Origin of the sequence: uncultured Psychromonas sp. (assembly GCF_947489755.1) — a bacterium.
In the GTDB taxonomy this organism is placed as follows: domain Bacteria; phylum Pseudomonadota; class Gammaproteobacteria; order Enterobacterales; family Psychromonadaceae; genus Psychromonas.
The window spans coordinates 1-41,242 of the sequence record NZ_CANLFB010000035.1 but is presented as its reverse complement, the minus strand read 5'-3'; the positions used below and the strand labels follow the sequence as shown (position 1 = coordinate 41,242).

The following is a 41,242-nucleotide window of genomic DNA, read 5'->3' as shown; positions in this document are numbered from 1 at the left end:
ACAAAATAATTCTACTAAGTTATTCATCTGCCCACCTTATGTTGCTTTCAAATCGTTCTTGGTCGAAAGATCTGATCACTAGGTGGGCATTTAGTTCAATTCCTTAAGCAGAATTGAGGTTAAGTAATGATTTAAAAGGGATTAAAAGTAATCCCTTTTAAATTTCCTAGCTATCTTGGTTTAGCGAATACTTGAGTCCAATAACGCTGATAGTCAGAGTCACTATTTACTTGACAAGCTAACCCCATTTCAGTCACATCTGCATTCATGATATTAGCGCAATGGCCTTCACTAGACATCCATCCATCAACAACTTCTTGTGCTGAGGTTTGACCCGCAGCAATGTTTTCAGAAACACGACTCCAAGTATAACCTTGCGCAGTAACGCGAGTGCCCACAGTACTTCCATCTAAACCGGTATGATCGAAAAAGTTATAATTGGCCATATTGTTTGAATGCTCCGTAGCAGCTAATGTTAATGTGCTACTCCACGTTACTTCTGCAACCGCAGGATAACTAGTCTCACCACAGGTTTGGCTTTCAATACGAAGTTGATTAATGAGTGCTAATACATCGGATAAATCATCTTCACATGTCATTAGGCTGTAATCGACACTGGTTGTAGTGGTATCAGTTGTCGTCGTAGAATCATTAACTGAAGTTTCATCTGAAGTGCTTTCATTGCTTGATTGATCAACCTCAGCAGAGACTTCCTCGGATGAACTTGTGGTGGTGTTTTCTATATCGTCACTCGTCGATTCTGTTGTACTACTTGATGAACTGCCACCACATCCAGTGATCATAAACATACAAAGTAAAGAGGCTAACCAATATTTCATTTTATTATTTCCTATAGGGTCGTTGATTATCTAAATGTTCTCAGTTAGAAATAAGCAATTATATTTAAATCCTTTTTCTGAAAAAAATAGACAAATCTTATTAACCTAAGTTCAAACTCTCCTGAATAGCTATATAGACCCGTTACCATTTAAGGTGATTTGTTCAGTGGTTAGCTTTGACTCCAAGGCAAGGTGCAACATGATGACAATGGCCTGCCCTTCGTGCAGAGTTGGTTTTTAAGCTAACTACCCTGAGGTCAAACTGTGAAGCTAACTCATTGTTAGAAAACGTCGATTTAACCCGTTAGATCTGCCGTTTTCTGCTTAGAATCTGTTCACTTCACTACTTGCTGAGTTTTGTACCTTGAATGGGAATAGTGGGTTATTTGATGGTGAAAAATAAAATACTGAAATAAAAAAGCCCATCTTCACGGATTTAACATTACATTAAATAGTGAATATGGGCGTGTTGCTTTGTTAATAATGAAGTATTTATTAACTTGTAAATATTGGTCCTGCAGAAATTAATACTTTACCTTCTTCTTTGTCAGTATAACGAGCAAAGTTTTCAATGAACAAATGTCCTAGCTTTTCTGCTTTAACATTCCATTTTTCAGCATCTGCATAAGTATCGCGTGGATCTAAAATTGCACTGTTTACATTAGGTAATGCCGTAGGTACTTCCAAGTTAAATAATGGAATGGTTTTGGTTTCTGCTTTTTCAATAGAACCATCTAAAATAGCATCAATAATACCGCGAGTATCTTTAATGGAAATACGCTTGCCAGAACCATTCCAGCCTGTGTTGACGAGATAAGCTTCTGCACCACAAGCTTCCATACGCTTAACTAATTGTTCTGCATATTGTGTTGGATGCAGGCTTAAAAAAGCAGCACCAAAACACGCTGAGAAAGTAGGGGTTGGTTCTGTTATACCTCGCTCTGTACCCGCTAACTTAGCAGTGAAACCTGATAGGAAGTGGTACTGTGTTTGTGCTTTAGTGAGTTTAGATACAGGCGGTAAAACGCCAAAGGCATCAGCCGTTAAGAAGATGACCTTTTGAGCATGACCGCCTTTTGAAATAGGTTTTACGATATTTTCAATATGCTCAATCGGGTATGAAACTCGCCCATTTTCAGTTTTACTAGCATCATCGTAATCTACTGTACCTTGCTCATTCACCATTACATTTTCTAACAATGCATTACGTCTAATTGCGCCAAAAATATCGGGTTCAGCTTCAGCACTTAAACGTACTGTTTTAGCATAACATCCACCTTCAAAGTTAAATACACCATCATCATCCCAACCATGCTCATCATCACCGATTAATTGACGTTTTGGATCTGTTGAAAGTGTTGTTTTGCCCGTGCCAGATAAACCAAAGAAAATAGCGGTATCACCCGCTTTTCCGACATTCGCTGAACAATGCATTGAAGCCATACCATTGAGAGGTAATAAGTAATTCATGACGGAGAATAAGCCTTTTTTCATTTCTCCACCGTACCAAGTACCACCAATAACTTGTATTTTTTCAGTTAAGTTGAAGGCTACAAAGTTCTCTGAGTTAAGTTTTTGTTGCTGCCAATTAGGATTATTTGTTTTAGAGCCATTCATCACAACAAAGTCTGGTTCAAAATCGACTAGCTCTTCCGCGGTTGGGCGAATAAACATATTCGTTACAAAGTGTGCTTGCCAAGCAACTTCCATAATAAAACGCACTTTTAAACGTGAGTTAGCATTAGCACCACAATAAGCGTCAACAACAAAGAGTCTTTTATTAGAAAGTTGATCAGTTACTACCGTTTTTAGCGCTGTCCATGTTGATTGATCAATCGCTTTATTATCATTCTTACCTTGATCGCTCCACCAAACAGTATCGCGAGTCGTATCATCTCTTAATATGTATTTATCTTTTGGCGAGCGACCAGTGAAAATACCTGTATCAACGGCAACAGTTCCATTGTCAGTGATAATGCCTTTTTCATAACCACTTAAAGAGGGATCTGTTTCTTCGGTAAATAAGGTTTCATAACTAGGGTTGTAAATAATCTCAGAGATATCCGTAATGCCGTACTTTTCCAGTTGTGTTGTTGATAATACTGTCTGAGCCATGTTATTTTTCCCCTTATAACTTGTGATATTTCTATTAAAAAAAAGTGAAGTAAGAATTTGGAGAGTAAGGGAAATGTAGGAAAAGAAGTGGGATCTGGGTCTAATTCTTGCTCAAATAGATGCCACAGAAAGATATCTATGGCAACTTTGTGAGGTCACACTTTTGTATGATAATTAGTGTTTTAGGTCTGTAGAAGTAAATAAAATTTTAAGATCTTGCTCTTTGAATGAATAAGTCGTTGCACAGTACTCACAACGCATATCAATACTCTCTTGTTCTTCTAAAATTTCTTTAATTTCAGTTTCATCAAGTGATGCTAATGACGATAAACAACGTTCTTCTGAACAACCACATTTGAAGCTAATCGGTTGCATTTCAAATAGACGAACTTGCTCTTGATGGTATAAGCGGAATAATAATTCATCATTCTTTAATGTATAGATTTCTTCAGCTTTAATTGTCCCCGCTAGTGCACATACATGAGCGAAGTCTTCTTCATGCGTATCGCTGTGAGCAGGTAATGTTTGAATTAATAGGCCAGCTGCCTGCACAGGTGTTGCTTGGCTGTCTGCAAATAGGCTAATTTTAGTCGCGAGCTGTTCTGATTGAACAAAGTAATCTTCTAAACATGCTGCTAGCGTATCTTTTTCTAATGCGACTATTCCTTGGTAGCGTTCGCCATCCTCTGGCGTGATAGTAATCATAAGATTACCTTTACCAATTAATTGTGAAAACGATAACCCCGTCGTATCGCCTTCGTAGCGAGCTGTACCACGCACTTCTAAATCTTGATTTGCATTAATGACTGCCATGCTGAGTGGTCCATCACCTTGAATTTGTACAGTGATTTTACCTTCAAATTTTAACGTTGCAGTTAGTAAACTGGTGGCTATTAATAGCTCTCCAATAGTATTGGCAATCTCTTTAGGATAATTATGGTTATCGATACATTGCTCAAATGCACTATGTGCTTGTGCAATTTCACCGCGAATTTCAAAGTCATCAAATAGGAAACGTTGTAGTTGGTCTGTCATAATTTCTCTCAATATATATTCTGCAGCTGTTAATCAAAATTCGCTGTGTTACGTTGTGTTTTTGCGTGTATTAACTCACGGCGTTCTTTTTTGTTTGGCTTGCGGTCAGGATGTGGTGCATTTTGTAAACTTAGTTTACGAAGCAATTGGTGTTGTTCTCGTTTAACGACACTTTTTTCTGTTTCCTGATATAACGTTTGTGCAATTGGAGCCCCTCTACGTTGCTCAGAAATTGCTTCTACAGTTACTTCAAATAAAAGTTCTCCTTGGCGTATTGATAATACAGCACCAAGTTCTACGGTTTTACTCGCTTTACAACGTTGACCGTTATAATGGACTTTACCGCCTTGCACCATATCTCGTGCTAAGCCTCGTGTTTTATAGAATCGAGCAGCCCATAACCATTTGTCTAACCTGACTGTTGATGTTGTCATAATTTTTTAACTCGAAAAGTATATTTTAGTATAGCAACAAGCACTTATTTACTAAACTAAAACAAAATAATGAACCGATTATGTATAGTTGGGGTCGAAAGGCGATAAATCAAGGTATACATGTGCCATAATATTGATTATAAAGTTGTTATTTTATCGACAACTGCCCCTTAAACTTATAGCCTAAGTCCCATAACTGAAATTGTCTTATGATATCTTTTTATAAACAGCTTCGTTAGCATTAGTATGGCAGCAATAAGAATTGATATTTAATGATTTAGTTACAGGATGAGAATAGAGGTTATGATTTCCCTACTACCGAAAATAATACTCGCAGTGATATGTGCGTTAATCGCTTATCAATCAGGAGTATTAACTTGGTCCTTATATCCAGTTAAAGAAACACCTTATCATTGGACTCCTACGGCTCAAAAAACAGAAAATAAAACCGTTGCGTTAAATACTAAAAAATTACAAGAACAAGCATTATTTGGACAATATAAAGGTGAAGGTAATAAAGTTATTAATAAAGAAAGTCTAACTGAAGCCCCTAAAACACGTCTGAAGCTTACTTTAGTGGGTATTGTCGCATCATCTGAACCACAATTTTCAAGTGTTATTATTGAGTATAAAAGAGTACAAGATAGTTATTTTATTGATTCTGAAATTTCAGGTACTGATGCCATTGTTACTGAAATTTACAGTGATCGAATCATCATTAGTGTTAATGGTGAAAAGCAAACCTTAATATTGGACGGGTTAGAGCAAGCTAATAAAAGAATGGATACCATCGAAAAAGGGCAAGAAGTTAATGCTGCGCCTAAAAAGCGTAGAGGTCGAACAAAAAAGACAAAAGAAATAGATCTTGATAGAGACTCATTAGTAGAAAACCCAGACAAATTACTCGATTATATAAGTATCTCCCCAGTGCGAGATGGTAATCAAATTAAAGGTTATAGAGTGAACCCAGGGAAAAAACCTGAATTATTTGAAGACGCTGGACTGCAGCCTGATGATTTAGTTGTTGAATTAAATGGTGTTGATTTAACTGATATAAGTGAAGCATTGGGATTAATGAAGGAGTTCCCTACTATGACTGAAATGAGCTTAACAGTTGATCGTGATGGTGAGTTGAATGAGTTATTTATTAGTATTCCATAGTAATAAAAGCCATTGTAAAAATAAGTTTAGACAATAATAAAAATAAAAATAAGTTTAGACAACTAAGCTACTAATAACAGTCGTGTATTAACTAATGACTATAGACAGAAACATGTAAAAATGAGGTTGGTGTAATGATTTTAGGGATTAAGAAAAAACTGGTCAGACTAATAGGGGCCAGTGTTTTTATTTTGTTTGCACAGTCCACTCTAGTGCAAGCTGCTGAATTCTCAGCGAGCTTTAAAAATGCCGACCTTAACGAATTTATTAATATTGTAGGCAAAAATCTACAAAAAACGATTGTATTAGATCCTGCGGTACGAGGAAAAATTAATGTACGTAGTTATGATCTCCTCAATGAAAAGCAATATTACCAGTTCTTTTTAAATGTATTAGAAGTCTATGGGTTTGCTGTTGTTGAAATGGAGAGTGGCATACTCAAAGTCATCAAATCGAAAGATGCAAAGGTAGCAGCGATACCTGTTATTGATGATGGAAACCAATACAAAGGTGATGAAATGGTCACCCGTGTTGTACCCGTTATCAATGTATCAGTAAGAGAATTAGCGCCTTTATTACGCCAACTTAACGATAGTGCTGGTGGTGGTAATGTTGTGCATTACGATCCCTCAAATGTCATTATGATTACTGGGCGTGCTGCCGTGGTTAATCGATTAGTAAAAATTATTCAACGAGTGGATAGAGCTGGTGACCAAGAAGTTGATATTGTTAAATTAAAATTTGCTAGTGCGTTAGATATGGTAAATATGATCAACTCTATCCAACAAACCTCTACCAGTTCAAAAAACAGTTCTACTAGTGTCCTTAAGCCTCGTTTAGTGGCGGATGAAAGAACCAATTCAGTCATTATCAGTGGTGAGCCTAACACTCGAGCACGTGTGATTAAGTTGGTTAAATCGTTAGATAATGAATTAAAAAATAATGGTAATACACGCGTTTTTTACCTTAAATATGCTAATGCTAAAGAAGTTGTTCAAGTGTTAAGTGGTGTTAGCCAAGGTCTTGAAGAAGCTTCTGGTAAGTCATCTGGTTCTGCAAATAAGGACGCGAATGTAAATATTCAAGCTCATGAGGCCACTAATTCAATTATTATCTCTGCACAACCTGCATTGATGTCTTCATTGAGTAGCATTATTCATCAGCTTGATATTCGTCGAGCACAGGTATTAGTTGAAGCTATTATCGTTGAAGTGTCTGAAGGTGATGGTGTTAATTTAAGTGTGCAATGGGCTTCTACATCGGGTCTTGGAACTCAGTTTAACGATAATGGTGCTTCTATTGGCGACTTAGCGGCTGGTGTTTATGCCATCGATAATGACTCCGATGACTATGAAGACTTAGCATCAACTATTTCCTCAATTTCAGGTGGTATTGCTGGATATGTTGGTAGCGATTGGGCAATGATCTTACAAGCCTTAAGCAGTACCAGTACATCAAATATTCTTGCAACGCCAAGTTTAACAACCCTTGATAACCAAGAGGCTAGTTTTATTGTTGGTGATGAAGTGCCTGTATTAACCGGCTCAACATCTAGCTCAACGAATGACAATCCATTCCAAACGATTGAACGTAAAGAAGTAGGTATTAAGTTAAAAGTTACGCCGCAGATCAACGAAGGTGACTCAGTGCAGATGGTCATTGAGCAGGAAGTATCGAGCATACAAGGGCAAACTTCTGTGGATGTCGTTTTTGCGACGCGTTCAGTTAAAACAACAGTATTAGCGAAATCGGGTGAAACCATTGTTATTGGTGGATTAATCGATGAAGAAGTTAATGAGTCCGTTGATAAAGTACCTATCTTAGGCGATATTCCTTATATTGGTTGGTTATTCCGTTCAACTAAAAGTAGTACTGAAAAACGTAACTTAATGATCTTCTTACGTGCAACGATTATTCGTGATGACCAAACAATGAGAGAGTTAAGTAAACGTAAATATAGCTTAATGCGTGACGTTCAACTTGGTGAAGATGAAAAAGGTCTTGCGTTAATGCCTGACAGTAATATGCCTCTTTTACCAGAGTGGGGACAATCAGTTGAAATAGATCCAGATACTTTTATGAGTCACCCTGAGGTCTTTTCTGATGAAGAAGTAAATCGTTTAAATAAACAGAAGGTCACGACTAAAGAAGCGGATCTAGCTATATGAGCGATTTAAATGAGGTTGAAGCAATTGTTGATCCGGAGGTGGTTGAATTTACGCCTTCGGGGCAACTGCCTTTTGCTTTTTCTAAAAAACATGAACTCGTTATGTCGCATGATGGAAAAAGTAGTGCACTATGTTTTAAGCAAGTGCCTACTGTTGATTTATTAGTAGAGACTCGACGTGTTATTGGACACTCTTTTTCTACTCAACAAGTTGATGATGAAACCTTCGACCGACTCGTTGCTCGTGCTTATCAATCATCATCATTAGAAGCACAACAATTAATGCAAGATTTGGGTGCTGATGACTTTTTTACTTTAGCGGAAGAGTTACCAAGTGATGATGACTTATTAGAGGCTGAAGATGACGCGCCGATCATTAAGTTGATCAACGCGATGTTAGGCGAAGCCATTAAAGAAGAAGCATCAGATATCCATATTGAAACTTTTGAACAAACATTAATTATTCGCTTTCGTATCGATGGTGTATTACGTGAAATATTAAAACCACAACGTAAATTAGCCTCATTATTAGTCTCACGTATAAAAGTAATGGCGAAGTTAGATATTGCTGAAAAACGCATTCCACAAGATGGACGTATTTCATTAAGGATTGGTGGCCGTGCGGTGGATGTGCGTGTATCGACTATGCCTGCCAGCCATGGTGAACGTGTTGTATTACGTTTATTAGATAAAAACGCTGTTAAATTAGATTTATCAACGCTTGGCATGACTAAGCAAAATCATGTTTTATTACAAAACTTAATACATAAGCCACACGGTATTATTTTAGTAACTGGCCCTACTGGTTCAGGTAAAAGTACCACCCTCTATGCGGGATTATTAGAAATTAATTCTAGAGACAGAAATATTTTAACTGTTGAAGATCCTATTGAGTATTCGATTGATGGTATTGGTCAAACACAAGTTAATACTAAAGTAGATATGACTTTTGCGCGTGGCTTACGTGCTATTTTACGTCAAGATCCTGATGTAGTTATGATTGGTGAAATTCGAGACCTTGAAACGGCAGAAATATCAGTACAAGCCAGTTTAACAGGGCATTTAGTATTATCTACATTACATACCAATTCTGCTGTCGGTGCTGTCACACGTTTACGTGATATGGGCGTTGAACCTTTTCTTTTATCTTCTAGTATTCTTGGTGTATTGGCACAACGTTTAGTACGACGTTTGTGTCCTAAATGTAAAGCTCCTCATCCTGCAAGCGTTTCTGAAAAAGTCATTTTAGGCAAAGCAGATAATGAAGAAGCGATTATTTATCGTCCAACAGGTTGTAATAATTGTAATCATACAGGATACAGAGGGCGTACAGGTATTCATGAGCTATTAGTTGTCAACGAAGTCGTACGTGAATTAATTCATACCGGTGCTGGTGAACAAGCCATTGAACGCGAAATACGTAAAACTTCTCAGAGTATCCGTGATGATGGATTACAGAAAGTATTATCTGGTTTGACTACGTTAGAAGAAATTTTACGTGTAACTAGAGAGGATTAGTGTGGCTACTTTTTCTTATAAAGCGCTAGACGCAAAAGGTAAACAAAAAAAAGGGACTCAAGAGGCTGACTCTGCCCGTATGTTACGTCAACAATTACGTAACGCAGGAATGACGCCGTTAGAAGTAGAAGCTATTTCCGTTAAGCGTAAAAAAGCAGGTAATGGTCTCCTTCAAAGTAAAATAAAAACGGCCGATCTTGCTTTAATTACTCGTCAACTATCTACGTTAGTTGCTTCGTCTATTCCCATTGAAGAATCGTTACAAGCCGTTGCAGATCAATGCGATAAGCCAAAGATAAAAGATATGATCTCATCCGTTCGTGGTGGTGTGATTGAAGGGCATAGCCTCGCAGATAGTATGCGTAGTTATCCAATGATTTTTGATAACCTATTTTGTGCGATGGTGGCTGCTGGTGAAAAATCAGGACACTTAGAAAAAGTATTGGATCGCCTCGCTGATTACGCAGAGCAACGCCAAGAAATGAAAAGTAAAATGATGCAGGCCTTAATTTATCCGATCGTTTTAACGCTTGTTGCTATTTCAGTTGTTGCGATCTTATTAACTTCTGTTGTACCGCAAGTCGTCGGACAGTTTCAACATATGGGTGCTGACCTACCAGGCTCTACGACTTTTTTAATTGCGGCGAGTGATGCGGTAAGTGCTTACGGCTTATATTTTGTTGGATTATGTATTATTGCTTTTTTTCTGTTTAAACAGCACCTTAAAAAAGCAAAAAATCAATTACGTTTTGATCGCTATTTATTAACTGTACCTATCGTAGGTAAAGTTGCTAATGAGCTAAATACAGCGCGTTTTGCAAGAACATTGAGTATTTTAAACAGTAGTGCTGTCCCATTATTGGACGCCATGAGTATTGCAGGTGATGTGTTAAGTAATCAATACATCCGTTTAAAAGTAGGTGAGGCCGCTGAACGTGTTCGTGAAGGGACAAGTTTAGGCCGAGCATTAGAAAGTACTAAACTATTTCCACCTATGATGTTACATATGATCATGAGTGGTGAGCGTAGTGGTGAATTAGGTAATATGTTGGAACGATCTGCGGATAATCAAGACAAACAGTTTTCAGCACAAGTAACATTAGCCTTGGGCTTATTTGAACCTGCACTGGTTATTTCGATGGCCTGTGTTGTTTTGTTTATTGTCGCTGCTATTTTACAGCCAATTTTGGCGCTTAATAATATGGTATCAGGTTAGCTGAACCATTCGTTTTCATATAATAAAAAAGGATTAAAGAGTGATCAATTCAAAATCAACGACTCAGCAGAAAGGTTTTACCTTATTAGAAATCATGGTTGTTATCGTAATCTTAGGTGTATTAGCGGCAATGGTTGTACCTAACTTAATAGGCAATAAAGACAAAGCTGATATCCAAAAGGTAAAATCAGATGTCGTGGCACTAGAAAATGCATTAGATATGTATAGATTAGATAACAGTGTTTATCCAACCACTGACCAAGGTTTAGAAGCACTAGTCGAAGAACCAAGTTCTACTCCATCACCGCGTAACTACCGTGAAGATGGTTACATTAAGCGTCTTCCACAAGACCCTTGGGGAAATGATTACGTGTTAAATAGCCCGGGTGAAAAAGGCAAAATTGATATTCTTTCTGTTGGTCTAGATGGTGAAGAAGGGACTGATGATGATATTGGTAACTGGAACTTAAATGACAAATAGTTATTTATACTATTAATGTTGATAACGAATTAATGTTAATTACGATGCGTAAAGCCCGAGGGTTTACTCTATTAGAAATCATGCTGGTTATGCTTTTAATGGGGATGATTTCTGTTGGCGTTGTCATGACGTTACCAAGCTCTGGTAGTACTACTGAAGGTAGTCAATGGCATGCGCAACGTTTTAGTACTTTATTGCAACTTGCTCAAGATCAAGCGCTAATATTAAATACCGAATTCGGTATACAGTTTAATGAGCAAGGTTATACATTTGCCTCGTATGACGTTAATAAAAAACAATGGCTGCCTCTGGTTAATTCACGCATAGAAGCCGATGTAATACTCCCTGATACTGTGATTGCTGAATATAACTTAGCGGGCAGTGTTTGGGGTGAACTTGAAGCAGCGCAAAATGCAGTTAACGATGACTCCTTTATTGATGAATCCTATACAGTGAATATTGGAGAAGAGCAGGAGAGTAGTATTCAGCCTAGCGTTTATGTTATGTCTAGTGGTGAAGTAACCCCATTCAGTTATCAATTTTCAAATGTTGGTGATGCAGAACATTCAGTAACCGTTAAAGTCGCTATGACCGGCTTAATCGAAATATTAAGTGAGTAGTGTTAATGACAAAACGACTTAATAATAATTCCCTCAAACATAAAAGCGGTATGACGTTATTAGAAGTCATGTTGGCATTAGTGATTCTAGCAACTGCTGGATTAGCAGTTATGCAAGCGGCATCGCAATCTTTAAATAATCAAAACTACTTACAGCAAAAAACCTTCGCAACATGGATTGCAGGCAATAAATTGGCAGAATTGAAGTTAGAAGAGAAATGGCCTGGTTTAGCATGGGTTAGAGAAGAAGTAGAATTTGCTGGTGTTAAGTGGTACTTACGTTACGAAGGTGTAGAAACTGGGAATTCAAGTTTTAGAGCATTAGATGTTGAAGTGAGTGATAGTAAAGATGGCCAAGCACTGGGTTACATAAGGACTTATGTTGCTAAACAATAAAAGCTATCAGCATAAAAAAAATAGTGGTTTTACTTTAATTGAACTATTAATCGCTATCGCTATTTTTGCGGTATTAAGTTTTTCAGCTTATCAAATTTTACAAGGTGTCTTACGTAGCGGTCAAATTAGTAAAGAGCATGATCAGAACTTAGTTGAAATTCAACGAGGCATGTTATTAATTGAACGAGATTTTGTGCAAATGGTTGCAAGGAATTCACGTACTGGTAATACTGATGATGCAGATTTACAAGTGTTATATACAGGTCAAAACACCTTAGATTCAGACTATCAAGGTATCGAGTTTAATCGTGTCGGCTGGGCTAACCCACTTAACCTTTTACCTCGATCTAACATCTTACGTGTTGGTTACCGTGTTCAAGAAGGACAATTACAACGTTTATATTACTTGCATCCGGATACTGTTTCTGGCGAAGAGCCTGAGCAGCAAGTCATTCTTCATGACATTGAAAACTTAACATTTCGCTTTTGGGATGACGATTGGGTGAGTTCATGGAATTCATCATCAGAAATTCCAACGGGTATTGAAATGACGATTACCAGCAAACATTACGGCGAACTAAAACGTGTATTTATATTACCTAATAGTGTGGTTGGAGATTAATGGCTAGCCCTAAAAAACAAGCCGGTATTGCATTAATTACGGTATTAATGATTCTCGCTATTATGGTGACTATTGCATCGACAATGACCGGTAGAATGACATCCAGTTTATTAAGAACTGAAGGGATAAACTACTCTGAAAAAATTTACTGGTATGGTCAAGCAACTATAGAACTTAGCCGTATGATTTTAGAGAGCGATTTTGAAGATAGTGAAGTGATCAGTTTAGATCAAACTTGGGCAACACCTGATCTGGTGTTTCCTGTCGATGAAGGTACGATCACAGGTAATATTGTTGATTATCGTAGCTGTTTTAATATTAATGCGCTTTCTGTAGAAGAGGAAGATGATTCCGAACCATTAGCATTAACTCAATTTAAGCTGCTGTTAGATGGGTTAGAAGTTGAAGATTTTAGTATCGATGTTATTGCCGAATCAACTCGAGATTGGTTAGATAATAACGATACGGTAGATGAGTCAGAGGGTGCAGAAGATAGGTATTATGAAGCTCAAAATGTTCCACATTTAGCGGCTAATAATTTAATGGTTGATATCTCTGAATTAAGATCTGTACAAGGAGTGACAGGTGATATTTATGCACATATAAAGAAACATTTATGTGCTTTACCAACGTCAGAACAGCTTATTAATGTGAATACAGTCAAACAAGATAAAGCCGAAGTTTTATATGCTTTATTTCCAGAAGAGTTGGGCTTATCAATAGAAGACTTTCAAGATTTACTCGATGATAGACCAGCCAGTGGTTGGAGTTCAGTTGAAGAGTTTTTAGAAAATGATTTATTAACAGATAAAATAATACCGGAAGACGTACAATCACAATTAAGTGTAACCAGTGATTATTTCGAATTATATGGTTCAGCAGAGTTCGATGACCGAACAATTGTATTAAAATCATTATTTAAAGTAGAAGACGAAGAAGCAACGACGGTTCGTTTCCAATTTGCAGGAATAGAAGACATGATAGGAAGTGGAGATGCTCAGTGAGTGAACAATTAATTATTCGCCTAGCTAGTGAAGCAGATCAAGTTATTCATTGGTTAATTTGGTCTACTAGTGAAAAAGAGATCATTGCTTCTGGTGATTTAGAGAATGCGCAAGCCCTACAATTGTTAACTGAAAAAGCACTGTCACGTAAGGTGATTTGTTTAGTGCCTAGTGTAGATGTAACCCTAAAATCAGTCGTGATAAAAGGTAATTTTACGCGTCAAATGCAACAAGCGTTGCCTTATATGCTAGAAGATGATTTAGCCAGTGATGTAGATAAACTACACTTTTCAGTGTTGGCTAAAAAAACTGATTTAGTGGACATTGCTATTTGCTTTAAAAGTAAGTTACAAATGTGGTTAGATTGGTTAGTAGATGCAGATATTTTTTGCCAACGCTTGCTACCTGAAGCTTTAGCATTACCACAGCCTGAAGATAATGAATGGCAGGCGTTACAACTCGAGAAACAATGGTTGATACGTGAGAGTCTATATCAAGGGTGGAGTTGTGATAGTGAAATGCTTAATGATATTTTACAGTTACGTTTATCGGATAACCCACAACAAATCATTAAGAGTCATAGCCCTTTACCTACAAACACATTCGGCCAATGGCAAGCTGAACAAGTCATGTTGCCGATGCAATTATTAACTGAAGGTTGTGCTCAACATTCTTTTAATCTATTAACCGGTGAGTTTGCTGTTAAGAGAGAAGGGCATTTACAGTTACATAAATGGAAAGCGCCTGCGATAGCTGCTGTTATATTATTTGTGGTGTTGTTAGTTAATTTATTTGTACAAAAAAAGCAGGTAGATCAACAAACTTTACAAGTTAAAGGGCAAGTTGAAGCTGTTTACCAGCAAGCTTTTCCTGAGCAAAGCCCTTTGAGGTATAGCCGTATTAAGAAAAAGTTAAAAGGGTTATTAGCTAATGCCTCGATTACAGAGCAGGATTCAGGTTTGTTGATTATTTTAAATGATTTGCTGCCAAGCTTAAAAGCAGTTCCTAGTTTACAAATATCAACATTGAAGTTTAATAGCAAAAATCAAGAAATCAGTTTAGCAATCAGTGCTGATAGCTTCCAAGATTTTGAGCAGTTTTCATCAAAAGTACCAACACAATATAGTTTTAAGCAAGGTGCGTTAAGTAATAATAAAAATCGTATCAGTGGTGTCGTGACTGTGGGGATCAAATAATGTTTGAAGAAATTAAAGAGTGGTGGGAAAACACCACTGAAAGAGAGCAAAGACTGACACTTATTTCTGCCGTCATCGTTTTTATTGCTATCGTTTATTTTCTTTTATGGCAGCCATTAGCTAATAACTTATCAGTTAGTCAACAAAAGCTAAATAGTGCCCAACAAACCCTGCAATGGGTTGAAGTAAATGCTAATAAAGTTATTGCAGCTGGACTGATTGATAGTCAAGGAGAAACACAGCAAAACTTATCTCAGTTGATTAATAGCACCGCTAGACGCAATAAAATTAATATTTCTCGTATTCAAAATCGTAATGGAACCGTTGATCTTTCTATTAACCAAATTGAATTTAATCAATTTATAGAATGGATCACGACATTGCAAAATCAGCATAATGTGCAAACCGTTAGTGTTGATATAAGCCAGGATAAAGAACAAGGCATGATTAAAGTTAGCCGTTTATCGTTAAGTTATTAGATTTAAATTCAAGCATAATACAAAAGGTTTCAAATGAAATTTAAAATCACGATATTAATCGTGCTCGTTTACCTAATTACCTTAATGGTTAATTTACCGATGGCGGTGGTTGTTAATTGGCTTCCCAATAATTCTATTAAAATTAATCATGCTACTGGTTCGCTCTGGGAAGGGCAGGCAAAACAGATTGTAGTTAACCGTAAGTTGAGTTTTGATAATGTAAAATGGGATGTGCAGTTAATGGCATTGTTTACATTAAACCTAGAAGCTGATGTTTCCTTCAATAATGGTGCTCAAGCGATGTCTGGAAAAGGTGTCGTTGGTTATGGTTTTTCAGGGATAAGTGCATCAAATGTTATTTTAGATTTAAGCTCAAAAGAGCTCTTAACATTATTGCCAAAACGTTTACCGGTTAAAATTTCAGGAGACTTTTCCGCTGTTATTAAAGAGTTTACACAAGGCAAACCTTATTGTGAGCAGTTGCAAGGTAATGTACTTTGGCAAAATGCTGTTGTGACTAGCCAACTAGGCGTCGTAAATCTAGCATCTCCTACTGTTGATTTAGGGTGTGATAACGGTGATGTGACTGCCTTTGTGACTCAAGAGTCAGATGAACTTGCAACAACCTTAGATATTAGCTTGGGTGAAGGTGGTATATATAAACTCAATGGAGAAATTCAAGGAACTGATAAATTGGCTCCTTCAGTTGCTAAATCACTAACATGGATTGGTCCAAAAAATGATAATGGTGCGACAACGCTTAGCTTTAGCGGTAAATTATAAAGCATAATTTACTGAGGTCTCGTTAAGTGATTGTTTGGCTCAATACTTTATTATCATTTAGTTAATGCTCTTTTATTACTTCTCTAACCATAAAAAAGAAAAGTCTTAACTGGTATTTAACCATGTATGAATATACACTGTGTTTGTTTACAGTTTATTATCGCGTGGAGATCCTAATGAAAGAACTTACTAAACGCCAAGGCGAAGTCCTAGACGTAATTAAAGATCAAATTACAAAAACAGGTATGCCACCAACACGCGTGGAATTGGCAAGAATTCTAGGCTTTAAAAGTGCGAATGCTGCAGAAGAGCATTTAAAAGCATTAGCGCGTAAAGGGGCTATTGAAATACTATCTGGCACATCTCGCGGTATTCGTGTTATTAGTGACCATAAAGATAATGAAGCTGCCAATGAAGGTTTGCCTTTAATCGGTAAAGTTGCTGCAGGAGAGCCGATTCTAGCTCAAGAGCACGTTGAAACACATTACAATGTTGATCCTACATTATTTCATCCTGCCGCAGATTTCTTATTGCGTGTTCAGGGAGAAAGTATGAAAGATATCGGTATTATGGATGGCGACTTATTAGCGGTGCATAAAACCCAAAATATCAATAATGGCCAAGTGGTTATTGCAAGAGTTGAAGATGATGTAACCGTTAAGCGTTTTTATCGTGACGGTAAAAAAATAACATTAAAAGCTGAAAATGCTTTATTCGAACCAATTAAAGTTGATTTGGAATATCAATCATTTGATATCGAAGGTATTGCCGTTGGTGTTATTCGTACTGCTGATTGGATGTAGATACTCTTCTATCTGTTTTGAAACTTAATCGCTTAAGTAAATACAGTAAATAAATTAATAAAGCGAAGAGAATGCCAATACATAGTTATGCTATTTATTGGCATTTTCATAACTTGCTTTTAGCAAATAGAGTAAATAAATGAAACGTATACTACTGATATGCAGTCTTGTTGTTGTGGGCTTATTTTTCGCGTTAGGTGGATTGGAAGCCATTAATCCTAATACTCAAAGTAATAAAATATTTGCAACAGATAATAATGCATTAGTATTAGCAGAACCGCGTATTACGTTAAACGAATTTGCTTTTGAGAAAGCTGGTAAAGTTGCTTTTACTAACGAGTCATTAAAGGGAAAATGGACCCTTATTTTTGCAGGCTATACTTTTTGTCCTGATGTTTGTCCGACTACACTGGCTGATTTAGATCGAGTTTATCCTAGTCTAAAAAATGATAATGATACAACAACTCAGGTTGTGTTTGTTTCTGTTGACCCTAACAGAGATAAAGCAGAACAACTGGCTGATTATGTTCATTATTTTAATAAAAACTTTATTGGTGTCACCAGCACACATCAACAGTTATGGCCTTTTGTAACACAACTAGGTTTGATTTATGGCATTGTCGAAGCGGGGGATACAGAAGATTTTTATCTTGTTGATCACAGTGCATCTATTGTGTTGATTGATCCCGAAGGAAAGTTACACGCAACCTTTAAATCAGTACCTAATCAACAGGGTATTAATAGTGTTGATATGGATTTAATGGTTTCAGATATCAAGACGTTACAACAGCAATATATTCTTGAAATGGGTGAGCAGAGACATTAATACTTTCTAGTATTTATTACGAGCACGCTTTATTTAGCTTAATTGTTCGCTTCATCACATCCGCTTAGTAGAGTCAGACTAAGCGGTTAATCTAGTTAGAAGATTTAGCGAAGCTATTTATTAATCGTTATTAAATCTTTTTTGTCCAAAATAAAGCACTGCCAAATTCTGGATCAAGTTGGTAATCAGAAAAGCCTAAACGTTGGTAAGCTTTGCAAGCGACTTTATTACCACTTAAAACTTCTAATGTGATTTTACAACAATCACGAGCTTTGGCAATCTCTTCAATTTTTTTAAATAAATGTTTGGTTAAACCTTTTCCTCTAAAGTCGTTATGTACAACTACATCGTGAATATTAAATAATGGTTTACAAGCAAAAGTAGAGAAACCTTCAATCGCTGTTAATAAAGCTGCAGGTCTACCCTCATTAAATATTAAAACAATAAAAACATCTGAGCGTTTTAGTAGTGTTGATATTAAGTTTTGTTTAGCAAAGTCACTGATATCTTCACCACCACCCATTGGATCACAAGCATAGTGGGACATTAAACTGAGGTAAGCATCTGCATGTTGTTTATTATGTAAATCAGCCGTAACGATTTGAACTTTTAACATTTTAATTCCTTTTTTTGTCTTAATGATTAGTGCTTTTTCAGTTTAACTAATGGGTGAGATCGCGACTAGTATAAGTCTTATTTAAATTTTATGTTTTCAAATTTAATTTTAGTGTTAGACTTCTAGATGTCCAAATGAAAACTTGTAAAGGGAACAACTATGCCAATTCGTATTCCAGATGACTTACCTGCATCAAATATTTTAAAGTCTGAAAATATCTTCACTATGTCAGAATCACGAGCGAGTCATCAGAACATTCGTCCATTACGAGTCTTAATTTTAAATTTAATGCCTAAAAAAATTGAAACTGAAACGCAAATAATGCGTTTGTTGTCTAATACACCACTACAGGTTGATATTGAGCTATTGCGTGTTGATGCTCGGGCAAGCCGAAATACGCCACAAAAACATCTTGATAAATTTTATGGGGACTTTGAGCGTATAAAAAGCCAAAAATGGGATGGATTTATTATAACGGGTGCACCATTAGGCACGATTCCATTTGAAAATGTTTATTACTGGGATAAGTTTACTGAAATCGTCAATTGGTCTCGCCATAACGTGACGTCAACTTTGTTCCTTTGTTGGGCTGCACAGGCTGCGTTAAAAATTCTTTATGATCTAGAAAAAGTAACAAGAGATGATAAATTATCAGGGATTTATTCTCATAATACTCATCATCACCAACATCCGCTTGTTAGAGGGTTTGATGATCAATTTTGGGCTCCTTTATCGCGTTATGCAGAATTTAATAGTAATGAAATCCAGAGTAAAACGGACTTGACGGTTTTTGCTGATGCGCCAGATGCTGGTGTTTATTTAGCTGCAAGCCCTGACTGTCGCCAAGTATTTATTACTGGACACCCAGAATACGATGCGAATACCTTAAACAATGAATACTTAAGAGATATAGAAGAAGATTTAGAGCCAGTATTACCGGTTAATTATTTTCCTGGTGATGATATTGACCAAACTCCTCGTGCAATTTGGCGTAGTCATGGAAATCTTTTATACAATAACTGGTTAAATTATTGTGTTTATCAAGTTACGCCGTACGACTTAACCGATTTGAAATAACAAATAGGTGTTATTTTAGTTTTTAAGAATAAAGGTAACAATAAACTGGTAAAGGCTAAAACCTCTCCTATACTTATTTAGTAATAGGAATACGACAAGGAGCTTAACGAAGAAATTGTTAGATAAAAATATATATTATTTCGAAAAGGTTCTGTGAAGTTCACAGATTGGTTCTTAACATAGCGTTACTATGGCGTGGAATACAGTTGTTTAGTTTTCACATTTTTCATAAATATAAGACGGAGGTATAAAGTTATTTTAAATTTTACTCGTACCAGTGTTCTAAAATTATCAATTATTGAGTTGGTTTACTAAACACTCATTTCCCTCGATAGGGAGCTATTTTGGTTTTAGAAGTTAATGCTGGTTGTATTCATATATACAGGAGCTTAATTATTATTACGTTTTATCATTTTATTAAAAGTGAATGTCAGAGTGAGGAGTTTTTTATTTTAAAACTCATTGCCAGCGGGCGTTTCTAGCATTTACTTTTATCAAATTAGATAGTGGATTATTGGTAAAGTTTTGTTAATAGATAGCTAATTTATTATTTCTGTTAGTCGTTTATATTGATAATGCTTTTGATAATCACAATTAAATTGTTCTTTTATTTTAAAGCGAGCTACTAGGCTCGCTTTTTTATGCCTTTAAATTATCTTCTTCACTTTTTGCTCTCATTTTTAGTTACACAACTATCAAAAAATTCATAATTTATAACAGAATATTTCAAGACGTTATCCCCTTTGAAAAGGTTTGCTGATGACTTTTATGTTATTATGATGATTGGTTTTTATCTTAGAATAAGTAGCAGGGAACTCTATGTCAGTAAGTGATCGTAGTGCATTAATTAAAGCACAGCTTAAAAAACACATTCTTCTTATTGATGGCGCAATGGGCACCATGATCCAGGATCGCAAACTAGAAGAAGTCGATTACAGAGGCGAACGCTTTAAAGACTGGAACTGTGATGTTAAAGGTAATAACGATTTATTGGTGTTGTCACAACCGGAATTAATCGCAGATATTCATCGCCAGTTTTTAGATGCGGGTGCGGATATTCTTGAAACCAATACCTTTAATGCTACTACGATTGCCATGGCCGATTATGAAATGGAATCGTTATCTGCTGAAATCAACTTAGCCGCTGCTCGATTAGCGCGCAGAATGGCGGATGAAAAAACCGATGAAACACCTGAACGTCCTCGCTTTGTTGCTGGTGTGTTAGGTCCAACAAATCGTACTTGTTCTATTTCTCCTGATGTTAATGATCCTGCTTATCGTAACGTTACTTTTGATGAGTTAGTTGAAGCTTATATTGAATCAACTAAAGCCCTGATCCAAGGTGGTAGTGATTTAATTCTTATCGAAACAATCTTTGATACGTTAAATGCAAAAGCCGCAGTATTTGCAGTAGAAACAGTATTTGAAGAACTTGGTTATAAACTACCAGTGATGATCTCAGGCACTATTACCGATGCCTCTGGACGTACACTATCAGGCCAAACGACAGAAGCGTTTTATAATTCTCTGCGTCACGCGGAACCACTTTCTTTTGGTTTGAACTGTGCCCTTGGGCCTAATGAACTACGTCAATACGTACAAGAAATGTCTCGTATATCTGAAACCTACGTATCAGCACATCCTAATGCTGGTTTACCTAATGCTTTCGGTGAATATGATTTAGAAGCCGATGAAATGGTGACACATATTAAAGAATGGGCTGAAAGCGGGTTCTTAAATTTAGTCGGTGGTTGTTGTGGTACCACACCTGCGCATATTAAAGCGATGGCGGATGCAGTTGCAGGTATTAAACCTCGTGAACTACCTGAGATTGAAGTTGCTTGTCGTCTAAGTGGTTTAGAAGCGCTTACTATTCGTTCAAATTCATTATTCCAAAATGTAGGTGAACGTACCAACGTAACAGGTTCTGCACGTTTTAAGCGCCTGATCAAAGATGAATTATATGATGAAGCATTAGAGGTTGCATTACATCAAGTAGAAGCGGGCGCTGATATCATCGATATCAATATGGATGAAGCGATGCTTGATTCATTATTTGCCATGAAACGTTTCTTGAACCTATGTGCTTCTGAGCCTGATATTTCACGTGTGCCAATCATGGTCGATTCTTCTAAATGGGAAATTTTAGAAGAGGGACTTAAATGTGTGCAAGGTAAAGGGATTGTTAACTCTATCAGCATGAAAGAAGGTGTTGATAATTTTATCCATCAAGCAAAATTGATTCGTCGTTATGGCTTTGCTGTGATTGTGATGGCTTTTGATGAAGATGGTCAGGCTGATACACGGGCACGTAAGTTTGAAATTTGTAAACGTTCATATGACATATTAGTAAATCAAGTTGGCTTTCCGCCTGAAGATATTATTTTTGATCCCAATATCTTTGCTATCGCAACGGGCATTGAAGAGCATAATAATTATGCGGTTGATTTCATTGAAGCGGTTAAAGATATTAAAGAGAACCTGCCACATGCGATGATTTCAGGCGGAGTTTCAAACGTATCATTCTCATTCCGTGGTAACAATCCAGTACGTGAAGCGATACATGCTGTATTCCTTTATTACTGTATTAAAAACGGTATGGATATGGGGATTGTAAATGCGGCGCAATTGGCAATTTATGATGATATCCCAAAAGAATTAAAAGACGCAGTAGAAGATGTTGTTCTAAATAAACATGCCAACGGAACCGATGCTTTATTAGAAATAGCTGAAAAGTATCGCGGAGATGGCGGTGAAAAAGTCGATGAAACTAAAGTTTTAGAATGGCGTGGTTTACCCGTTAACGAACGTATTGCTCACGCCTTAGTTAAAGGTATTACTGAGTTTATTGAAGAAGATACTGAGCTTGCTCGCCAAGATGCGAATATGCCGATAGAAGTGATTGAAGGGCCGTTAATGGATGGCATGAATATCGTAGGTGATTTGTTCGGTGAAGGTAAAATGTTTTTACCACAGGTAGTTAAATCTGCACGTGTAATGAAGCAAGCCGTTGCTTATTTAAACCCGTATATTGAAGCCACTAAAGCGGTAGGCGCAACCAACGGTAAAGTGGTAATGGCAACCGTTAAAGGTGATGTACACGATATTGGTAAAAACATTGTTGGCGTTATTTTACAATGTAACAACTATGAAATTATCGATCTTGGTGTAATGGTACCAACCGAAAAAATTATTAAAACAGCACTAGAACATAATGCTGATTTAATCGGTTTATCGGGTTTAATCACGCCTTCTCTTGATGAGATGGTTTATGTCGCGAAAGAGATGCAACGCCAAGGTTTGACCATCCCATTATTAATCGGTGGTGCAACAACGTCTAAAGCGCATACAGCAGTAAAAATAGAGCAAAATTACGATCAGCCTGTCGTGTATGTTTCTAATGCTTCGCGTGCTGTTGGCGTTTGTCAGAAATTATTAAACCCTAAGCATAAACCAGAATTTGTTGAAAAACTGAATCTAGATTACGAACGTGTACGCGAACAACATGCAAATAAGCGTCCTCGAAGTGCACCAATTGGCTTACCTCAAGCACGTGCTAATGCCGCTAAATTAGATTGGGCGAATTACCAACCTAAAGTGCCTAACAAGCTTGGTGTGCAAGTGTTTAAAACAATGCCAATTAGCGTGCTAAAGGAATATATCGATTGGACGCCATTTTTCATGACGTGGGGATTAGCGGGTAAATATCCACGTATTCTTAAAGATGAAGTAGTAGGTGAAGAAGCAACACGTTTATTCGCTGATGCATTAGCGATGCTCGATACAGTCGAAGCGGAAGGTGAAATTAGTGCGGCTGGTATTGTTGGTTTATTTCCTGCAAACAGTGTGGGTGATGACATTGAAATCTATACTGATGAAACACGCACCGAAATATTACAAATAAGTAACCAGTTACGCCAACAAACAGAGAAAAAAGCACCTTTTGTTAATCATTGTTTAGCGGATTATATTGCGCCTAAATCATCTGGCGTTGCTGATTATATTGGTGCTTTTGCGGTTACTGGTGGTATTGGTGAGCGTGAAGTAGCTGACCGTTATAAAGCAAATAATGATGATTATAATGCAATTTTAGTACAAGCTGTTTGTGACCGTTTAGCGGAAGCCTTTGCTGAATATTTACACCAACAAACACGTAAAGACTATTGGGGCTTTGCTGCCGATGAAACGTTAGGAAGCGATGACTTAATTCGTGAAAAATACCAAGGTATTCGTCCTGCTCCTGGTTATCCTGCTTGTCCAGAACATACTGAAAAAGCCGCTATTTGGGCGCTAATGAATGTTGAGCAAGAGATTGGTATGGAATTAACATCAAGTTATGCAATGTATCCTGGCGCCGCTGTATCAGGTTGGATTTTCTCTCATCCTGACAGTCGTTATTTTGCAGTTGCAACAATTCAGCAGGATCAAGTTGAAGATTACGCAAAACGTAAAGGTTGGGATATGCAGACTGCTGAACGTTGGTTAGGTCCTAATATCAGTTAATAAGTACTTCTCTTAAAAGACAAAAAGGTATCGTTAGATAGCCTTTAATTCATTTTACAGAGTAATTACTTACTCGTACAGTTGCGTAAGTTTCTTCATAACTGTGCGAGTAAAACTCAAAAAAGTTACCAAATGGGTCTTCTAAATATACCATTTTTGCTTGTTTGCTATCGTCTTCTGGGTGGTAATGCATAATATCCATACGTACTTTACCGCCATACTGCTTAGTACGTGCAATAGCACCTTCGAAATCATCTGTTTGTAGACAAAAAGAGGAAGATCCCCAAGCGTAGAAAAATCTACTTGGTGGCGTTGTTGGCGCTCTTTTATTTCAAATAATTCAATCCGATACCATCGTTTGTTACTAAGTGCGCAATGTTAAAACCTTTAAAACCTTTAAAACCTTTAAAACCTTTAAAGCCTTCACCAAATACCGCTACACAAATTCTGCCAATCGCAGTCTCCCGCTCTTCTTGTACTTTAGTGTTACTCATTACTACTCTAAGACCTAGTGCTTTAGTGTAAAACTCAACCGCTTTATCCATATCGCCGACCATAAGTTCTGCTAATTCTACGTGATTTATTTTCATAACTGACTCCAAAATGTTTTATTGACTATTTTTTACTCTATTTCGATATGGAGATAATATTCTGGAGTTATTTATAATTTTAAATTATTAATTAAGATTTATTGCAAGGAATTAGTGAAATTATCGAAGATCATGATCAATCAGTTTTACCTACACTGATCATCAGTACAAATTTATTATTGAGCTAGTTTATTGCCTAAAGACGAAGTAACATTCCAATTAATATAAATACACCAATTGCCCAAACAAAATATTCAATAATAAGAAAACATTTAGTCAGTGCAATCCAAAGGTGTGAGCCATCATATTTTTCGGCTGCTTGCCATGCCCCTGACATTTGAATTAAGTTATATGCTAACGCTAATAATGTGAAAATTAATAACTCTGCAGGTGATTGATGAGTATTAAATACATTAAATAAATTGATCGTTACTAGATAAATGAGATTAGTTAGAATTCCGTATAACCAGACTGTTTTAGCTAACCCAAAATCGCCATAATATAACTTCCCAAAAAAGTTTTTTTGTAAAATGTTATTCATTGGCTTTCCTTATTGTCAGATTATAGATTTGTTTTTAGATCATTGATATTTATCGGAATATTTAATATCCATTACATTTTTATACTATTGAATGAACTGATTGGATATCAAAAACAAGCTATAAAAATCGGGGAGGAATAAGAGGGTGTTTTTTATTCTATTATTTTAAACCTTTTTTGATCAAATAACGGTAAGGAGTAGTCTCAATTTGTGCTTCTATTAATTGATGCTCCATAAAACGGCAGAAACTTGGGATATCACGTGTTGTTGCTGGGTCGTCTGCAATAATTTCTAATAAATCACCCGTTTCTAATTTACGGACTGTTTTCCTGATCACCATCACTGGTTCAGGGCAACGTAAACCCAATGCATCTAGTTGTTGTATCGCTGTGTTATCTGTCATCTTATTACCGAATACTAATCAAAATACGATATTAACATACCCACTATTGTCTAAACCACTATAAAAATCGATGTCATGGGACAATATTGTTGTGGTGGCATAGAAGTACCGATTTAATGCTGCGTAAGATATAAGAAAAGAAATTATTAAGGATTATTAGCTATTAAGACTGAAGCTTTAATTGATATGTGACATAAATAAAAACGGAGAGCATTAAGGTTATTGTTAACCGTTACACTCTCCGTTGTAGTTAGTCTATAAATGAGCTAGCTAAGGTGTCGCTTGCCCATTTTTTATTAAGGTTGGCTTAATAAAGTAAACTATTGACTAACAGTTGTTCTTAATAATATTTTATTATCTAAGCTTAAGTTTGGAGACCAAATAAATTGAGCATCATTAGCACTGTCATCAAAGACTTCAGTGAAATTTGTATATGATTTTTTATTGTCTACGCCGACAGTATCATTGCTAAATATAGTCGCTGATGGCCATTGGCTGTCGTCATACCCTTTTTTTTCCCAACCTGTTGGCATAGTCCAATGTACTCCATAAAGTATAGATGCATCATCAGTACCTTTTATAGTACAGTTAGTCGATAAACGAGATGTGCCAGATTCTGATAAGCAACTTAGATCTGAAACGGGTGCAGTATAATAATTTTGTGCTTTCCAGTTATCATCAGTAATCGCGACAACTTTATTGTTATTATCTTTAAATACTGCAACAAAACCACCATCACCTGGATGCGCTTTAGAACCTTGGTTATCTTCAGTACCTGTTCCTAAGTTTTCTTCCCAATCGACTGCTAACACTGCAATATCAAAAGGTTTATTTACTCTAAATTGAACAATGTTTGAGTTAAATTGAGTAAATGGTACAGGGTCTTTACCAACTGCAACGCCATTTATGTACATTTCAAAGTAGTTGTCTGCAAAAATGTAAGCTGTGATCACTTCTCCATCTGCATCAACTTCTATAATATCTTTGCTGTCTAACGCTGCGACAGCTGCTTTTGCACTACTGTATTGATTACCATAATCATTAAATAAATCTGGTGCGAATGGTATTGCATCATTTGTGTAGTTTACAACGGCTGGTACTGTCCATGTTGTTGCACCGTCAATGCTCTTAATTGAGCCGATTGCCGCTACTCGTCCACCTTTTGAAAATAAATTAGTGACTGTAGTTTGTGCAATACCATAGGTAAGCGAGCCAGAACCTTTATAATCACTTGGTTTTGTTGTTGCTGCGTTACTTTCATCGCTGCTATTACAGCCTTGTAAAAATAAAGTTAAGCATATTAATGTTGGTGCTACATAATATTTCATAATTTAAGTCTTCCTAATGTGGATGAATAAAATAAATTTATTGTTTATATTTAAGAGCTTACCTTACAAAAAAGCAAACACATATCGTAACGGTAATGATTCTTATTGATAACAATATTAACATATAAATATACAAAAAAATGTGTGATAAATAAGGAGTTTTAAACTCTTATCTCTTATAGAGATAATGCAATTTATTTAGTGATGTTAGCATCGTAATTAAAGAGTATAGCGATTATTGATAGATGTTAACTGTGTTGTAATTAAAGAGAGACTGTCATTATTGGTAAGCGTTAACTCTATATATTATGCCTGAAGCTAGTATTGGGTGATTTAAGTTGATGTGATAACAAAATTTGTAATCTAGGAAGTGATCAACTCCCCCTTTAATCATGACATAAGTACAATGATAAAAGGGGAGTAGGTATTACTTGTAATTAATTAAAAGTCATCATTAACCTGTATTGCGTAAACCTGCTGCAATACCAGCAATCGTAACCATTAATGCTTGGTCAATATCTGGGTTGATTGTTTCATTCTGTTCGCATGAACGTGAACGAGATAATAACTCAGCTTGTAGCATGTTTAATGGATCAACATATGGATTACGTAGCTTGATTGACTCTTTTATCCAAGGTTGCTCTTGCATCAATTGATGATCCGGAATCGTTTCTAATACCGTTTCACGTGTTAATTTAAGGTTGGCACGTAGACGTTCACCTAATGGCCATAGCTCTTTTGGTACTAAACGCTCTTCATAAAACTTGGTCAACTCTTCATCTGCTTTCATGAAGACCATTTCAAACATTTCTAAACGAGTGTGGAAGAAAGGCCAGTTAACATACATTTCTTGTAATAGGTCTTTTTTACCTTCATCGAGTAATGTTTTAAGTGATGTTCCTGCGCCTAACCATGCTGGTAACATGAGACGGTTTTGGCTCCATGCAAAAATCCATGGGATAGCACGCAAACTTTCTACGCCGCCATTTGGTTTACGTTTTGCAGGGCGACTACCTAATGCTAATTTACCTAACTCTAACTCTGGTGTAACACTGCGGAAGTAAGGTACAAAATCAGGTTCATCTCGAACAAAGAAGCGGTATTCTTCACAAGATTGCTCTGCAAATTGTTGCATTACATCGCGCCATTCTTGTTTTGGTGCTGGTGGCGGCAGTAAGTTTGCTTCCAATATTGCAGCGGTATAGATATTTAAACTATTTATCGCTACTTTTGGTAAACCGAATTTAAAGCGGATCATTTCGCCTTGCTCTGTTACACGTAAACCGCCTTTTAATGAACCTGGAGGTTGTGATAATAATGCTTGTTGTGCTGGTGCGCCGCCACGACCGATTGTGCCGCCACGTCCGTGGAACAAGACTAACTGAATATCATTTTGTTCACTGATTTTGATGAGTGCTTCTTGTGAGGTGTATTGTGCCCAGTTAGCTGCCATTACTCCGGCATCTTTAGCTGAGTCAGAATAACCAATCATGACATGCTGTTCACCGTTAATATAACCACGGTACCAATCAACAGCATATAAACGCTGCATAACATCTGCTGCATTATTTAAATCATCTAATGTCTCAAATAATGGTGCAACAGGAATTCGGAACGGACAACCAACTTCTTTTAATAACAGTTGAACGGCTAATACATCAGATGCTTGACGTGCCATTGAAATAATATAGATCCCTAATGCTTCAGGGTCTGTTGCTGCAACCACTCGACAAGTATCTAGTACTTCTTGCACATCAGCTGAGGGTTTCCAAGCTGCCGGAATAAGTGGACGTTTGCTGTTTAATTCTTGTAATAAGAAAGCTTGTTTGTCTTCTTCATTCCAAGCGTTGTAATCGCCAATGCCTAAATAACGTGTTAACTCAGATAACGTATCACCATGACGCTCGCCATCTTGACGAATATCCAGTTTAACTAGGTTTACACCGAAACAGTTTACACGGCGAATAATATCTAATAGCAGACCATTTGCGATCGACTTCATACCCATGTTGATCAGTGATTTATAACATAACTCTAATGGTTCTTGAAGCTGTTTAGTCGATATAATGATATCTTTAGCTGTACTGTTATGGCCTTGTAAAGTGGCACTTAGTGCAGTTAATGTTTCTTTTAATTCTGTACGTAGTTTGCGTAAAATAACACGGTAAGGTTCATCTGCTTCTTCACCGACAATGGCGCGTAGAACAGGATCACAATTATCCATCGATAGTTCTTTAGTTAGTTCTTTAATATCCTCAAGATATAAACTAACAGCAACCCAACGACTTGTAATAAGCACTTCTTTAGTTACTTTAGCGGTTACGAATGGATTACCGTCACGGTCTCCACCCATCCATGATGTGAATTTGATTGGCGAAGCATCAAGTGGTAATGAAATACCTAAACCGTCTTCTAATGTTTTATCAAGCTCGCGCACATATTGTGGTACTGCTTCCCACAAGCTGTTTTCAATAACGGCGAAACCCCATTTAGCTTCATCAACGGGTGTTGGTCGATTTTTACGAATATCATTTGTGTGCCAAGCTTGTGTAATTAATTGCTCAAGACGAACTAAAAGCAGATCACGTTCTTTATCTGAAATATCAGTTAATTCTAAAAAGCTTAGGCATTCGTTGATAGCGCTGTGCTTATGGATTAACGTTCGACGTGTTATTTCAGTTGGATGTGCTGTTAATACCATATCCATTTTTAATCCAGCAACTGCTTTTTGCATCTCTTCTTCTGAGATTTCACTATTTTTTAATTTAGTGATTAATTGCTGAAGTGGTTCTGGTGTGCAAACACCACTATCGCAATGACGAGAAATGCCATGAAATTGTTCTGCGATGTTAGCGAGATTTAAAAAGTGTGTAAATGCACGTGCCACTGGTAATAATTCGTGATCACTTAAATTAGCTAATACTTCAATTAAGCTTTCACCGTCTTTAGTGTTACCCGAGCGGGATGATTTAGAAAGTTGACGAATGGTTTCTATTTTTTCAAGGAAGGATTCACCAAGGTGGTCACTGATACTCTTACCAAGTAGTTGTCCTAATAAACCAACATTACCGCGTAAGTTTGCATATTTTTCTGTCATCGTACTTCCTCATTCTTGTAATAAAATTACATTTTTGTCGTAGAACTAAATAAAATACCATATCGAAGAGGCTAGTCAATCTAGGCGCTCTTGCCTTTAGTCTTTTATTTACAGGGGTTGATGCGTTATGTTATTAAACAACATAATGCATCAATTTTAATACTTTTATACACAATAGTGTTGAATCAGCTTTGTGATCACTTCTTGTGTTGGTTTCACAAATGAAAGGTCTAAATATTCATTTGGTTGGTGTGCTTGCGCTATGTGGCCAGGGCCTAGCACAATAGTGTCGCAACCTAGTGCTTGAATGAATGGCGCTTCTGTACAGTAGTTTGCGCTGGTTGCTTTGTTACCCGTGTAAATTTCAGCATTGTTTATTAGATCTGAGTGCAACGGGCATTCATAAGAAGGAATAGGCTCATGCAAATGGAAGATCTCTAAGCTGTCTGGGTAACGTTTTTCTATTTCTGATAATGCTTGTTTAACAGTAATGAATAACTCGTTCGTTGTAACGCCTGGAATAGGGCGCATATCAATGTGTAATTCACAACAGCCACAAATACGGTTTGGACTATCGCCACCCGTGATTGCACCAAAATTAAGTGTTGGATACGGCACTTCAAAATGTGGGTTATGGTATTTGTCTTTAAACGTTTGTTGTACTTGTTTTAATTCACTTAACACAAGGTGCATAACGTCAATGGCATTTAATCCTTTGTCAGGATCTGAGCTGTGCCCACTTCTACCTGTGATACGAATGCCTTCAGACATGTGGCCTTTATGCATGGTAACAGGGACCATACCCGTTGGTTCGCCAATCACCGCATAATCAGGACGAAAATGTTTTTGCTCTGATATTTGCTGTGCACCTGACATGGTTGTTTCTTCATCTGCAGTCGCAAGGATACGTAAAGGCTTAGTGAATTTTTCACGATCCATTGTTTTCAGTACTTCAATAACAAAAGCAAAAAAGCCTTTCATATCAATGGTACCTAAGCCGTATAAACGATTATCTTTTTCTACGACTGTGAAAGGATCCGTTTGCCATTTCCCTTCATCGTAAGGAACGGTATCAGTATGACCTGCTAACAGTAAACCTCCATTACCTTCGCCTAATGTTGCTACTAAGTTAAATTTACCTGGTGCAGCGGCTACTTCTGTAATGTCTGTCGTAAACCCTAGGTCCGAAAGCCATTCCGCTAATTGATTGATAACGGCTACGTTACTTTGATCCCATGCGCTATCACTTGAGCTGATAGAGGGTAATTTAATGAGGTCTTTGTACAGGTCGATGAATGCAGGCAATGACATACTATTCCTTAAAATTAAACTGTTACCTTGTATTAATTGAACAACAAAAGGGTTAATAGATCCGTAGGTGAAATGGTATGACCATTTCTATCTATTTTTAAATCTACTATTTACACCTTATAAAGTCACGAATTTAATTCAATTGGCGTCAGTGGTGATTTTTAATATACACAATGCATATAACAGTGATGTTTCAATATCTAACATATCAGTTTGTTTGCATTTTATGCTCTTTTTTACATTTAATTAACATTATTTTCTGTATTGATTAAAATACTTAATCAATTGTTAATGCAGTCTTTAATTTAAATCTTTATGTAAGTTAAAACTCAATTTGGTTATTTTATTTACTGTGATTGTAAAATTTTATGCAATTATATTTCCTTGAATTACCTGACCGTATTTATTTTCTATGGTTTTCGGCATAGTTATAAATTGCATAAAATAAACCTTTTAATATAAATATATTTAAATTCAGTTGTTTACAGTGTTTTTTTCGATTTTTAATTAAATTAACACGCATGTTTCTGTTGAGTTTATAAGCAATTTATCATTTTTGGTATATTTATTCACATTTATTGAATAAATAGTCACTTTGATTTAAAATGTCTTTTTATAGTTGGTAACGTGAAAAGCACCTTGTTACCCATATTTATTTATCACGCATTAAGTCAGTAATGAAACAGGAATTTTCTTTATGTTAAAAGCAATTGTAGTGGGAGCTAGCGGTTATACAGGAGCGGAGTTAGCACAATTTTTAACGCGTCATCCGAATATCGAATTGGCTGGATTATATGTGTCAGAAGGTAGCTTAGATAAAGGAAAGAACATATCTGAGTTATACGGTAACTTGCGCGGTTGTGTTGACCTACCATTACAACCTCTTGGAGTTAGCGGTATTAAAGCAGCCTGTGAAAATATTGATATTGTTATTCTTGCTACTGCACATGAAGTCAGCCATGACTTAGCCCCATTGTTTTTAGCTGAAAATACGGTCGTGTTTGATTTGTCTGGTGCATTCCGTGTTAAATCTGCTGGCTTTTATGAAAAATATTACGGCTTCACACACCAACATCCTGATTTATTAGAAAAAGCAGTGTACGGTTTAGCGGAATGGAATGCTGAGCAAGTAAAAAACACTGATTTAATCGCAGTGCCAGGCTGCTATACAACGGCGTCTTTAACTGCATTAAAACCCTTATTTGATGCAGGTTTTATTAAAGCAGGTATTAAACCAACGATTAATGCAACCAGTGGTGTGAGTGGAGCTGGACGTAAAGCCAATGTGGCAAGCAGCTTTTGTGAAGTGAGTTTACAACCTTATGGTGTATTCACACATCGTCACAAACCAGAAATTGATCAACATTTAGGGACTGACGTTGTATTTACGCCGCATTTAGGCAGTTTTAAACGTGGTATTTTAGCGAGTATCAATGTGGTATTGAATGAAGGCGTGACCGCTGAGCAAATCAATCAAGCTTATCAAACGGCTTATGCTGATAAACCGATTGTTCGTTTGATGGAAGGGTCGCTACCAGCATTAAAAAATGTTGTTGGAACGCCATTTTGTGATTTGGGTTGGGCTGTTGAAGGCGAAGATTTAGTGGTCTTTAGTGCTATTGATAATTTGCTTAAAGGTGCTTCATCACAAGCAATGCAATGCATTAATCTACGTTTCGGTTTTGATATGACGACTTCTATTTTATAAAACGGATTTTAAATGACACAAGTACAGCAAAAACCGCTATTAATTAAATTAGGCGGAGCGGTTTTAGAAAACCCTCAAGCGTTAACTAATTTATTTACAGCGTTAACTGAATATTTATTAACGCAGCATCGTCCATTACTATTAGTGCATGGCGGTGGTGTGATCGTAGAAGATGTTCTGAATAAAATGAACATTAAAAGTGAAAAGAAAAATGGTTTACGTATTACGCCATTTGATCAAATCCCTTATGTGGCAGGTGCATTAGCGGGAACATCAAATAAACTGTTGATGGCTAAAGCCTTACAAGCAGGTTTGTCGGCAGTTGGTTTGTCGTTAGCAGATGGATTTAGTTGTTCAGTTAAACAGATGGATCCAGATCTTGGTGCCGTCGGTATTTGCAGCCCAAATAATCCTGCTTTAATTAATAGTTTATTGGCGGGTGGATTTTTGCCTGTGATCTCTTCAATTGCGATTGGTGAAGATGGTAATCTGTATAATGTAAATGCTGACCAAGCTGCCATTGCTATTTGTGAGCTGGTGGGCGCAGAGCTTGTCTTCTTATCCGATGTGGATGGCGTATGGGACGCACAGAAAAAGGTTATTCCTGAGTTAAACACGCAACTAGCTGATACACTTATTGCTGAAGATGTGATTCAAGATGGTATGGCTGTTAAAGTAAAAGCTGCATTACAAGCTGCCGAACAATTAGGTTATGTGATGTTAGCAAGTTGGAAGAATCCAGAAAATTTAGTGTCATTGCTTGCAGGTAAAGCAGTGGGAACCAAAGTAATTAAATAAAGAAGCAATAGAGAGTGACAATGGAAAATTTATTAACTGGCATGGAAATGACTCAACAACAGGCATTAGACCTGATTGCATTGGGTAAAGATTTAAAAGCAAATCCAAGTAAATATGCGCAGGCATTAGCCGGTAAAAGCGTTGTTACTTTATTTGAAAAGCAATCGCTACGTACACGAGTAACGTTTGATATTGGTGTTAATAAATTAGGTGGTCATGCTGTTTATTTAGATCAAACTAATGGCGCGATGGGTAGCCGTGAAGACGTTAAAGACTTCGCCGCTAATATTTCTCGTTGGGCTGATTGTATTGTCGCACGTGTATTTGACCATAAAACATTGGTTGAAATGCAAGAATATGCAAGCGTACCCGTGATTAACTCTCTGTGTGACTTATACCATCCATGCCAAGGTATGGCTGACTTCTTAACGATCGCACAAAATTACGATGATTTAACCAAAGTTAAGCTCGCTTATATTGGCGATGGTAATAATGTAACGCATTCATTATTTATTGCGGGTGCTATTTTAGGTGCGACAGTCACGGCTGTTTGTCCTTTAGGTCATAGCCCAGATGCACAAATTATGAAAAAAGCAGAAGAAATCGCAAAAGAAACTGGCGCGACGATCACTGTGACAAATAATATCGACGATATTAAAGGTTATGATGTTGTTTATGGTGACACTTGGTTATCAATGGGCGACGATACACCACTAGAACAAATTAAAGCTAAATTTATGCCATTCCAAATTAACCAAGCATTGCTTGATAATACGGGCATTAAACATATTTTACATTGCCAGCCTGCACATCGTGGTCTAGATATCACATCAGATGTAATGGATGGTCCAGCTTCATTGATTTTTGATCAAGCTGAAAATAGAATGCACATTCAAAACGCTATAATGCTTACCCTAATTAATAAATAAAATAATTGAGAAAGGAAAATATTCAATGAGTTCAGTTAAAAAAGTAGTTCTCGCTTATTCAGGCGGCTTAGATACATCAGCAATCATTCCATGGTTAAAAGAAACTTATAATGATTGTGAAATCGTAGCGTTTTGTGCCGATGTTGGCCAAGGTGCAGAAGAATTAGTCGGTTTGCACGAGAAAGCAATTGCTTCTGGTGCATCTGAATGTCACATCGTTGATTTAAAAGAAGAGTTTGTTAAAGACTACATCTACCCAACGATTGCATCTGGCGCAGTATATGAAGGGACTTATTTACTAGGTACTTCAATGGCGCGTCCAATCATTGCTAAAGCACAAGTTGAAGTGGCTTTAAAAGTAGGCGCTGACGCAGTTTGTCACGGTTGTACTGGTAAAGGTAATGACCAAATCCGTTTTGAAAGTTGTTTTGCTGCACTAGCACCAGAGCTAAAAGTAATTGCGCCTTGGCGTGAGTGGGAAATGACGTCTCGTGAAGATTTATTAGACTACCTTGCTGAACGTAAAATCGAAACAACGGCTTCAGCAACTAAAATCTACAGCCGTGATGCAAATGCATGGCACATTTCGCACGAAGGTGGCGAATTAGAAGACCCATACAACGAGCCAAGTAAAGGTGTTTGGACATTAACGGTTGATCCGCTTGATGCACCAAATGAGCCTGAGTACGTAACGTTAAAAGTTGAAAAAGCACGTGTAACCGCTGTTGATGGTGTTGAGCTTTCTCCTTACGATGCATTAATGTTACTAAATGATAAAGCAGCAGCACATGGTGTTGGCCGTATCGATATTACTGAAAACCGTACGGTTGGTATGAAGTCTCGTGGTTGTTATGAAACACCAGGAGGCACAGTGATGGTAACTGCACTTCGTGGTATCGATGAGCTAGTACATGACAAACCATCTCGTCGCTGGCGTGACCAAGTGGGCCAAGAATTTGCTCACTTAGTGTATGACGGTCGTTGGTTTACACCATTATGCGGTTCTTTATTAGCGGCTTCTGAATCATTAGCGCAAGATGCTAACGGTGAAGTGGTTGTTCGTTTATACAAAGGACAAGCAACAGCGGTTAAGAAACGTTCTCCAAATAGCCTTTACTCAGAAGAGTTTGCTACTTTTGGTGATGATAATGTTTACGACCAAAAACATGCTGAAGGTTTCATCCGTTTATATTCACTGTCTAGCCGTATTCGTAAGCTAAACAGTAACAAATAAGCAAAATATGTTATAAAATTCCTGTCTCCGATTATCGGGGGCAGGAATTTCTATTTATAAACGTTTTAAAATTAGAGTGTTTATAAATAGCATTTCAATATTACCAATCCTTTAACAAATGGATTTGGTTGTTAATCAAATCCTTTAATAAATAGATCGGGTTAATAAACAAGTCAGAATGGAGTAACAAATGGCACTATGGGGCGGACGTTTCAGCCAAGCGGCAGACGTAAAATTTAAATTATTTAATGATTCATTGAAATTCGATTACCGTCTTGCTGAACAAGATATTATTGGTTCAATCGCATGGTCTCATGCTTTGTTGTCAGTTAATGTATTAACGACGGAAGAGCAAAAAAGTATTGAAGCTAGCTTGAATGAATTATTAGTATCAGTGCAAGCCAATCCTGAACAAGTGCTACAGTCAGATGCTGAAGATATCCACTCTTGGGTCGAAGGCCAACTTATTAATAAAGTGGGTGATTTAGGTAAAAAATTACACACAGGTCGTAGCCGTAATGACCAAGTAGCAACTGACTTGAAACTATGGTGTAAAAAAACGACATTAAGCTTAATTACCAATCTAGAGCAATTAGAAGCGAAATTAATCGAATTAGCACGTATTCACCAAGGTGTTATTTTACCTGGTTATACTCATCTCCAACGTGCACAACCAGTTACTTTCTCTCACTGGTGTTTAGCTTACTTAGAAATGTTAGAGCGTGACCATAGCCGTTTAGAAGATTGTTTAGATCGTATGGATACCTGCCCATTAGGTAGCGGGGCACTTGCAGGTACTGGTTATGCAATGGATCGTACTGCATTAGCACATTCATTAGGTTTTAAACGTGCAACACGTAATAGCTTAGATTCAGTATCTGATCGTGACCACGTTGTTGAGTTGATGAGTTGTGCGACATTATCAATGGTACATTTATCACGTATGGCAGAAGATCTTATCTTCTATAACAGTGGTGAAGCGGCCTTTATCGAAATGTCAGATCTTGTGACGTCAGGTTCATCATTAATGCCACAGAAGAAAAACCCTGATGCAATGGAGTTAATCCGTGGTAAATCAGGTCGTGTATTTGGTTCATTAGCAGGTATGTTAATGACACTTAAAGCGTTACCTCTGGCTTACAACAAAGATATGCAAGAAGACAAAGAAGGGTTGTTTGATGCGTTAGATACATGGGGCGACTGTTTAGAAATGGCGTCAATGGCGTTAACAGACCTTAAAGTAAATGAAGAGCGCACTAAAGAAGCAGCACAAGGCGGTTATTCAAATGCAACTGAATTGGCTGACTACTTAGTAGCGAAGGGGATCCCTTTCCGTGAAGCACACCATATTGTTGGTGTCGCGGTTGTTTCTGCGATTGAAAAAGGCGTGCCACTTGAAGATTTGAGTGTTGAAGAATTCAAACAATTCTCAGATGTGATTGAAGAAGATGTTTACCCTACATTAACATTGGAAGCGACATTAGCAGCACGTGTTGCTTTAGGTGGTGTGTCTCCTAATCAAGTTGAATTTGCATTAACAGAAGCAGAGCAACGTTTAGCTGAACGCGATAGTTCAGGGCTAGTTATTCGATCTGCATGTTTAGCCGATGTTGAACGTATTGAAGAGATGGTTAATCATTGGGCTGAAAAAGGTGAAAACCTACCAAGAGAAAGTGCCGATTTAACACATTCTGTAGAGGAATTTGTTGTTACTGAACTAGATGGAAAGGTAACAGGTTGTGGTTCTGTGCATGTATATGACACGGGCTTAGCTGAAATTCGTTCATTGGGCATCGAACCAGGTTATGAAGGTCGTGGTCAAGGCAGTGCAATCGTCGAGTTATTAATTAAGCGTGCTGAAAAATTAGCCATTAAACGTTTATTTGCATTAACGCGTATGCCTGACTTCTATATGAAATTAGGTTTTAGTCCGGCAAGTAAAAAAACAATGCCTGAAAAAGTACTAAAAGATTGTGCAATGTTTGTCAGTGAGCATGCTAATGATGAAAAAGCATTAGAGTTAAATTACAAAACAAGTATGTTGCTTCAAAAAGAAATGAGCAAAAACTAAGTAATACTGACATAAGGTGTGTTTCTATCAGGTAGAAACACACCCTTTATTAAAAACTAATCTGCAATATCACAAACCAATCATAACAAGATCATTGAACATTCAAATAAAAGCTTACCCTTGATTGAGTACAACATCAGGAAAGTGCTCACGTAATATTTTATTCTGGAAGGCATCGTTAAAACGACAATTAATGATAATAATAAATCGTTCAAAAGGTATCTCGTTATCTAAAGGTTGTACTGACGATATATTATGAAACACTTCATTATCTCTGATATGCATTATTTCACCTGGTGCTAATGTCGCATGGGTAATTTGACGTTGTCCTGCTTTATCTTCATACAATGTATTTTCCCCACCTGTTACATTTTCTCTACTTAGTACTAATATACTTAAAAACTGACTACCATCTTGATGGATCCCTTGCCCTTGTAGAGGATCGATAGCCTGATTCCCTTTGATACCATTAATCTGCATTAAAATAGGTTCTTTAGGATTAATATCCCAAAGATCTGCCCAGGCTTTTATAAAGGATTGAACATCATCTCGTTGTAAGAAAGAGGTTTCTAATGCGGGATAATAACGTAACTTATCAGCCATGGTGTCTGCATCATTATAACTTCCCCCTTGCGCCATTGGACAATCCTCTAATGTATTGATTTCACCAGCTTGATCCAAATAAAGCCATGACATTCGTTTCCAACGAGTATCAACATAAGTATCTCTAGGTAAATCTTCTAGATAGGTTTGCCATTCAGTTAAGTTGATATGTTTGTTAATACTAGTTTGAGTCCAACTACCTTCAAAAATATCTTGTGTCACATGGTATGGCCAGTACGAATCAAGGTTTGGTAAAGGTTGTGATACGGTTGTTTTAATATGATCGTAATTTATATTTTTCATTGTTTATTCCATTTATATGTATAGATAAGCTGAATTGCTTACCTTAAAATCATAACGAAGCGCGGTACTGCATCAACGTTGCACTTTTTTATTACATAAAATGGGTTTAAAAAAAACACTAAATTATTGATAATTAATAATAATGTTTATATTTTGATTGGAAAATAAACAGGAAAGCTAGGCATACCTTTGGCTGTAAGCTCATGCATGAATTTTTTATGTTATGAGTTTTATTTAATATATAACGTAGATTTATGAAGTTAATAGAGCGTTTTTAAAAATAGCTGGTGGATATTTGATTATTACTTAATGGACAGATAAGTGATGAGTAAAATAATTGAAGTGGTGGCAAATGTGTTAGTACACTAGAAGGATGACTATTATAGGTACGTAGGCATATAGTTACTTGATTACCACCTTTGCTCAGCCAACTTTAAAAGTCGTTCTGGCATCGGAGGAGTGACCAAGCTCGCGAAAGCAAGTCGATCAATCATCGATTCAAGGTTATACCGTCGGTTAAACTTGTAACTGAACTCCGCAAGATATCGAGGAAGGTGTTTTAAATTTATTGCATGAAAGGTGCCACGCATTGAGTTTTTGACATTGCTGATCATTGTGTTTACCCATTTAAAACAAGGAATTTCGACACACTCAGCGCCTCCTCCGGTTACAACTGGAAAGTGAAAAACCTCTGCATCTGCAAGCCCTTTAAAACAGGCAAGTCCATCAGAAACAGCAACTGATTTAGCTTTAATGTGGTGCTTTGCCCAATCAGTTAACTCTTGTTTTTGAAAGCCTTTAACAACACTAAACCGCATGCCTACTGGATGCATTTCGTCATTTAACGATACAGCAGCCACAAATGGTCGTTTTCCTTTTGCTCCCCTCCCTTTAACTCCTTTACGTACGCCACCCCAATACGCATCATCAATTTGAATAAAACCTTCCAATGGTTTTTGATCATCTCGCTCTTTCATTGCTTGCATTAACTTGTGTTTCAAGCGCCATGTTGCATTGTAAGAAATACCCAAATGGCGTGAAAGCTCAAGTATTGAAATACCATTTTTCTTTTGTGTAATAAAATAAATAGCTAGAAACCAAGTTGTTAAGGGAAGCTTGGTATGATCAAAGAGTGTGCCCGCTGTTAAAGATGACTGATGGCGACAATGGTTACATTGATAAAGAGCTCTTGACTTTAATTGACAATATTTCTCTTTACCACACTTTGGGCATTGATAACCGCCACGCCACCTCATATTGAAAAGTTGTTTTTGACATTGTTCTTCTGTGCCATATCTCAGCATAAACTTCTGAATTGATATGCCTTTTTGAAACTGAATTTTATTTTTAGCCATGCTATCACCTCACTAAAATTATAATTTAAGTGTAGTTCATCATGCTTATTTATGGTGGTAATCAAGTATAGTTATAACTACGGTTGTACTTTGAATGAGTATTTAAGCTACTGTGAAATGACAATCTAAACAGTAGCTTAATAATAATGGGCTAGCTCAGTGAAATAAGCTTAAATAATGAAACTACTTAGATGATTCTTCAATATATTCATTTTTCAAATTGACGTAATGGCTTGCTGAACGTTTTAAGAAAGCAAATTCAGCTTGAGTTAACGCACGAGCAGCTTTTGCTGGAGAGCCAACATATAAAAATCCAGACGCTAAGGTCTTATTAGGAGGCACTAAAGCACCAGCCGCAAGAATAACATCATCTTCAATGCATGCATTATCGAGAACAATCGCACCCATTCCAATTAATACGCGGTCACCAACAGAACAAGCATGTAACATTGCTTTATGACCCACAGTAACATCTTCACCAATAGTTAATGAGTAACCATCAACCGTCGCTTCGCCTTTTCTGGCCACATGTAAAACAGAACCATCTTGAATATTAGTACGAGCACCAACATATATAGAGTTAACATCGCCACGTAAAACGCACATTGGCCAAATATTAACGTCATCAGCTAAATGCACATCGCCAATAATCGAAGAAAATGGGTCAATATAAACATCATTACCAATAGTTGGATGGATATTTTTATAAGGGCGTAGTGTAGGAAACATAATAAACCTTCTGATCGTTATATTAAAAGCTCACTATACGACACAAAAGTGTGGATAACAAAGTCAAAAGTGTGGATAACTTGTGGTCAAAGTAGGTATAAAAATTAATTGTAATTAATCTTCATAAAACGCTTGCGAATAGTTTCGCTATCCCTATAATACGCCGCACAGACAAGGATGGAGGCGCAAGCCACTAACCAAAACTGAGAACGAAAGAAGCGCAAATAACGATTCAAATTTCGGTTTGAAATTAAGTTAAAATAAGACGTTGACATTGTTCGAAAGGCGCGTAATATACGCCGCCTAGCCGAAAGGCACGCTCTTTAACAATTTAATCAAACAATCTGTGTGA

The 41,242-nt window shown here is 36.9% G+C and carries 34 protein-coding genes and 1 pseudogene; 21 read left to right on the top strand and 14 right to left on the bottom strand.

Annotation, left to right across the window (positions count from 1 at the left end):
• Positions 1 to 170 precede the first annotated feature (170 nt).
• The 4 genes from Q0794_RS15755 to hslR form a co-directional block, all read right to left on the bottom strand.
• Complete coding sequence (locus Q0794_RS15755; RefSeq protein WP_298943492.1) at positions 171 to 839, bottom strand: CAP domain-containing protein; 669 nt, start codon at positions 837 to 839, stop codon at positions 171 to 173.
• 495 nt (positions 840 to 1,334) lie between these two features.
• Positions 1,335 to 2,954 carry a phosphoenolpyruvate carboxykinase (ATP) gene (pckA, locus tag Q0794_RS15750; protein WP_298943490.1) on the bottom strand — a complete coding sequence of 540 codons (1,620 nt, stop codon included), beginning with the start codon at positions 2,952 to 2,954 and terminating at the stop codon, positions 1,335 to 1,337.
• A 174-nt stretch (positions 2,955 to 3,128) separates the two neighbouring features.
• Positions 3,129 to 3,992, bottom strand: coding sequence for an Hsp33 family molecular chaperone HslO (gene hslO / locus Q0794_RS15745; RefSeq protein WP_298943494.1), 864 nt, complete (start codon positions 3,990 to 3,992; stop codon positions 3,129 to 3,131).
• 26 nt (positions 3,993 to 4,018) lie between these two features.
• The gene (gene hslR / locus Q0794_RS15740) at positions 4,019 to 4,423 is read right to left on the bottom strand and encodes a ribosome-associated heat shock protein Hsp15 (RefSeq protein WP_298943488.1); all 405 of its coding nucleotides are present in this window, start codon (positions 4,421 to 4,423) and stop codon (positions 4,019 to 4,021) included.
• 303 nt (positions 4,424 to 4,726) lie between these two features.
• On the opposite strand from hslR, the gene gspC reads away from it, so the two are divergent.
• From gspC to Q0794_RS15670, 14 genes are all read left to right on the top strand, one after another.
• Positions 4,727 to 5,584, top strand: coding sequence for a type II secretion system protein GspC (gspC, locus tag Q0794_RS15735; protein WP_298943487.1), 858 nt, complete (start codon positions 4,727 to 4,729; stop codon positions 5,582 to 5,584).
• Positions 5,585 to 5,718: 134 nt separating this feature from the next.
• Positions 5,719 to 7,752 carry a type II secretion system secretin GspD gene (gspD, locus tag Q0794_RS15730; RefSeq protein WP_298943485.1) on the top strand — a complete coding sequence of 678 codons (2,034 nt, stop codon included), beginning with the start codon at positions 5,719 to 5,721 and terminating at the stop codon, positions 7,750 to 7,752.
• Complete coding sequence (gene gspE, locus Q0794_RS15725) at positions 7,749 to 9,269, top strand: type II secretion system ATPase GspE (protein WP_298943483.1); 1,521 nt, start codon at positions 7,749 to 7,751, stop codon at positions 9,267 to 9,269. Before gspD ends, gspE begins: the two co-directional genes overlap by 4 nt.
• Position 9,270: 1 nt before the next feature.
• Positions 9,271 to 10,485: a type II secretion system inner membrane protein GspF gene (gene gspF / locus Q0794_RS15720; RefSeq protein ID WP_298943481.1), complete on the top strand. Its 1,215-nt coding sequence runs from the start codon at positions 9,271 to 9,273 to the stop codon at positions 10,483 to 10,485.
• A gap of 40 nt (positions 10,486 to 10,525) precedes the next feature.
• Positions 10,526 to 10,966 (top strand): type II secretion system major pseudopilin GspG, encoded by a 441-nt coding sequence (gene gspG, locus Q0794_RS15715; protein WP_298943479.1) that lies wholly within the window; start codon positions 10,526 to 10,528, stop codon positions 10,964 to 10,966.
• 32 nt (positions 10,967 to 10,998) lie between these two features.
• Complete coding sequence (gene gspH, locus Q0794_RS15710) at positions 10,999 to 11,586, top strand: type II secretion system minor pseudopilin GspH (protein ID WP_298943477.1); 588 nt, start codon at positions 10,999 to 11,001, stop codon at positions 11,584 to 11,586.
• A gap of 5 nt (positions 11,587 to 11,591) precedes the next feature.
• Positions 11,592 to 11,981, top strand: coding sequence for a type II secretion system minor pseudopilin GspI (gene gspI, locus Q0794_RS15705; RefSeq protein WP_298943476.1), 390 nt, complete (start codon positions 11,592 to 11,594; stop codon positions 11,979 to 11,981).
• Positions 11,968 to 12,603: a type II secretion system minor pseudopilin GspJ gene (gspJ, locus tag Q0794_RS15700; protein WP_298943474.1), complete on the top strand. Its 636-nt coding sequence runs from the start codon at positions 11,968 to 11,970 to the stop codon at positions 12,601 to 12,603. The genes gspI and gspJ overlap by 14 nt, the downstream gene beginning before the upstream one ends.
• Positions 12,603 to 13,607, top strand: coding sequence for a type II secretion system minor pseudopilin GspK (gene gspK / locus Q0794_RS15695; protein WP_298943472.1), 1,005 nt, complete (start codon positions 12,603 to 12,605; stop codon positions 13,605 to 13,607). The genes gspJ and gspK overlap by 1 nt, the downstream gene beginning before the upstream one ends.
• Positions 13,604 to 14,803: a type II secretion system protein GspL gene (gspL, locus tag Q0794_RS15690; RefSeq protein WP_298943471.1), complete on the top strand. Its 1,200-nt coding sequence runs from the start codon at positions 13,604 to 13,606 to the stop codon at positions 14,801 to 14,803. Before gspK ends, gspL begins: the two co-directional genes overlap by 4 nt.
• Positions 14,803 to 15,282, top strand: a complete 480-nt coding sequence (locus Q0794_RS15685) for a type II secretion system protein M (protein WP_298943469.1) — start codon at positions 14,803 to 14,805, stop codon at positions 15,280 to 15,282. The genes gspL and Q0794_RS15685 overlap by 1 nt, the downstream gene beginning before the upstream one ends.
• A gap of 33 nt (positions 15,283 to 15,315) precedes the next feature.
• Positions 15,316 to 16,065 (top strand): type II secretion system protein N, encoded by a 750-nt coding sequence (locus Q0794_RS15680; protein ID WP_298943467.1) that lies wholly within the window; start codon positions 15,316 to 15,318, stop codon positions 16,063 to 16,065.
• A gap of 176 nt (positions 16,066 to 16,241) precedes the next feature.
• On the top strand, positions 16,242 to 16,868 hold the full coding sequence (gene lexA / locus Q0794_RS15675) for a transcriptional repressor LexA (protein WP_298943466.1): 627 nt from the start codon (positions 16,242 to 16,244) through the stop codon (positions 16,866 to 16,868).
• Positions 16,869 to 17,007: 139 nt separating this feature from the next.
• The gene (locus Q0794_RS15670) at positions 17,008 to 17,694 is read left to right on the top strand and encodes an SCO family protein (protein WP_298943464.1); all 687 of its coding nucleotides are present in this window, start codon (positions 17,008 to 17,010) and stop codon (positions 17,692 to 17,694) included.
• A 130-nt stretch (positions 17,695 to 17,824) separates the two neighbouring features.
• On the opposite strand, the gene Q0794_RS15665 is transcribed toward Q0794_RS15670, so the two are convergent.
• Entirely contained in the window at positions 17,825 to 18,310 is a 486-nt protein-coding gene (locus tag Q0794_RS15665; protein WP_298943462.1) for a GNAT family N-acetyltransferase, read from the bottom strand.
• Between the two features lie 159 nt (positions 18,311 to 18,469).
• On the opposite strand from Q0794_RS15665, the gene metA reads away from it, so the two are divergent.
• A complete protein-coding gene (gene metA / locus Q0794_RS15660) occupies positions 18,470 to 19,387 on the top strand; it encodes a homoserine O-succinyltransferase (RefSeq protein WP_298943460.1) in 918 nt (305 codons plus the stop codon).
• An 819-nt stretch (positions 19,388 to 20,206) separates the two neighbouring features.
• The gene (gene metH, locus Q0794_RS15655) at positions 20,207 to 23,890 is read left to right on the top strand and encodes a methionine synthase (RefSeq protein ID WP_298943459.1); all 3,684 of its coding nucleotides are present in this window, start codon (positions 20,207 to 20,209) and stop codon (positions 23,888 to 23,890) included.
• A 49-nt stretch (positions 23,891 to 23,939) separates the two neighbouring features.
• On the opposite strand, the pseudogene Q0794_RS15650 reads toward metH, so the two are convergent.
• From Q0794_RS15650 to argE, 6 genes and pseudogenes are all read right to left on the bottom strand, one after another.
• Positions 23,940 to 24,480, bottom strand: a pseudogene (locus Q0794_RS15650) (VOC family protein).
• Positions 24,481 to 24,676: 196 nt separating this feature from the next.
• On the bottom strand, positions 24,677 to 25,021 hold the full coding sequence (locus Q0794_RS15645; protein ID WP_298943458.1) for a hypothetical protein: 345 nt from the start codon (positions 25,019 to 25,021) through the stop codon (positions 24,677 to 24,679).
• A 160-nt stretch (positions 25,022 to 25,181) separates the two neighbouring features.
• On the bottom strand, positions 25,182 to 25,424 hold the full coding sequence (tusA, locus tag Q0794_RS15640; protein ID WP_298943456.1) for a sulfurtransferase TusA: 243 nt from the start codon (positions 25,422 to 25,424) through the stop codon (positions 25,182 to 25,184).
• A 320-nt stretch (positions 25,425 to 25,744) separates the two neighbouring features.
• Positions 25,745 to 26,752 (bottom strand): hypothetical protein, encoded by a 1,008-nt coding sequence (locus Q0794_RS15635; protein WP_298943454.1) that lies wholly within the window; start codon positions 26,750 to 26,752, stop codon positions 25,745 to 25,747.
• A gap of 454 nt (positions 26,753 to 27,206) precedes the next feature.
• The gene (gene ppc / locus Q0794_RS15630; RefSeq protein ID WP_298943452.1) at positions 27,207 to 29,849 is read right to left on the bottom strand and encodes a phosphoenolpyruvate carboxylase; all 2,643 of its coding nucleotides are present in this window, start codon (positions 29,847 to 29,849) and stop codon (positions 27,207 to 27,209) included.
• A gap of 165 nt (positions 29,850 to 30,014) precedes the next feature.
• Positions 30,015 to 31,160, bottom strand: a complete 1,146-nt coding sequence (argE, locus tag Q0794_RS15625) for an acetylornithine deacetylase (protein WP_298943450.1) — start codon at positions 31,158 to 31,160, stop codon at positions 30,015 to 30,017.
• Positions 31,161 to 31,857: 697 nt separating this feature from the next.
• Between argE and argC the strand changes: the two genes are divergently transcribed.
• From argC to argH, 5 genes are all read left to right on the top strand, one after another.
• Positions 31,858 to 32,868, top strand: coding sequence for an N-acetyl-gamma-glutamyl-phosphate reductase (argC, locus tag Q0794_RS15620; protein ID WP_298943448.1), 1,011 nt, complete (start codon positions 31,858 to 31,860; stop codon positions 32,866 to 32,868).
• 12 nt (positions 32,869 to 32,880) lie between these two features.
• Positions 32,881 to 33,666 carry an acetylglutamate kinase gene (argB, locus tag Q0794_RS15615; protein WP_298943446.1) on the top strand — a complete coding sequence of 262 codons (786 nt, stop codon included), beginning with the start codon at positions 32,881 to 32,883 and terminating at the stop codon, positions 33,664 to 33,666.
• A 20-nt stretch (positions 33,667 to 33,686) separates the two neighbouring features.
• A complete protein-coding gene (locus tag Q0794_RS15610) occupies positions 33,687 to 34,595 on the top strand; it encodes an ornithine carbamoyltransferase (RefSeq protein ID WP_160060162.1) in 909 nt (302 codons plus the stop codon).
• A 25-nt stretch (positions 34,596 to 34,620) separates the two neighbouring features.
• Positions 34,621 to 35,829, top strand: a complete 1,209-nt coding sequence (locus Q0794_RS15605) for an argininosuccinate synthase (protein WP_025564412.1) — start codon at positions 34,621 to 34,623, stop codon at positions 35,827 to 35,829.
• A gap of 190 nt (positions 35,830 to 36,019) precedes the next feature.
• Positions 36,020 to 37,900 carry an argininosuccinate lyase gene (argH, locus tag Q0794_RS15600; RefSeq protein WP_298943444.1) on the top strand — a complete coding sequence of 627 codons (1,881 nt, stop codon included), beginning with the start codon at positions 36,020 to 36,022 and terminating at the stop codon, positions 37,898 to 37,900.
• Between the two features lie 114 nt (positions 37,901 to 38,014).
• Here argH and Q0794_RS15595 read toward each other — a convergent pair whose 3' ends face one another.
• The 3 genes from Q0794_RS15595 to Q0794_RS15585 all read right to left on the bottom strand — a co-directional run bounded on the left by Q0794_RS15595 (position 38,015) and on the right by Q0794_RS15585 (position 40,890).
• Positions 38,015 to 38,806 carry a 2OG-Fe dioxygenase family protein gene (locus Q0794_RS15595; RefSeq protein ID WP_298943441.1) on the bottom strand — a complete coding sequence of 264 codons (792 nt, stop codon included), beginning with the start codon at positions 38,804 to 38,806 and terminating at the stop codon, positions 38,015 to 38,017.
• 410 nt (positions 38,807 to 39,216) lie between these two features.
• Positions 39,217 to 40,161 (bottom strand): IS1595 family transposase, encoded by a 945-nt coding sequence (locus tag Q0794_RS15590; RefSeq protein WP_298943439.1) that lies wholly within the window; start codon positions 40,159 to 40,161, stop codon positions 39,217 to 39,219.
• Between the two features lie 183 nt (positions 40,162 to 40,344).
• Complete coding sequence (locus Q0794_RS15585; RefSeq protein ID WP_298943437.1) at positions 40,345 to 40,890, bottom strand: gamma carbonic anhydrase family protein; 546 nt, start codon at positions 40,888 to 40,890, stop codon at positions 40,345 to 40,347.
• Positions 40,891 to 41,242: the final 352 nt, after the last annotated feature.

Excerpts from the sequence above, each read along its gene's own strand:
- Q0794_RS15755 (WP_298943492.1), bottom strand. The coding sequence starts at position 839 with ATGAAATATTGGTTAGCCTCTTTACTTTGTATGTTTATGATCACTGGA.
- pckA (WP_298943490.1), bottom strand. The coding sequence starts at position 2,954 with ATGGCTCAGACAGTATTATCAACAACACAACTGGAAAAGTACGGCATT.
- hslR (WP_298943488.1), bottom strand. The coding sequence starts at position 4,423 with ATGACAACATCAACAGTCAGGTTAGACAAATGGTTATGGGCTGCTCGA.
- gspC (WP_298943487.1), top strand. The coding sequence starts at position 4,727 with ATGATTTCCCTACTACCGAAAATAATACTCGCAGTGATATGTGCGTTA.
- gspD (WP_298943485.1), top strand. The coding sequence starts at position 5,719 with ATGATTTTAGGGATTAAGAAAAAACTGGTCAGACTAATAGGGGCCAGT.
- gspE (WP_298943483.1), top strand. The coding sequence starts at position 7,749 with ATGAGCGATTTAAATGAGGTTGAAGCAATTGTTGATCCGGAGGTGGTT.
- gspH (WP_298943477.1), top strand. The coding sequence starts at position 10,999 with ATGTTAATTACGATGCGTAAAGCCCGAGGGTTTACTCTATTAGAAATC.
- gspI (WP_298943476.1), top strand. The coding sequence starts at position 11,592 with ATGACAAAACGACTTAATAATAATTCCCTCAAACATAAAAGCGGTATG.
- gspK (WP_298943472.1), top strand. The coding sequence starts at position 12,603 with ATGGCTAGCCCTAAAAAACAAGCCGGTATTGCATTAATTACGGTATTA.
- Q0794_RS15685 (WP_298943469.1), top strand. The coding sequence starts at position 14,803 with ATGTTTGAAGAAATTAAAGAGTGGTGGGAAAACACCACTGAAAGAGAG.
- Q0794_RS15680 (WP_298943467.1), top strand. The coding sequence starts at position 15,316 with ATGAAATTTAAAATCACGATATTAATCGTGCTCGTTTACCTAATTACC.
- lexA (WP_298943466.1), top strand. The coding sequence starts at position 16,242 with ATGAAAGAACTTACTAAACGCCAAGGCGAAGTCCTAGACGTAATTAAA.
- Q0794_RS15670 (WP_298943464.1), top strand. The coding sequence starts at position 17,008 with ATGAAACGTATACTACTGATATGCAGTCTTGTTGTTGTGGGCTTATTT.
- Q0794_RS15665 (WP_298943462.1), bottom strand. The coding sequence starts at position 18,310 with ATGTTAAAAGTTCAAATCGTTACGGCTGATTTACATAATAAACAACAT.
- metA (WP_298943460.1), top strand. The coding sequence starts at position 18,470 with ATGCCAATTCGTATTCCAGATGACTTACCTGCATCAAATATTTTAAAG.
- metH (WP_298943459.1), top strand. The coding sequence starts at position 20,207 with ATGTCAGTAAGTGATCGTAGTGCATTAATTAAAGCACAGCTTAAAAAA.
- Q0794_RS15645 (WP_298943458.1), bottom strand. The coding sequence starts at position 25,021 with ATGAATAACATTTTACAAAAAAACTTTTTTGGGAAGTTATATTATGGC.
- tusA (WP_298943456.1), bottom strand. The coding sequence starts at position 25,424 with ATGACAGATAACACAGCGATACAACAACTAGATGCATTGGGTTTACGT.
- Q0794_RS15635 (WP_298943454.1), bottom strand. The coding sequence starts at position 26,752 with ATGAAATATTATGTAGCACCAACATTAATATGCTTAACTTTATTTTTA.
- ppc (WP_298943452.1), bottom strand. The coding sequence starts at position 29,849 with ATGACAGAAAAATATGCAAACTTACGCGGTAATGTTGGTTTATTAGGA.
- argE (WP_298943450.1), bottom strand. The coding sequence starts at position 31,160 with ATGTCATTGCCTGCATTCATCGACCTGTACAAAGACCTCATTAAATTA.
- argC (WP_298943448.1), top strand. The coding sequence starts at position 31,858 with ATGTTAAAAGCAATTGTAGTGGGAGCTAGCGGTTATACAGGAGCGGAG.
- argB (WP_298943446.1), top strand. The coding sequence starts at position 32,881 with ATGACACAAGTACAGCAAAAACCGCTATTAATTAAATTAGGCGGAGCG.
- Q0794_RS15610 (WP_160060162.1), top strand. The coding sequence starts at position 33,687 with ATGGAAAATTTATTAACTGGCATGGAAATGACTCAACAACAGGCATTA.
- Q0794_RS15605 (WP_025564412.1), top strand. The coding sequence starts at position 34,621 with ATGAGTTCAGTTAAAAAAGTAGTTCTCGCTTATTCAGGCGGCTTAGAT.
- argH (WP_298943444.1), top strand. The coding sequence starts at position 36,020 with ATGGCACTATGGGGCGGACGTTTCAGCCAAGCGGCAGACGTAAAATTT.
- Q0794_RS15595 (WP_298943441.1), bottom strand. The coding sequence starts at position 38,806 with ATGAAAAATATAAATTACGATCATATTAAAACAACCGTATCACAACCT.
- Q0794_RS15590 (WP_298943439.1), bottom strand. The coding sequence starts at position 40,161 with ATGGCTAAAAATAAAATTCAGTTTCAAAAAGGCATATCAATTCAGAAG.
- Q0794_RS15585 (WP_298943437.1), bottom strand. The coding sequence starts at position 40,890 with ATGTTTCCTACACTACGCCCTTATAAAAATATCCATCCAACTATTGGT.